This window comes from Streptomyces sp. NPDC020681, assembly GCF_044334895.1.
Lineage (GTDB): Bacteria > Actinomycetota > Actinomycetes > Streptomycetales > Streptomycetaceae > Streptomyces.
The window spans coordinates 55928-112929 of record NZ_JBIRTX010000021.1 but is presented as its reverse complement, the minus strand read 5'-3'; the positions used below and the strand labels follow the sequence as shown (position 1 = coordinate 112929).

At 70.7% G+C, this 57002-nt stretch carries 49 protein-coding genes, 3 tRNA genes and 1 pseudogene (1 of these 53 cut by a window edge); 34 read left to right on the top strand and 19 right to left on the bottom strand.

Annotated elements, in window-relative coordinates:
- Positions 1-668: 668 nt before the first annotated feature.
- From ACH4YL_RS34105 to ACH4YL_RS34065, 9 genes are all read left to right on the top strand, one after another.
- Positions 669-845: a hydrophobic protein gene (locus ACH4YL_RS34105; RefSeq protein WP_398511382.1), complete on the top strand. Its 177-nt coding sequence runs from the start codon at positions 669-671 to the stop codon at positions 843-845.
- 119 nt (positions 846-964) lie between these two features.
- The gene (locus ACH4YL_RS34100; protein WP_398511381.1) at positions 965-1138 is read left to right on the top strand and encodes a CsbD family protein; all 174 of its coding nucleotides are present in this window, start codon (positions 965-967) and stop codon (positions 1136-1138) included.
- Positions 1139-1269: 131 nt separating this feature from the next.
- Positions 1270-1890 (top strand): hypothetical protein, encoded by a 621-nt coding sequence (locus tag ACH4YL_RS34095; RefSeq protein ID WP_398511380.1) that lies wholly within the window; start codon positions 1270-1272, stop codon positions 1888-1890.
- On the top strand, positions 1887-2312 hold the full coding sequence (locus tag ACH4YL_RS34090; RefSeq protein ID WP_398511379.1) for a hypothetical protein: 426 nt from the start codon (positions 1887-1889) through the stop codon (positions 2310-2312). Before ACH4YL_RS34095 ends, ACH4YL_RS34090 begins: the two co-directional genes overlap by 4 nt.
- Positions 2313-2490: 178 nt before the next feature.
- Positions 2491-2643, top strand: coding sequence for a hydrophobic protein (locus ACH4YL_RS34085; protein ID WP_398511378.1), 153 nt, complete (start codon positions 2491-2493; stop codon positions 2641-2643).
- Between the two features lie 245 nt (positions 2644-2888).
- Positions 2889-3071: a hypothetical protein gene (locus ACH4YL_RS34080; RefSeq protein ID WP_398511377.1), complete on the top strand. Its 183-nt coding sequence runs from the start codon at positions 2889-2891 to the stop codon at positions 3069-3071.
- Positions 3072-3181: 110 nt separating this feature from the next.
- Positions 3182-4480 (top strand): STAS domain-containing protein, encoded by a 1299-nt coding sequence (locus ACH4YL_RS34075; protein WP_398511376.1) that lies wholly within the window; start codon positions 3182-3184, stop codon positions 4478-4480.
- Positions 4372-4638 carry a hypothetical protein gene (locus ACH4YL_RS34070; RefSeq protein ID WP_398511405.1) on the top strand — a complete coding sequence of 89 codons (267 nt, stop codon included), beginning with the start codon at positions 4372-4374 and terminating at the stop codon, positions 4636-4638. Before ACH4YL_RS34075 ends, ACH4YL_RS34070 begins: the two co-directional genes overlap by 109 nt.
- A 246-nt stretch (positions 4639-4884) precedes the next feature.
- Positions 4885-5250, top strand: a complete 366-nt coding sequence (locus ACH4YL_RS34065) for a hypothetical protein (RefSeq protein ID WP_398511375.1) — start codon at positions 4885-4887, stop codon at positions 5248-5250.
- A gap of 189 nt (positions 5251-5439) precedes the next feature.
- Here the strand turns inward: ACH4YL_RS34065 and ACH4YL_RS34060 are convergent, their stop codons facing one another.
- Both ACH4YL_RS34060 and ACH4YL_RS34055 read right to left on the bottom strand, forming a co-directional pair.
- The gene (locus tag ACH4YL_RS34060; protein WP_398511374.1) at positions 5440-5787 is read right to left on the bottom strand and encodes a PRC-barrel domain-containing protein; all 348 of its coding nucleotides are present in this window, start codon (positions 5785-5787) and stop codon (positions 5440-5442) included.
- A gap of 327 nt (positions 5788-6114) precedes the next feature.
- Positions 6115-6279 carry a hydrophobic protein gene (locus ACH4YL_RS34055; protein WP_398511373.1) on the bottom strand — a complete coding sequence of 55 codons (165 nt, stop codon included), beginning with the start codon at positions 6277-6279 and terminating at the stop codon, positions 6115-6117.
- A gap of 350 nt (positions 6280-6629) precedes the next feature.
- Here ACH4YL_RS34055 and ACH4YL_RS34050 point away from each other — a divergent pair, with 350 nt between their 5' ends.
- From ACH4YL_RS34050 to ACH4YL_RS34035, 4 genes are all read left to right on the top strand, one after another.
- A complete protein-coding gene (locus ACH4YL_RS34050; RefSeq protein WP_398511404.1) occupies positions 6630-6713 on the top strand; it encodes a hypothetical protein in 84 nt (27 codons plus the stop codon).
- A gap of 517 nt (positions 6714-7230) precedes the next feature.
- Positions 7231-8130: an RNA polymerase sigma factor SigF gene (locus tag ACH4YL_RS34045; RefSeq protein WP_398511372.1), complete on the top strand. Its 900-nt coding sequence runs from the start codon at positions 7231-7233 to the stop codon at positions 8128-8130.
- A gap of 120 nt (positions 8131-8250) precedes the next feature.
- Positions 8251-8955 (top strand): GAF and ANTAR domain-containing protein, encoded by a 705-nt coding sequence (locus ACH4YL_RS34040; RefSeq protein WP_398511371.1) that lies wholly within the window; start codon positions 8251-8253, stop codon positions 8953-8955.
- Between the two features lie 5 nt (positions 8956-8960).
- Positions 8961-9689, top strand: a complete 729-nt coding sequence (locus ACH4YL_RS34035) for an ANTAR domain-containing protein (protein WP_398511370.1) — start codon at positions 8961-8963, stop codon at positions 9687-9689.
- A 980-nt stretch (positions 9690-10669) separates the two neighbouring features.
- Here ACH4YL_RS34035 and ACH4YL_RS34030 read toward each other — a convergent pair.
- Positions 10670-10824: pseudogene (locus tag ACH4YL_RS34030) on the bottom strand (transposase); the annotation flags it as partial.
- Between the two features lie 86 nt (positions 10825-10910).
- On the opposite strand from ACH4YL_RS34030, the gene ACH4YL_RS34025 reads away from it, so the two are divergent.
- Positions 10911-11057 carry a hypothetical protein gene (locus tag ACH4YL_RS34025; protein WP_398511369.1) on the top strand — a complete coding sequence of 49 codons (147 nt, stop codon included), beginning with the start codon at positions 10911-10913 and terminating at the stop codon, positions 11055-11057.
- Between the two features lie 628 nt (positions 11058-11685).
- Here the strand turns inward: ACH4YL_RS34025 and ACH4YL_RS34020 are convergent.
- The 3 genes from ACH4YL_RS34020 to ACH4YL_RS34010 all read right to left on the bottom strand — a co-directional run bounded on the left by ACH4YL_RS34020 (position 11686) and on the right by ACH4YL_RS34010 (position 12126).
- Positions 11686-11762, bottom strand: a tRNA-Ile gene (locus ACH4YL_RS34020).
- Between the two features lie 213 nt (positions 11763-11975).
- Positions 11976-12048: transfer RNA gene (locus tag ACH4YL_RS34015), tRNA-Asn, on the bottom strand.
- 5 nt (positions 12049-12053) lie between these two features.
- Positions 12054-12126, bottom strand: a tRNA-Asn gene (locus ACH4YL_RS34010).
- Positions 12127-12298: 172 nt separating this feature from the next.
- On the opposite strand from ACH4YL_RS34010, the gene ACH4YL_RS34005 reads away from it, so the two are divergent.
- The 4 genes from ACH4YL_RS34005 (at position 12299) to ACH4YL_RS33990 (ending at position 17821) form a co-directional block, all read left to right on the top strand.
- Positions 12299-12598: a YtxH domain-containing protein gene (locus ACH4YL_RS34005; RefSeq protein WP_398511368.1), complete on the top strand. Its 300-nt coding sequence runs from the start codon at positions 12299-12301 to the stop codon at positions 12596-12598.
- Positions 12599-12634: 36 nt separating this feature from the next.
- Positions 12635-14080, top strand: coding sequence for an FGGY family carbohydrate kinase (locus tag ACH4YL_RS34000; RefSeq protein WP_398511367.1), 1446 nt, complete (start codon positions 12635-12637; stop codon positions 14078-14080).
- An 88-nt stretch (positions 14081-14168) separates the two neighbouring features.
- A complete protein-coding gene (locus tag ACH4YL_RS33995) occupies positions 14169-15902 on the top strand; it encodes an ABC transporter ATP-binding protein (protein WP_398511366.1) in 1734 nt (577 codons plus the stop codon).
- On the top strand, positions 15899-17821 hold the full coding sequence (locus ACH4YL_RS33990) for an ABC transporter ATP-binding protein (RefSeq protein ID WP_398511365.1): 1923 nt from the start codon (positions 15899-15901) through the stop codon (positions 17819-17821). Before ACH4YL_RS33995 ends, ACH4YL_RS33990 begins: the two co-directional genes overlap by 4 nt.
- Positions 17822-17835: 14 nt before the next feature.
- Here the strand turns inward: ACH4YL_RS33990 and ACH4YL_RS33985 are convergent, their stop codons facing one another.
- The 5 genes from ACH4YL_RS33985 to ACH4YL_RS33965 form a co-directional block, all read right to left on the bottom strand.
- The gene (locus tag ACH4YL_RS33985) at positions 17836-19092 is read right to left on the bottom strand and encodes an RNA polymerase sigma factor (protein WP_398511364.1); all 1257 of its coding nucleotides are present in this window, start codon (positions 19090-19092) and stop codon (positions 17836-17838) included.
- A 105-nt stretch (positions 19093-19197) separates the two neighbouring features.
- The gene (gene dnaG / locus ACH4YL_RS33980; RefSeq protein ID WP_398511363.1) at positions 19198-21093 is read right to left on the bottom strand and encodes a DNA primase; all 1896 of its coding nucleotides are present in this window, start codon (positions 21091-21093) and stop codon (positions 19198-19200) included.
- 61 nt (positions 21094-21154) lie between these two features.
- Positions 21155-22417: an NAD(P)/FAD-dependent oxidoreductase gene (locus ACH4YL_RS33975; protein WP_398511362.1), complete on the bottom strand. Its 1263-nt coding sequence runs from the start codon at positions 22415-22417 to the stop codon at positions 21155-21157.
- Positions 22418-22545: 128 nt separating this feature from the next.
- A complete protein-coding gene (locus ACH4YL_RS33970) occupies positions 22546-23931 on the bottom strand; it encodes a deoxyguanosinetriphosphate triphosphohydrolase (protein WP_398511361.1) in 1386 nt (461 codons plus the stop codon).
- Positions 23932-23977: 46 nt separating this feature from the next.
- Complete coding sequence (locus tag ACH4YL_RS33965; protein ID WP_398511360.1) at positions 23978-24853, bottom strand: sirohydrochlorin chelatase; 876 nt, start codon at positions 24851-24853, stop codon at positions 23978-23980.
- Between the two features lie 150 nt (positions 24854-25003).
- On the opposite strand from ACH4YL_RS33965, the gene ACH4YL_RS33960 reads away from it, so the two are divergent.
- The 8 genes from ACH4YL_RS33960 to ACH4YL_RS33925 all read left to right on the top strand — a co-directional run bounded on the left by ACH4YL_RS33960 (position 25004) and on the right by ACH4YL_RS33925 (position 41232).
- On the top strand, positions 25004-25879 hold the full coding sequence (locus tag ACH4YL_RS33960) for a DUF4132 domain-containing protein (RefSeq protein ID WP_398511359.1): 876 nt from the start codon (positions 25004-25006) through the stop codon (positions 25877-25879).
- The gene (locus ACH4YL_RS33955; protein ID WP_398511358.1) at positions 25876-30840 is read left to right on the top strand and encodes a hypothetical protein; all 4965 of its coding nucleotides are present in this window, start codon (positions 25876-25878) and stop codon (positions 30838-30840) included. Before ACH4YL_RS33960 ends, ACH4YL_RS33955 begins: the two co-directional genes overlap by 4 nt.
- Entirely contained in the window at positions 30837-31985 is a 1149-nt protein-coding gene (locus ACH4YL_RS33950) for an AAA family ATPase (protein ID WP_398511357.1), read from the top strand. The genes ACH4YL_RS33955 and ACH4YL_RS33950 overlap by 4 nt, the downstream gene beginning before the upstream one ends.
- A complete protein-coding gene (locus tag ACH4YL_RS33945) occupies positions 31972-35640 on the top strand; it encodes a DUF5682 family protein (protein ID WP_398511356.1) in 3669 nt (1222 codons plus the stop codon). The genes ACH4YL_RS33950 and ACH4YL_RS33945 overlap by 14 nt, the downstream gene beginning before the upstream one ends.
- The gene (locus ACH4YL_RS33940; RefSeq protein WP_398511355.1) at positions 35637-37457 is read left to right on the top strand and encodes a hypothetical protein; all 1821 of its coding nucleotides are present in this window, start codon (positions 35637-35639) and stop codon (positions 37455-37457) included. The genes ACH4YL_RS33945 and ACH4YL_RS33940 overlap by 4 nt, the downstream gene beginning before the upstream one ends.
- Before the next feature lie 104 nt (positions 37458-37561).
- Entirely contained in the window at positions 37562-38245 is a 684-nt protein-coding gene (locus tag ACH4YL_RS33935) for a vancomycin high temperature exclusion protein (RefSeq protein WP_398511403.1), read from the top strand.
- Positions 38246-38321: 76 nt separating this feature from the next.
- A complete protein-coding gene (locus ACH4YL_RS33930; RefSeq protein ID WP_398511354.1) occupies positions 38322-38903 on the top strand; it encodes a TIGR03086 family metal-binding protein in 582 nt (193 codons plus the stop codon).
- A gap of 109 nt (positions 38904-39012) precedes the next feature.
- The gene (locus ACH4YL_RS33925; RefSeq protein WP_398511353.1) at positions 39013-41232 is read left to right on the top strand and encodes a molybdopterin oxidoreductase family protein; all 2220 of its coding nucleotides are present in this window, start codon (positions 39013-39015) and stop codon (positions 41230-41232) included.
- On the opposite strand, the gene ACH4YL_RS33920 is transcribed toward ACH4YL_RS33925, so the two are convergent.
- Entirely contained in the window at positions 41216-41659 is a 444-nt protein-coding gene (locus tag ACH4YL_RS33920; RefSeq protein WP_398511352.1) for a gamma-glutamylcyclotransferase family protein, read from the bottom strand. The two genes, ACH4YL_RS33925 and ACH4YL_RS33920, sit on opposite strands and share 17 nt — an antisense overlap.
- Before the next feature lie 43 nt (positions 41660-41702).
- Positions 41703-42317, bottom strand: coding sequence for an NADPH-dependent FMN reductase (locus ACH4YL_RS33915; protein WP_398511351.1), 615 nt, complete (start codon positions 42315-42317; stop codon positions 41703-41705).
- Positions 42318-42643: 326 nt separating this feature from the next.
- Here ACH4YL_RS33915 and ACH4YL_RS33910 point away from each other — a divergent pair, with 326 nt between their 5' ends.
- The gene (locus tag ACH4YL_RS33910; RefSeq protein ID WP_398511350.1) at positions 42644-43153 is read left to right on the top strand and encodes a hypothetical protein; all 510 of its coding nucleotides are present in this window, start codon (positions 42644-42646) and stop codon (positions 43151-43153) included.
- Between the two features lie 97 nt (positions 43154-43250).
- Entirely contained in the window at positions 43251-43892 is a 642-nt protein-coding gene (locus ACH4YL_RS33905; RefSeq protein WP_398511349.1) for a class F sortase, read from the top strand.
- 3 nt (positions 43893-43895) lie between these two features.
- Here the strand turns inward: ACH4YL_RS33905 and ACH4YL_RS33900 are convergent, their stop codons facing one another.
- Positions 43896-44681, bottom strand: a complete 786-nt coding sequence (locus ACH4YL_RS33900) for a sulfite exporter TauE/SafE family protein (protein WP_398511348.1) — start codon at positions 44679-44681, stop codon at positions 43896-43898.
- A 71-nt stretch (positions 44682-44752) separates the two neighbouring features.
- Positions 44753-45577, bottom strand: coding sequence for a putative protein N(5)-glutamine methyltransferase (locus tag ACH4YL_RS33895; RefSeq protein WP_398511347.1), 825 nt, complete (start codon positions 45575-45577; stop codon positions 44753-44755).
- A 257-nt stretch (positions 45578-45834) separates the two neighbouring features.
- On the opposite strand from ACH4YL_RS33895, the gene ACH4YL_RS33890 reads away from it, so the two are divergent.
- The 3 genes from ACH4YL_RS33890 to nirD are packed head-to-tail and all read left to right on the top strand — an operon-like array spanning position 45835 to position 49878.
- Positions 45835-47001, top strand: coding sequence for an NAD(P)/FAD-dependent oxidoreductase (locus tag ACH4YL_RS33890; RefSeq protein ID WP_398511346.1), 1167 nt, complete (start codon positions 45835-45837; stop codon positions 46999-47001).
- Positions 47002-47011: 10 nt separating this feature from the next.
- Positions 47012-49558: a nitrite reductase large subunit NirB gene (nirB, locus tag ACH4YL_RS33885; RefSeq protein ID WP_398511402.1), complete on the top strand. Its 2547-nt coding sequence runs from the start codon at positions 47012-47014 to the stop codon at positions 49556-49558.
- Positions 49555-49878, top strand: a complete 324-nt coding sequence (gene nirD, locus ACH4YL_RS33880) for a nitrite reductase small subunit NirD (RefSeq protein ID WP_398511345.1) — start codon at positions 49555-49557, stop codon at positions 49876-49878. The genes nirB and nirD overlap by 4 nt, the downstream gene beginning before the upstream one ends.
- Here nirD and ACH4YL_RS33875 read toward each other — a convergent pair.
- Positions 49811-50791, bottom strand: a complete 981-nt coding sequence (locus ACH4YL_RS33875; protein WP_398511344.1) for a DMT family transporter — start codon at positions 50789-50791, stop codon at positions 49811-49813. The genes nirD and ACH4YL_RS33875 overlap by 68 nt on opposite strands.
- A gap of 155 nt (positions 50792-50946) precedes the next feature.
- Between ACH4YL_RS33875 and ACH4YL_RS33870 the strand changes: the two genes are divergently transcribed.
- Together ACH4YL_RS33870 and ACH4YL_RS33865 are read left to right on the top strand one after the other, a co-directional pair.
- Positions 50947-51774: an AraC family transcriptional regulator gene (locus ACH4YL_RS33870; protein WP_398511401.1), complete on the top strand. Its 828-nt coding sequence runs from the start codon at positions 50947-50949 to the stop codon at positions 51772-51774.
- Positions 51775-51881: 107 nt separating this feature from the next.
- The gene (locus ACH4YL_RS33865; RefSeq protein WP_398511343.1) at positions 51882-52808 is read left to right on the top strand and encodes an oxidoreductase; all 927 of its coding nucleotides are present in this window, start codon (positions 51882-51884) and stop codon (positions 52806-52808) included.
- 41 nt (positions 52809-52849) lie between these two features.
- On the opposite strand, the gene ACH4YL_RS33860 is transcribed toward ACH4YL_RS33865, so the two are convergent.
- Entirely contained in the window at positions 52850-53752 is a 903-nt protein-coding gene (locus ACH4YL_RS33860) for an alpha/beta fold hydrolase (RefSeq protein WP_398511342.1), read from the bottom strand.
- Positions 53753-53990: 238 nt separating this feature from the next.
- Here ACH4YL_RS33860 and ACH4YL_RS33855 point away from each other — a divergent pair, with 238 nt between their 5' ends.
- Positions 53991-55148, top strand: coding sequence for an alkaline phosphatase PhoX (locus ACH4YL_RS33855; RefSeq protein ID WP_398511341.1), 1158 nt, complete (start codon positions 53991-53993; stop codon positions 55146-55148).
- A gap of 12 nt (positions 55149-55160) precedes the next feature.
- Here ACH4YL_RS33855 and ACH4YL_RS33850 read toward each other — a convergent pair whose 3' ends face one another.
- Complete coding sequence (locus ACH4YL_RS33850; protein ID WP_398511340.1) at positions 55161-56153, bottom strand: ArsR/SmtB family transcription factor; 993 nt, start codon at positions 56151-56153, stop codon at positions 55161-55163.
- A gap of 541 nt (positions 56154-56694) precedes the next feature.
- A protein-coding gene (gene ppdK, locus ACH4YL_RS33845; protein ID WP_398511339.1) for a pyruvate, phosphate dikinase crosses the window boundary here: on the bottom strand, positions 56695-57002 show its 3' portion. 2404 nt of this gene lie beyond the right edge of the window; 308 of the gene's 2712 nt are visible here — the last part of the coding sequence; the start codon falls outside the window, past its right edge — the gene reads right to left on this strand; the stop codon is at positions 56695-56697.

Below are 57002 nucleotides of genomic sequence, written 5' to 3'. Positions count from 1 at the left end.
CAGGTCATGGCACCCGGGGGCTGGGGACTCTCCGGCCAGACTAGTTCTGCGTGTACGACGCAAGACAGCCCTGCCGGGCGTCAGATGGCCGCCTGACGCCTGTTCAGGGAGAGCCCCGGCGACTAGCTTGGTGGTGCGGCCCGGGCCCCTGGCAGCGTCGAGAAGTTACCGCGCTCCCTCGTGGGCGCACCTTGCGCATCGATGCCGGAACCTGCCTCGTCACGAGCGTGGCCGTCCCGCAGTCGCCGTCGCTACGCGGTCCTGGCTCAGCCTCGATGCGCCCCAAGCGGGCACCGTTTCCGCTGCCCGCCGCGCCGCACGTATCCGACAACTGGCGGTACACATGTACGCGCTGATCGTTCCGGCTTCGGTCCCCTTCGTCCTGCTGGGCACCGTGATGGGCCTGTCCTGGTGGGAGGATCATGTCCTGCCACCGGCGAAGGAGCCGGCGGAAGCCCCGAAACTCCCTTTACACCCGAGGCCCCAAGCCTCACTTCGCAACTCCCCAGTAACACTGGGGAGTTGACAGGGCTCGCCGACCGGCGTTGACTGACACCGACGGCGTAGGGCTGTGGTGCTCCGGATTCCCCGGCAAAGCCTTCACCTTCGCTTCGCCCAGCCCCCGCGGAACGCAGGACATGTCCCTGTGACCGCGTGGAGGCGCAGCCATGCTGCTCTGGATTCTTCTCCTTCTGCTGATCCTGGCTCTGTTCGGGTTCGGCTTCACCATGCAGATCCTCTGGTACGTAGCGGTAGTACTGCTGGTCATCTGGATCGCCGGGTTCGCCATGCGCGGCCGCGGCAGCAGTCGTGGCGGGCGTCGATACGGCCGAAGCCGCGGGTAATCCGTACCAGGCCGCCGCCCCACCCGCGGGAAGGGCGAGTTGTACGTCAATCACGCGCGGGAGCCCCACCCCAGACGGGTACGCGGGAGCCCCACCCCAGAGACGAGTAGAGGACAGTCATGAGCTTCGAACGGAAGATCAGGAACAAGGCACAGGAACTCAAGGGCTGGATCACGGAAGGCATTGGCCGAGCCACCCGCAACACGCGGCTGAAGAGGCAAGGGAAGACCGACCGAGTCGTCGGCAACCTGAAGCAGTCCGGCGCCAAGGCCAAGGACGCCTTCAGGCGCTGACCACCACCGCCCCGGGTGGTGGTTACGTCGCGTGGGCATCATCCGGCAGGCACCGATGCGGGGCACGAACGACAGGGGCTGATGGGAATGCAGCAGAGCGACTAACGAGCCGAGAGCCAGAGAGGGCAGCCATGTTCACGGCCGTGATCATTACCGTGGCCGTCGTTGTCGTGGCCGCCGCCCTCTTCGCCGGACTCGGCCGGGGCGGTGGGGAGCGCGGGTTGAAGCGGCGCTTCGGCCCCGAGTACGACCGTGCCGTCACTCGCCACGACGGCGACACCAAGGCGGCAGAGCGGGAACTCGGCGAGCGAGTGAAGCGGCACGGGTCCCTCGAGGAGCAGCCGCTTCCGCACGAGGCCCGCGAGCAGTACGTGGCCCAGTGGGCCGGAATCCAGAAGCAGTTCGTGGACTCGCCTCAGAAGGCGGTCACCGAGGCCGACGCGCTGCTGGCGCGGCTGGCGAAGGACCGGGGCTTTCCCGACGGCGAGCAGTTCGAGGAGCAGGCGGCCGCGATTTCGGTGCACCACGCCGACCATGTCGAGGGCTACCTCAGGGTGCACACGGTGGCGCGTGGCCAAGGCGACACGGAAGAGATGCGGGAGGCCATGGTCGAGGCCCGAGGCCTCTTCGACGCACTGATCACAGAACAGCCGGCCGACTCGGGCCGACACCGTCAGCAATCCCCCGACGACCATCGACACACGCCGTGGACTCGTAGCCGCCACCACACGAAGGGCAGTGACACGCGATGACGTACAACGCGGAACACGCACAGCAGCCCCAGGCCAAGAACCCGGTTCCCGCTGCGCAGACCGCCCCGCCCATACCTCGCACCGAACCGGCTCGGCAACCGCGCGAGCCGGTCATCAGCGCCGACGGCCCCGCCCGCACACCGGGCTCGGAGCAGCAGTTGCTCCCGCAGGGGGAACGGGACAAGGTGGCCATCCACCTCCAGCAGGCCCTCAACAACTTCGTCGAGAGCCCGCGCCAGGCGGTGGAGGAGGCAGACAGCGCCTTCGACGAAGCCGCCACCCACCTCACGGACACACTCGCCGAGCGGCGGCGCGTCCTCCGCGCAAGCTGGCAGAGCCAGGACACCAAAGCGGAGACAGAGCAACTGCGACTCGCACTACGGCAGTACCGGGAGATCACCGAGCGGCTGCTGCGCATGTGAGTGGTCGACGCGCAGAACTCCCCGGTCCTGCTGGTCCGTTGATAGCAGACGTTGCCCAGCATTGACTGACGACGACGCAGGGCTACGACGCTTCGGACTCTCCGGGCGAAGTCCTCGTCGTCCCGTTCGCCGGGACTCCGCGGAACGCTGGAAATTTCCCGCATTTGGAGGCCCAGCCATGCTGTTATGGATTCTTCTTCTCCTACTGATTCTGCTCGGGTTCGGCATCCCGATGCTGATCCTGTGGTACGCCGCGGTCCTGCTCCTGGCCATCTGGATCCTCAGCTTCGCCGTCCGCGGCGGTAGCCGATCCGCCCACGGCCACCAGTGAAAGCCGACGTCAGGAGGCTCGTCCGGGCCAGGTCAGCGGACCGGCAGCGCGAAGCGCAGGATGCGCCCGCAAATCGAGTCGGCACGGTCGTTTAGGCCTCCAGCGTTGTCTGCCGGGCTCGGACTCGTCTGCACCACCGGTCCATGATTCGCACGAATGCTTGACCCTTAGCAGGGAAGACGACCGATAGCGGCGCAGCCACCGGAATCACGTGTGGTTCGCCGTCCAATGGCAGGAGAAGTCAGATGCTGGCATTCGCGGCGGCCGTGCTCTTCGTCATCGCCTTCATCATTCACGTAACCGAGACGTCGACCGAGGTGATCTTCAGCCAGACGAGCCTCATGCTTGTCGGGCTTGCCCTCCTCGCTGTGCACTCGGGCGGCGTGGGGTCTGGATGGTCCCCCAGGGGCCGCGGACGTCGGCGCTGAGCGAGGATACGCCTTCAAGACTCGCTGTCCCTTCCACTCCCGCGATCACATTCCCGCAGACATCTGCGCGATGTCGGTGACGCTCCCGTCATGCGAAGCCACCTCCTCGGATGTTCCGCAGACTGCCGTGCCCGGGCGGCCGTCGTCGGCCGCACTTCGTGCCGGCTGTCCAAGTACCGTGCAATGCAACGCATATGCACACCCGCACCTCGTCTTGGCACCGTCCAGGCTCTGAGAATGGGCAGCTTCAGGCCGCCCTCTTGGACCGGCTGAGGACTAAGCTGCTGTGTGGACGTCCTAGACCCCGGCGGCCTGTGGTTTCCCAACACAGATGGCTGCGGGGAGCGGATCTTCCGTCCGGTCACCCGGCGCATCCCCTGGAGGGAACTGGGGCCCCCTGTCCTAGTGCACAGGCTGTTGGACGGCCCTCGCTCTGCCTCCGCCGAAAGTACACCCCCTGCCGGGAGCGCGTCACGAGGAGCCGGGAGTCCGGCACCGCCGCATCCGCTGCCCGGGATGGTCTTCTGAACCGAGGCGTTATGCCCATCCCGCAGCTGAACGTCTACCGGCACGACAGAGGGAGCCGGGCGTTGCTCACCCTGGCCGGTGAGATCGACCTCGACACGGCCCCGATAGTGCGCGAATCGCTGGAGAAGTGCCTGAGCGACGGCATCCGCACCATCGACGTCGACCTCACGACTGTCACCTTCTGCGACTGCAGCGGCCTCAACACTCTCCTCCACGCGTCACAACAGACCGCCGCAGCCGGTGGGTCCCTCCAACTGCACTACCCGCCGCCGCTGGTGGCTCGGCTCGTCGACCTCACCGGCTCCGGTTTCCTCCTCCTCGGCCTCCCATTCGGACATCTGGAGCCGCCAATGCGGGACGCCCCCGCCGCAACCGCTACAGCCCCGCCGCAGCTGCTTGCTCCCCTCGCCTGCCCTCTCGGGCGGTGTGCTGTGATGGCCTGGTCCCGGCAGAGGCAACCGCGGAACCATCATGGTCCCGATACGTCTGCCACGGATGCGGTGCGTCTGCGCCGGCTGAACCGCTGGCAGGCAGAGGACCTGTGTGAGGAACTGGCGGATCTGTACGTGGAGTCCTCGGACCTGAGGCCCAGTGAGGGGTACCGCAGCCGCAGCCGGGAAGAGTTCCTGCACCGCCTCAGTGGCGACATCCGGCGGCCGGGATTCGCCATGGTGATCGCGGAATCGACTGCCTTGGTGGGATGTGCCTTCGGATTCCGCGTGAGGAGCGACGACTTGGGTGGCTCGGGTTCGACGGGGCACTGCCACGCAGCATCGAGCAACTCACCGAGTCCGACAATGTCTTCGCTATCAACAAGATCTTGGTCGCTGCGCACGCGCAGGACGATGACATCGCCCGCCGACTGCAGCAGCGGCTGCTGACCGACCACCAGGCGTCGCTCGGTGCCACCCTGGTCGATCAGGCCGACCATCCGTCCCTCGCTTCCCTGCGGTCCTGGGGCTGGCGAGACATCGGAGAGGTCTGGAAGCCGGCCGGCCCCACCGTGTTCCGCGCACTGGTTCTTCCTCTCGGGGAATGAACGACCTGGAGACTGAACGGACTTGCTCGCCATGCCTGGACCCGGTGGCCCGGGTGATGCCGAAAGGCCGGCCGGCGCGGATCCGGGTGCTGGTGGCCAAGCAGGCAGCCCGACGTGGCGCCCGGGTCGGCGTGGTGGATGTGTGCACCGCGGCCGTGGCCGCGATGCCGGTCGGCGGGGCCGGGTGTCGGGCAAGCGTCCTCTCACCCCCCGCGTGTTCGCCACCACTGCGGGTACTCGGCCCGCATGGCACACTTCCACGCGCGGCTTCTCGAACGCGTCGCCTCGGCTCACCCCATGCTGCTGTGGCTGGCCGGGGCGGCCGCCATGGGCCTGTCCGGCAACCGCAGCGCGCGTCGCGCGGCCCTGCGCGGCACCAGCTCAGTGGTCCTCGCCTCCGCCGCGATCAACATCGCCGCACAGTCACTCTCCACCGACTCGGTGCCGTCCATCCACCGGCTACTCCGACAGCCCATCACCAGGGCGTTCCCGTCGGGGCATGCGGCCTCCGCCGCCGCGTTCGCTACCGCCCTCACCCTGGAGTCGCCCTGGTTGGGAGCTGTCGTTGCGACACGGGATGGAGTCGAGCATGCCGGAGGCTTTCACGCCTGAACCAACGTTGCTTCCTATGACGTGCAATGGCCTCGCCCACACCGGGCTATACGACATCCGCTCACGGGCGAAATCCTGCCCGGCCTCAACTTAGTGTTTCAGAAGGGCGGGAGTCGAGTTCGCGACAGTGGCGGCCCGCCCGGAGATCTCCGGGCGGGCCGCCACCGCGGCAGTTACACGCGGCTGCGGTCAGCCACGCGGGTGCTGGTAGTAGGAGCCCAGACGCTCGTGGTAGTCCGGGTCTCCCAGGTGCTTTTCCTTGTTGAACTCCGGCGCGTCCTTGATCTCGTCCTTCGTCCGGGACACGTACACCTTCTGCTCGGACGCGTCCACGCGCTCGATGACGCCGGCCGGAAGCAGTACGTCCTTGCCGAAGATCCACACACCGGTGTCGACCACAATGTAGGCCGAGCCGACCTCGTCGGAATGCCTGTCGATCTTTCCAATGCTGCCGTCAGTGGCTTCTACCTTGAAGCCGACCAGGCTATTTCCTGCGTTGTGGCCGGCGGCCGGAGCGTACCCCCAGAAATCACTCACGAAATTCCCCTCCTCACATCTCACCAGAACAGAAGGGCAGATACCTTTCCCCGCCCTGCCGCCGACCGAGTGCCCCCATCGCATGTCACCAAACATCCCGAACGAGCCTCGAACGCCTGGAACTCGGCACCGCGCGGATTCCCCACTCCGGAGCGACAGCCAGGCCGCGAGCAGCCACCGGCGGTCCGCCGCCTGAAGGCGGCGCAAGGCACGGCGCCAGGACTATCACTGATGTTCGCCGTCCCGGCGGTCCTGGCGATTCCAGCGGCCCCGGCGCTGTCGGCTGTAGCGGCGGTCCCAGCGGTCCTGACGATCCCGGTAGTCCCCCTACACGCCGTAGTCAGAATCGCCGCCGCGGCCCCCGCGTCCGTACCCACCGCGGCCGTAGTGAACGGCCCCGAAGATCAGCACAGCCGCCGCCACCCACCAGAGGGGATTGAGGAAGCCGAGGCCGACCAGGGCCAGAATGAGAATGAGAAACAAGGCAGACACTGCGGCCTCCCGCGGCGGAATACGTCATCACTGCCGGGGACCGGGGCCTCACTGAACAGGGTAGTCCTGTCGAAGGGTTGCGGAAAGCGGCCCCCGTCGACTTGTACTGCTTTGCGTAGACGCCTACTTGAGGCCCGCTCAGGCGATGCGGTCAGGTCTGGCGGTGCCCCTTTTGCGGCCCCGCACGACACGGCTGCACCGATCTTGCTGCGGCGAGAGAACAGTCCCGAACGTCAACACAGACAACCCTCACTCAGCGTTGAGGGCCTGGCTGGTTGAACCAGGCCGGGACGATGGGTACATGCGTGGAGGGCTGGGCGGAGATCCGTCGGCTCTAGCGGGCCGAGGAACTGCCGATCCGGGCGATCACGAGGAAGTTGGGGATCTCGCGGAGCACGGCCCATCGGGCGGTGTCCCCCGACGGGCCGGAGTGACAGGGGGCGCTCACGCCGCGTTCCGTACGCATCATCCGTCTCCACGGGGTTCGACGGGCTGGGAATGAGCGCCAGGACGGCAGCGAGTACATCCGGTTCGGGCAGTACCCGGCCCTCTTGTCGCCCGCGGTGGCCCGTTTGATCGCCCAGCAGGCCACGCCCCGTGGCTTCTGCCTCCGCCGTTGATCTTTGAGCGCCTAGCCATCCTGCGCGTCGAGGGTCTAGCTTGGAATTCAAGCCCGAGCCCCCGGCGATCCTGACCATCTGGCCGCAGCGGGGGTGCAGACATGGCGCACGGCACGCGGGATCGCGCCACCGTGAACGTTGCGCGGCCTGGCAGCGGACTCCCCAACGGCCCCTCCAAAAGGCCCATCTACCCACTGGCACTCTCGCAATGCCGGCTTCGGCTCGCAGGCATGACAACCGTGGAGGCGAGGCTGAGCCGCTGCTGCGCAATGCGTCGCACGCCCCTCGTTTGACGGAGGCCCCTGCAGTACCCAACGGCGAAGGCAGTGACGTGACCAGCTTCACGCAGTCGACAGGAACGTTCGTACCGCCGACCGCAACAAGTCCCTCGGCTCAGGCTCCTTCGTTCACCAGGTCGCTTCCAAGGATCAAGGACGTGGCGAAGATCGCACCGCGCGATGCACGGGCGCTGTCGAAGCTGTTCTTCGAACAGCTTCAGTTTCTGGAAGAAGGCACGCACGAGTACCAGTACGCCCGCAACACACTCATCGAGATGAACCAGACCCTGGTCCGGTTCGCCGCCAGCCGGTTCCGTAACCGCGGCAGTGGCGAGATGGACGACATCGTCCAGGTGGGCACCATCGGACTGATCAAAGCGATCGACCGGTTCGACCTGTCACGCGGCGTCGAGTTCAGCTCCTTTGCCATCCCTTGCATCGTGGGGGAGATCAAGCGGTACTTCCGTGACACCACTTGGGCCGTACATGTTCCGCGTCGACTGCAGGAACTGCGTATCGATCTGGCCAGGGCCAAGGAGGAACTCGAGAGCGACCTCGGCCGCGAGCCCACCGTCAGGGAACTCGCCGCGCAGTTACAGCTAAGCGTGGAAGAGATCACCGACGGGCTGGTCGCCGCCAATGGCTACACCGCCGACTCCCTCGACCCGCCCCGCAATACAAGCGACGGTCTCGTCTACCAGCGCAGTCGCACGTACGTGGACACCGTCGGGGGCTGCGACCCCGCCATCGAACTAGTGGAAGACTTTCACGCCCTCGCCTCCCTGCTGGCCCACCTCGGCGAACGCGATCGCCGCATCATCCAACTGCGCTTCGGCCAGGAAATGACCCAGTCCGAGATCGGCCACGAACTCGGCTGCTCACAAATGCACATCTCGCGCCTGCTCACCCGCATCCTGGCCCACCTCCGCACTGGCATGCTCACCGACCACTAGGCGATGGGGGCGTCGGCCACACGGGGGAAGGGGCAAGCCCCTGACCGCTTCAGCAAGGACATCGGTACGGCGCTGGCCCCAAGGAGCAGACGAGGGTGGCCACCAGTGATCAGTTCCGCAATGACGGAGATCCTGCGGCTCCTGTATGCAGAGGCCAGGCCTCAGCTCTCCGATGATTGCGCCGGCGTCCTTGGGATGGATCACCTGGCGCTATCTCTGTCCGTCGCGGGTCACGCCACGGAGCAGTTGTGGTCTTCCGGCAAGACAAGCTCGGTCTTCGAAGACCTACAGTTCACGCTGGGCGAAGGACCGGGCCCGGACGCCGTCCGCACAGGCCTGCTCGTTCTGGCTCACGACGTTTCCGCGGTGGGGGCCGGCAGATGGCCCACTTTGCTCCCCGCCATGGCGCACCTGCCGATCGAGGCCATGTTCTGCCTTCCCTTGTCCCTCGGCGGCATCACCGTCGGGGTCCTGACCGCTCTGCGCTCCACCCCGGGGCCCATGACCGGACAGGAGACGGACGACGCCCTGGGCCTGGCGGCGACACTCACACTTCAGTTCCTCGGCGGTGACGGCGCACAGCTCGATTCCTGGGTCGATGAGCAGCCCAACGGCGAACTGCACCGCGCAGTCGTTCACCAAGCGACCGGCATGCTCAGTGTCCAGCTCAACACTTCACTCGGCCAGGCGCTGCTGCGGCTTCGCGCCTATGCCTACAGCCACGACAGGTCCATCATCGATATCGCCGAGGACATCGTGTCTCGACGCCTTCGTCTGGACGCCGACAGACCCGAATCCGATGCACCAGACGAGACGAGGAGATGACTTCCATGTCCCGCGAACAGCAAGTGTCAGCGGTCTTCGTGCAAGTTGCGGACTCACTGATCGATGACTTCGACCTCATCGAGTTCCTTGAGCAGCTGTGCGCACACTGCGTCACCCTGCTCGATGTCTCAGCCGCCGGCATCCTTCTGGCCAACGAGAAGGACACCATGCAGACCATCGCGGCCTCCGACGAGGCAACACACCTGCTGGAACTCTTCGCTCTCCAGCACAACCAAGGCCCCTGCCTGGAGTGCTACCGAAGCGGCACGGCACGCACCAACATTGATCTGAACAGCCCCACTGCCACCGGCGCCTGGCCCGCCTTCGCCGCCCGCGCACGCCGGAGCAGCCTCCGCACCAGCCACGTCTTCCCGCTCCGCCTGCGCAGCCGCGCGGTAGGGGCGTTGAACGTGTTCCACACCAGCCTGCAACCACTGAGCCCGCAAGACGCCTCCCTCGCCCAGGCTCTCGCCGACGTCGCCACCATCGCCCTCCTGCAACAACGCGACCTTGACCAAGAACAAGCAGAGAAGGCCCAGCTACAACGCGCCCTGGCCACACGCATTCTCATCGAACAAGCAAAAGGCATCCTCGCCGAACGCTGGAACACCAACCCGGACACCGCCTTCACCACCCTGCGCACCTACGCCCGCGCCCACCAGCTACGCATCTCGGACTGCGCACGCCAAATCATCGACCAAACCCTCAACACCAGCGACATCCCACACCCGTAGAAACCGAGAAGCCACTCGGCATGGCCGGCCGCTTTGGCCAAGCCTCCCTCGCCCGCACAGCGACGGGGCATCGTAGACCGCCCCGCCCTGCCTCACGTCGACCTGCGGGCGCGCGAGTTGATCGCCGACGAAGGACCAAATCCATCTCCGGCTGGCGAGGCGCATGGCGACGTGCTGACAATTGCTCGGCCGGTGACTGCGAGAGACCGCAATGCCCGGAGGCAGCGGCCCGAATGGCCGTCCGCCTGCGTTGCACACCAACACCTCCAGCTCTGTCGGCGACGGCTGAAAAGTGGACCAGTAGCGACGATCATGCGAATCCATCTTAGAACCCAAGCGCCGGAACTGGGTCACGATTCAAGCGTCGCCGACACAGCTCTGGGAACACGATTTCGCGGCTGGGCGCCGAACTGCCAGGCATCGCCTCGGACGTGGTCAAGCGTCCACCAGGCGCTCGGCCATACGCGGGGCGGCAGGTCTCGGAGGCCGGGCTACGGTTGCTGCACGACGCTCTGGCAGGGGTGGCGGGAGCTGCGGGCATCTGGTGACTGCGGACGAGTCGGTTCTCTCGCAGGACGGCACCCTGGAGTCGGCGTAAGGAAACGGCCATTGCGGCGGTGCTGACGCCGGCGCCAGGATCACGAGCGCCTGCCTGCTGGCCGACCGTGCCTGCACTGCGCCACTTCGAACTCATTCATCGATGCCTGCGTCAAGCGAACTCGCTGGGATGAGGACGAAGTCGTCCGAGGACGCAGGACGCGTTACGGGCCTGTTCCCGTGTGCTTTCGCGCCTTCGGGCAGCGACTTGGTCGTGACTGAACAAGAGTCGGTGGTGGCAAGCCCACCGATGGCCACCGCCACTGGCCAACAGCGCCGTGCGCCTCTGAGACAACTTGCAGCCGTCGGCTAAAACGCGTCGCGGTCAGGCGGAATCGCCTGGACAGCTTGGAGGATCCTGTCCCAAGTACACTCCGATGACCCGGCAGGTCCCGCCACGGGACACCCGTGCGGATCCGGAACAGGATCCCATTGATCACCTTCCGGTGATCGCTCCAACGCCCACCCGTCGCCCGGATTTCGGCAGATGCAGCGCAAGTCGCGCCCACTCGTCGTTTGTCAGATCGCCCCGCCACACGACCAGAACAATGGGCCCAACGCGAGACGGATCACATGATCCGCCGGACAGGCCATTAAGCCCTGTCCGCCGCAAGCCAGGCCGGCATGGTCAACAACCTCAACGACGCCCTCGCCTGGGGCATCTTCCCCCTCCTCTTCGCCACCCACGGCCTGTCCATCGCCCAGATCGGCATCCTCGCCGCCCTCTACCCAGTCATGTGGGGCGCCGGACAGATGCTCACCGGCTGGTGATCCGACCACATCGGCCGCAAACACCTCATCACCGCAGGGATGCTGCTCCGGGCAGGTCGACGGCATGGTCGCGAAGCTCGCCACGTCCCGGTACCGGCCCCGCCCTTTCCGGGTCGTGGTCTGTTGACTGCACCGCTACCCAGTCTCCACGATCACTGACTCCAGACCCAACGGGACGCAGTCGCGATGCTGTCGGGACGGGCTCTGGACGAACCGATTTCAGTTCGGACCGCTTCAGGCCCAGCACCCTCGCCGGCTCCCGCTTGCGTACCAGTGCCGAGACGAGCAGCCCCGCGAAGGTGATCTTGCTCTCCAACACCTCAGGACGGCCAAAGGGCACTCGCCAGAACACCCCAGACCGAGCACACGAGGCGGGGTCGCGGACCGCTACCCCCCGGGTCCCCTGTACGTCCCCTCGATCTTGAATTCAAGCTCGACAGAGGCAGCCGAGCCAGCCAACAGCGACCTTGATCGCTCACATAACCCCAGGTCAGAGAAGCCCTTTATCCCCCGAGCAACATGAAAAACAGCATGCTCCAAAGACGTGAGCAGCGGATTCTCTCCGTTGAGCCCTACTTCGCGTACAAACGCTCCAGGAAGAACGTTTCCGCAGGTCAGGGCACTACTGTGGTGGGGCGGGTGGGACTCGAACCCACGGCCGACGGATTATGAGTCCGCTGCTCTAACCGGCTGAGCTACCGCCCCTAACGGCGCGTCGCGCACAAATGTGCGCGCCGTCTGCCGCAGCATAGCCGCTCATACGATCTCCTGCCTCGGATGGTCGGCAACGCGCAATCATGAGGACTGCGCTGCCCCTTGCCCGGTTCCAGGAGTCGTTGGATCTTCCGATGGATCTTCTCAGAGCATCATCGGGAACATACGAAAAAGGACCCCCATGGGGTCCTGTTCCGGTATCGGCTCCCCCGGCTGGACTCGAACCAGCAACCCTCCGGTTAACAGCCGAATGCTCTGCCAATTGAGCTACAGGGGATCGCGCTCCCCCGACTGGACTCGAACCAGTAACCTGCCGGTTAACAGCCGGCTGCTCTGCCAATTGAGCTACAGGGGATTGCTGCGTGTGCACCGAACTACCTACTCCGGGGCGTCCCGGAGGGCGTGCGCCCGCTGCGACACATACATTAGCGCAAGCAGGGGGGTGCTCCGCCAATCGGTATGACCCCGGGTGATCACGGGCAGCGACGGGTAGGCGGGCAGCACCGACGCAAGGGAAGGGTGGAGCCATGCGGTACAAGCTCACGTTCGTCGTCGGACTGGCCCTCGGCTACGTGATCGGCACTCGTGCCGGGCGCGAGCGCTACGAGCAGCTGAAGAAGTCCGTACGCGAGTTCTCCCAGAATCCAGCGGTGCGCAACGCCGCCGAGTCGGCCGCGCACAACAGCCGCGAGGCGGCCGGCAAGGCCTTCCACGCCGTGAGCGACAAGGTCGGCGACCGGGTCCCCGACTCGGTGGCCGAGCGTGTGCGGTCCCTGCGGGAGCGGACCGCGAGCGGCGAGGACGACTGGGGAACCACCAACACGTGACGCCGACACCTCCCACGTGCGGCAGAATCTTGTGTCATGGGGATAGTCGCCGGGTTGGACAGTTCGTCTGCATTCACGCGCATCGTCGTCTGTGACGCGGACACGGGTGCCGTGCTGCGCCAGGGGTACGCGCCGCACCCCGGCGAGCCCAAGGCCATCGAGATCGACCCGCAGGCCTGGCTGCTCTCGCTCGGCGAGGCGGCGGCCGGCGGGCTGCTCGAAGGTGTGCAGGCCATCGGCGTCTCCGCACAGCAGCACGGTCTCGTGGCACTGGACCGGCAGGGCTCACTCGTACGGCCCGCGCTGCTCGGCAACGACAAGCGGGCGCAGGTCGCCGCCGCCGATCTGATCGACGCGCTCGGTGGGCGCCAGGCCTGGGCCGAGGCCGTCGGCTCGGTGCCGGGGGCCGCGCAGCCGGTGGCGAAGATGCGCTGGATGGCGCGGTCCGAGCCCGAGCTGGCGCAGCGCGTGGCGATGGTGATGCAGCCGCACGACTGGCTGGTGTGGCAGCTGCTCGGCCGGCCGCCCCGCAGGACCACGGACCGCGGCGGCGCTTCCGGCACCGGATTCTGGTCGGCGGGCACCGGCTCGTACCGGCACGATCTGGTCGAGCTGGCGCTCGGGCACCAGTGCGCGCTGCCCGAGGTGCTCGGCCCTGCCGAGGCCGCGGGAACCACTCCGGAGGGGCTGCTGATCTCCGCCGGCACCGGCGAGACGATGGCCGCGGCGTTCGGGCTCGGCGTCGGGATCGGCGACGCGGTGGTCTCGCTCGGGGCCTCCGGCTCCGTGATGGCCGTGCACCACGGGGCGCTGGCCGATCCGAGCGGAATGATTACGTCGTACGCCGATGCCACGGGGATGCATCTGCCGGTGGTGCACACGCTCAACGCCGTACGGGTGCTGCGAGGTACTGCGGAGCTGCTGGGGCTGGACGACCTCGACGAGCTGTCCGCGCTGGCGATGAAGTCGACGCCCGGTTCGTCCGGGCTTGTTCTGCTGCCGTATCTGGAGGGCGAGCGGACCCCGCAACTGCCGCACACCGCCGGAACGCTGAGCGGTATGCGCCGTGAGTCGATGAAGCCCGAGCATCTGGCGCGAGCCGCCTTCGAGGGAATGCTCTGCTCGCTCGCCGACGCGATGGACGTGCTGCGCGGCCGTGGTGTCGAGGTGCGCAGGGTGTTTCTGCTGGGTGCGGCCGCCGGACTGCCCGCCGTGCAGTCCGCGGCCCCCGGCATCTTCGGCGCGCAGGTCGTGGTGCCGCAGCCCGCCGACTACGCGGCACTCGGCGCGGCCCGGCAGGCATCCTGGGCGCTCGGCGTCTCGCAGGGCACCCTCTCGCCCGCGAATCCGCCGGCCTGGCAGGGCGCTGCGGTGCAGCTGTTCGAGGCGGGCGAGGAGCTGGCGGTGGGTCAGGCGGTGCGCCAGCAGTACATCGCGACGCGGGATCAGCTCCACCCGGGAGCGTTCGGCGCGACATCTTGACCGCGCTTTGAATTAATCCCTTGGGGTTCCGGGGGTGGAGTGTCGGAAGATGGAGTGAACCCCCGATCTTGCCGACGAGAGACAGCGCGTGCTGATACGACTGCTGCGGACCTTTCTGAGCCCGTACCAAAAACCCATCACCCTGTTGGTGGCGCTGCAGTTGCTGCAGACCAGCGCCACCCTCTATCTGCCCACCCTCAACGCCGACATCATCGACAACGGTGTCGTGCAGGGTGACACGGGCTACATACTCCGGCTCGGCGTGCTGATGATCGCCGTCAGCCTCGTCCAGGTCGTGTGCAACATCGGCGCGGTCTACTACGGCGCGCGCACCGCGTCCGCGCTCGGCCGCGATGTCCGGGCGGCCGTCTTCGCGCGCGTGCAGAGCTTCTCCGCGCGCGAGGTCGGGCACTTCGGGGCGCCGTCGCTGATCACGCGGACCACCAATGACGTCCAGCAGGTGCAGATGCTGGTGCTGATGGCGTTCACGCTGATGGTGTCCGCGCCCATCATGTGCGTCGGCGGCATCGTCATGGCGCTCGGCCAGGATGTGCCGCTGTCCGCGGTGCTGCTGGCGGTGGTGCCGGTGCTCGGCATCGCGGTGTCGCTGATCGTGAAGCGGATGCGGCCGCTGTTCCGGACCATGCAGGAGCGCCTCGACACGGTGAACCGGGTGCTGCGGGAGCAGATCACCGGCAACCGCGTGATCCGTGCCTTCGTACGCGACGACTACGAGAAGCAGCGGTTCCGCGGGGCCAACACCGAGCTCACCGATGTCTCGCTGGCCACCGGCCGGCTGATGGCGCTGATGTTCCCGACCGTGCTGACGGTGGTGAACGTGTCGTCCGTCGCCGTGGTGTGGTTCGGCGCGCACCGGGTCGACAGCGGCGCGATCCAGATCGGGGCGCTGACCGCGTTCCTCGCGTATCTGATGCAGATCGTGATGGCCGTGATGATGGCCACCTTCATGTTCATGATGGTGCCGCGCGCCGAGGTCTGTGCCGAGCGGATCGAGGAGGTGCTGGGCACGGATTCGAGCGTGGTGCCGCCGGCCGAGCCCGTACGGAAACTGCTCCGGCACGGCCATCTGGAGGTACGGGACGTGGAGTTCCGCTATCCGGGGGCCGAGGAATCGGTACTGCGCGATGTGGGCCTGGTGGCCAGGCCCGGCGAGACGACCGCGATCATCGGGTCGACCGGCAGCGGGAAGTCGACACTGCTCGGCCTGGTGCCGCGGCTGATGGACGCGACGGGCGGCGAGGTGCTCGTCGACGGAGTGGATGTGCGCGAGCTCGACCCGGCGCTGATGGCGCGGACGGTGTCCCTCGTGCCGCAGAAGCCGTATCTCTTCTCCGGCACCGTGGCCACCAATCTGCGGTACGGAAAGCCGGACGCGAGCGAGGAAGAACTGTGGGAGGCGCTGGAGGTGGCGCAGGCCGCCGACTTCGTACGCGATCTCGACGGCGGGCTGAACGCGCCGATCGCGCAGGGCGGCACCAATGTCTCCGGCGGGCAGCGGCAGCGGCTGGCCATCGCGCGAACGCTGGTGCAGCGCCCGGAGATCTATCTGTTCGACGACTCCTTCTCGGCGCTGGACTACGCGACGGACGCCGCGCTGCGCGCGGCGCTGGCCCGCGAGACCGCCGAGGCGACCGTGGTGATCGTCGCCCAGCGGGTGTCCACCATCCGTGAAGCCGACCGGATCGTGGTCCTGGACGAGGGGCGGGTCGTGGGGACGGGAAGCCACCACGAGCTGATGGCGGGCAACGAGACCTACCGAGAGATCGTGCTCTCGCAGCTGACGGAGGCTGAGGCCGCATGAGCGGGCCGGGTGGACGCATGATGATGGGCCCGGTCGAGAGGTCCATGGACTTCAAGGGCTCGGGCAAGCGGCTGCTGAAACGGCTCGCGCCGGAGCGGGTGACGCTCTGGGTGATGCTCGCGGCTGGTGTGGCGAGCGTGGCGTTCTCGGTGGTCGGGCCGCTGGTGCTGGGCCGGGCGACCGACCTGGTCTTCGCCGGGGTCGTCGGCCGGGAGATGGAGTCGGGCACCACCAAGGACCAGGCGATCGACGGCCTGCGCGAGCGGGACCAGGGCGGACTCGCCGACATGCTGTCCGGCGTGGACTTCACGCCGGGTCACGGCATCGACTTCGACGCCGTGGGCCGGGTGCTGCTGGTGGCGCTCGTGCTCTATGTGGCCTCCGGGCTGCTGGCGCTGGTGTCGACGCGGATGTCGATCCGGGTGATCAACCGGACCATGTTCCGGATGCGCAAGGACGTGCAGGACAAGCTGTCGCGGCTGCCGCTCTCGTACTTCGACCGGGCCAAGCGCGGCGAGGTGCTCAGCCGCGCGACCAACGACATCGACAACATCTCGCAGACCCTGCAGCAGTCGATGGGCCAGCTGATCAACTCGCTGCTGACCATCGTGGCCGTGCTGGCGATGATGTTCTGGATCTCGCCGCTGCTGGCGCTGGTCGCGCTGGTGACCGTGCCGGTGTCGGTGTTCGTGGCGACAAAGATCGGCAAGCGCTCGCAGCCGCACTTCGTGCAGCAGTGGAAGTCGACCGGAAAGCTCAACGCCCATGTCGAGGAGATGTACACCGGCCATGCGCTGGTGAAGGTCTTCGGGCGGCAGGCCGAGTCGGCGCAGGACTTCGCCGAGCAGAACGAGGCGCTGTACGAGGCCGGTTTCAAGGCCCAGTTCAACAGCGGGGTCATGCAGCCGCTGATGTTCTTCGTCTCCAACCTCAACTATGTGCTGGTGGCGGTCGTCGGCGGGCTGCGGGTCGCGTCCGGTTCGCTGTCGATCGGCGATGTGCAGGCGTTCATCCAGTACTCCCGGCAGTTCTCGATGCCGCTGACGCAGGTCGCCTCGATGGCGAACCTGGTGCAGTCGGGCGTCGCGTCCGCCGAGCGGGTCTTCGAACTCCTCGACGCGGAGGAGCAGGAGGCGGACGCCCCGCCGGCGGAGAGCGCCGGGCGGCCGCGCGGACAGGTCTCGCTGGAGAAGGTCGCCTTCCGCTACGACCCGGACAGGCCGCTCATCGAGGACCTGTCGCTGAGCGTGGAGCCGGGCCACACGGTCGCGATCGTCGGCCCGACCGGCGCGGGCAAGACGACGCTGGTCAATCTGCTGATGCGGTTCTACGAGGTCACGGGCGGCCGGATCACGCTGGACGGCGTCGACGTCGCGAAGATGTCGCGCGAGGAACTGCGGTCCGGGATAGGGATGGTGCTCCAGGACACCTGGCTGTTCGGCGGCACGATCGCGGACAACATCGCGTACGGGTCGTCCCGTTCGGTGACGCGCGAGGAGATCGAGGAGGCGGCGCGGGCCGCGCACGCCGACCGGTTCATCCGTACGCTGCCCGACGGCTACGACACGGTGATCGACGACGAGGGCGCGGGCGTCAGCGCCGGCGAGAAGCAGCTGATCACCATCGCCCGGGCGTTCCTGTCGGACCCGGTGATCCTGGTGCTCGACGAGGCGACCAGCTCGGTCGACACCCGTACCGAGGTGCTGATCCAGAAGGCGATGGCGCGACTGGCCCACGGGCGCACGAGCTTTGTGATCGCGCACCGGCTCTCCACCATCCGGGACGCGGATGTGATCCTGGTGATGGAGAACGGCGCGATCGTGGAACAGGGCACGCACGAGGAGCTGTTGGCGGCGGACGGCGCGTACGCGCGGCTGTACACGGCGCAGTTCGCCCAGGCGGTCGTAGAAGTGGAGTAGCCCGCGGGCTCCCCCTAGTCCAGGTAGCCGCGGAGTTGGTCGGCGAAGGCGTGGTCGCGCAGTTTGTTGAGGGTCTTGGATTCGATCTGGCGGATGCGTTCCCGCGTCACGCCGAAGATCCGGCCTATCTCCTCGAGCGTGCGCGGCCTGCCGTCGACCAGTCCGTACCGCAGCTGGACCACCTTGCGTTCGCGTTCGCCGAGCGTGGAAAGCACCGCCTCCAGATGCTCGCGGAGCAGCAGGAACGCGGCGGACTCGACCGGAGACGCCGCGTCGCCGTCCTCGATCAGGTCGCCGAGCGCGACATCGTCCTCCTCGCCCACCGGCGCGTGCAGCGACACCGGCTCCTGGGCGAGCCGCAGCACCTCGCTGACCCGCTCGGGCGGCAGATCCAGCTGGGCGGCGACCTCCGCGGGCGTCGGTTCGTAGCCGCGCTCCTGGAGCATCCGGCGCTGGACCCGTACGACACGGTTGATCAGCTCGACGACATGGACGGGCACCCGGATCGTGCGCGCCTGGTCCGCCAGCGCCCGGGACATGGCCTGGCGGATCCACCAGGTCGCGTAGGTCGAGAACTTGTAGCCGCGGGCGTAGTCGAACTTCTCGACGGCCCTGATCAGACCGAGGTTTCCCTCCTGCACCAGGTCGAGCATGGTCAGTCCGCGGCCGACATATCGCTTGGCGACGGAGACCACGAGCCGCAGATTCGCCTCGATCAGCCGGCGCTTGGCCATCCGGCCCATCACAACCAGCTTGTCCAGGTCGACGGCGAGCTGGGAGTCGTCGATGTCGGGGGTGTTGGCGAGCCGCTCCTCGGCAAACAGACCTGCTTCGACCCGGCGGGCGAGCTCCACCTCCTCGACCGCCGTGAGCAGCGGAATCCTGCCGATCTCCCGCAGATACTGGCGGAACAGGTCGGAAGAGGGCCCGCCGCTCTCGATACGGCCGGCGGCCCGGGGTTCCGGTGGGTCGGGTACTTCCACTGCTTCCTCGACGACGGTCTCCGGGACCGTCTCGGGCACGGTCTCGGGGTGGTGTAGGGACCGGCTCTGCGCGGGGACCTGCGCGGAGACGGCCGCGACAGCCTCTGTCTCGGTCAGGGTCTGGGTCTGCACGGGGGCGACCTCCAGGGTGATCGCTGCCGGATCGGGGGCGTGCGGCAGCGGGACGGGGGCGGCCGGGCCGCTTTCCGTCCCGTACACGATGAGCGGATCCGCGGGTGTGTCTGGCCCACTGTCGGTGGACCGGCCGCGCTCCGAGGACTCAGGCACCGCACCCAGTGTGGGGTACGACACATCACTGCCACGAGGGGCGTGCGGCTACTTTTTGAGGCCGGTGCGTGACCGGGTGGTTACCGAAGCGTGGTTCGACGCGGTCTACAGGGCGTCGGCACCACGGTCGCGCAGGGCCTGCGCGTACTGCTGGAGCACCCAGACCTCGTTCTGCGCGGCAGCCAGTTGTTCGGCGGACACGTTGCTGCCGAGACGGGTGAGACTGCCCTGAACCTCGCTGATCCGGCGGTCCACGGCCCGCACCCGGACCTGAACGAGCTGCATGCCGGCATACGTCTCGTCGATGGACTTGCCGTGGAAGACCTCGACGGCGAGCTCGGTGACGAGATTGCGCACGGTGTCGTTGGGCGCCGCGTCGAGAACCTTGGCCAGGTACTCCCGCTCTTCCGCACGGCCCTGCTCGGCGCCGCCCGCCTGCTCGACGCAGTGGCGCACGGCGGCATAGGGCGCGGCCGTGAACTCGTCCACGCCGTACGCGTCGAAGGCCGGTGACACCAGCTCGGGCCGTTGCAGAGCGAGCTTCAGCAGCTCCCGTTCGGTGCGGGCGGCCGGGCTGCGCAGATTGAGCGGCGGTCCGGAGCCGACCCGGGCCGGAGATTCCGGCAACGGGGCCGAGCGGCGCTGCTGCGGGGCCGCTCCGCCCCGGTCGCGGGCCCAGCGCGCGAGCTGGGCGACGCGCTTGACGACGAACTGTGTGTCCAGGATGCCGAGCATGCCCGCGAGCTGCACCGCGACCTCGTGCTGCGCGCCGGTGTTCTTGATGCGGGCGACGACGGGCGCCGCCTCGTCGAGCGCCGTCGCCCGGCCCGCGGGAGTCTCGAGGTCGTAGCGGGCGACGATCTGGCGCAGCGCGAACTCGAAGAGCGGAGTACGAGGCTCGACCAGTTCGGCGACCGCGTCGTCGCCCTTGGCGAGGCGCAGCTCGCAGGGGTCCATCCCGTCGGGGGCGACGGCGATGTATGTCTCGGCGGCGAACTTCTGGTCGTCCTCGAAGGCTCGCAGCGCGGCTTTCTGGCCGGCCGCGTCACCGTCGAAGGTGAAGATGACCCGGGCGCTGCCGTTGTCCATCAACAGCCGCCGCAGGATCTTGATGTGGTCGCCGCCGAAGGCCGTGCCGCAGGTCGCGATGGCGGTGGTGACGCCCGCGAGATGGCAGGCCATCACATCCGTGTAGCCCTCGACGACCACCGCTCGGCTGGTCTTCGCGATCTCCTTCTTGGCGAGATCGATGCCGTACAGCATCTGGGACTTCTTGTAGATGCCGGTCTCAGGGGTGTTGAGGTACTTCGGACCGTTGTCGCTCTCGTACAGCTTGCGCGCGCCGAAGCCGACGACATCGCCGGAGATGTCGCGGATCGGCCACATCAGGCGGCCGCGGAACCGGTCGATGGGCCCGCGGCGGCCTTCCTGCGAGAGGCCGGAGAGGATCAGCTCCTTGTCGCTGAAGCCCTTGCCGCGCAGAAAGCGGGTGAGATGGTCCCAGCCCTGCGGGCTGTAGCCGACGCTGAAGTGCTGGGCCGCCGACTGGTCGAAGCCTCGCTCGGCGAGGAACTTGCGGCCCGTCTCGGCCTCGGCGCTCGACTCCAGCTGCTCGATGTAGAACTGCGCGGCGATCTTGTGCGCCTCGACCAGGCGGATGCGTTCGCCGCGCTGATGGCTGGGGTTGTACCCGCCCTCCTCGTAGCGCAGCGTGATGCCCGCCGTGGCGGCGAGCCGCTCGACCGTCTCCGAGAAGGTGAGATGGTCGATCTTCATCACGAACGCAATGGTGTCGCCGCCCTCCTGGCAGCCGAAGCAGTGGAACAGCCCCTTGCTCGGACTGACCTGGAAGGAAGGCGACTTCTCGTCGTGGAACGGGCAGAGCCCCTTGAGGTTTCCGCCACCGGCGCTGCGCAGCTGGAGGTACTCGGACACGACGGCGTCGATCGGGACCGCGTCCCGAACCGCCTTCACGTCGTCATCGTTGATCCTGCCTGCCACGCGTGAAGTCTACGGTGGCGCGCGGACACTCTCGCCGGTCTCCCGTCGGCTCGTGGTCCGTTCAGTCGGTGAGGGATGTGAGGGGTACGGAAGGGTCGCCGAGGGCCTCGCGGTCCACGGGCGCGCCGGAGCGGATCAGGTCCTGGATCGGTGTGGTGACGTCCCACACGTTCACGTTCATCCCGGCGAGCACCCGGCTCTCCTTCAGCCAGAAGGCGATGAACTGCCGCTTTCCGACGTCTCCGCGCAGCACCACCTCGTCGTACGAGCCGGGCGGCGCCCAGCCCGAGTACTCCAGGCCCAGGTCGTACTGGTCGGAGAAGAAGTACGGGATGCGGTCGTAGCTGACCTCCTGGCCGAGCATCGAGCGCGCGGCCGCCGGGCCGCCGTTGAGGGCGTTCGCCCAGTGCTCGACGCGCAGCCGGGCGTCGAGGAGCGGATGCTGCGCGGCCGCGATGTCGCCCGCCGCGTAGATGTCCGGGTCGGAGGTGCGCAGAGCCGCGTCGACGGCGACGCCGCCGCCGTGCGCCCGGTCCGCCATCGTGAGGCCGGCGGCCTCGGCGAGCGCGGTGCGCGGGGCCGCGCCGATCGCCGCGAGGACGGCGTGCGCCGGATGCTCCTGGCCGTCGTCGGTACGGGCCGCCAGCACCACGCCGTCCTGGCCGGTGATCTCGGTGAGCCGGCCGCCGAAGTGGAAGCGGACGCCGTGCTCGCCGTGCAGTTCGGTGAAGACCTGGCCGAGCTCGGGGCCGATGACCTGGTACAGCGGGGTGGGTTCCGGTTCGACGACGGTGACCTCGGCGCCGTAGCCGCGGGCGGCGGACGCGACCTCCAGGCCGATCCAGCCCGCGCCGGCGATGACCAGATGGCCGTTGTCGCGGCCGAGGGCGGTGAGGACCTGACGCAGCCGGTCGGCGTGGGCGAGGCGGCGCAGATGGTGGACGCCGGCCAGCTCGGTGCCGGGAATGTCGAGACGCCTGGGCTCCGCGCCGGTGGCCAGCAGCAGCTTGTCGTAGTGGAGGACGGTGCCGTCACCGAGCCGTACGGACTTGGCGTCGCGGTCGACGGCGACGACCGTCTGGCCCAGATGCAGCTCGACGTCGGCCTGTGCGTACCAGCCGGGCTCGTGGACGAAGACGCTGTCGCGCTCCTCCTTGCCGGAGAGATAGCCCTTGGAGAGCGGCGGTCGCTCATAGGGGTGGTCGCGTTCGTCACCGATCAGGATCACGCGCCCCGTGAACCCTTCCGCACGGAGGGTTTCGGCGGCCTTGGCCCCGGCAAGACCACCGCCGACGATGACGAACGTCCGATGTGCGTCGACCACTTGATGCCTCCTCTTTGCTTTACGCTGCACAGCCTTCAGCGAGCGTCCCGCACGGAGCGTGATGGCGGAAGAGGGAGTGGCCCTGGGCGTGTCATCCCGGACACGCCGCAGCGGCTTCTCCCGGCGGTTCAGCGTCGGGCTGTGAGCTGGGCGTGCAGGGTGCGGGCCGAGTCGTCCGTGAGAGATGCGAGCTGGTCGACGATCACCCTGCCACGCGCCCGGTCGTCCTCGGCGGCGTCGAAGAGGGCGCGGAACTGCGGATCGAGGGTCTCGGGTGCGCGGGCGGTGACGGCCTCGGCCAGCTCGGCGAGCACAATGCGCTGGTCCGCGCGCAGGGCTTCCTGTTCGGCGCGCTGCATCACATAGCGGTCGGCGACCGCCTTGAGGACGGCGCACTCGTTGCGCGTGGCGCGCGGGACGACCAGCTCGGCCGCGTACCGGGTGAGCCGTCCGGAGCCGTACGCCTGCCGGGTCGCGCCTTCGGCGGCGAGACAGAAACGGCCGATGAGCTGGCTGGTCGCGTCCTTGAGGCGGGCCTGTGCGACGGCCGATCCGTCGTAGTGGTGCGGCCACCACTCCTGGCCGATCAGGCGGTCCAGGGCCTCGGCCAGCTCCTCGGGATCGGTGTCCGACGGTACGTACCGTCCGATGGCCACCTGCCAGATGTCGCTGCGCTCCGGCTCGGAGAGCAGCATGTTGGGGTCGACATGGCCGGCGTGCAGACCGTCCTCGAAGTCGTGCACCGAGTACGCCACATCGTCGGACCAGTCCATGACCTGTGCCTCGAAGCACTTGCGGTGCTCGGGCGCGCCCTCGCGGACCCAGGCGAAGACCGGCAGGTCGTCCTCGTACACGCCGAACTTCACGGAGCCGGGGTCCGTCGGATGGCCGCCCCGGGACCAGGGGTATTTGGTGGCGGCGTCCAGCGTGGCGCGGGTGAGGTTGAGGCCGACGCTGACCAGGTCGCCGCTGTGTTCGTCGGCGACGAAGCGCTTGGGCTCGATACGGGTCAGCAGTCGCAGCGACTGCGCGTTGCCCTCGAAGCCGCCGCAGTCCTTCGCGAAGTCGTTGAGCGCCTGCTCGCCGTTGTGCCCGAACGGCGGATGGCCCATGTCGTGGGCCAGACAGGCGGCCTCGACGAGATCGGCGTCGCAGCCGAGCGCCGCGCCCAGTTCCCGGCCGACCTGGGCGCATTCGAGTGAGTGGGTGAGCCGGGTGCGCGGGCTGGCGTCCCAGGCCTGGTTACGGGTCCCGGGCGTGACCACCTGGGTCTTGCCGGCGAGGCGGCGCAGCGCGGAGGAGTGCAGCACCCGCCCGCGGTCGCGCTGAAAGGCGGTGCGGCCCTGGCGCTTGTCCGGCTCGGGTGCGAAGCGGGCGGTCGCCGTTTCGTCGTACGCGTCGTCGTGGAGCCCGTACGCGCGGTCGGAGACGCCGTGCGCGTTCTCGCGTGTGGCGCCTGGTCCCTCGTCGGGTGCGCCGGGGCCGGACGGAGTGGTGCTGGTGGTGCCTGCCATGCACCGAAGGTAACCGGAGCCCGGGATTCGCGGGTGACCAGGTGAGCTAGGCCGTGGCGAGTTCGCGCCGTCCGGTGGCGTACGAGGGGCTCAGGGCCTCGTCGTAGCGCTGGAGCAGCAGCCGGGCCAGGGCCGGGTGCGTGCCGAGCGGTGCGGCGGCGATCCACGGCGAGGCCGCCGCGCTGCGGGTGGCGAACAGGCCCGGCGAGGCGAAATAGGAGGCGACCGCGATGCGGTGACGGCCGCGGGCGGTCAGCGCGCGCACCGCCGCGGGAACGGTGGGCGATGCGGCGGAGGCGTACGCGGCGACGACGGGCACACCGCCGAGGCGCTCACTGAGCAGCTCCGCCGTGCGCCGGACGTCTGCCGCGGAGTCGGGGTCGCGCGATCCGGCGGCGGCCAGCACGACTCCGGCGCTGCGGCTGGTGCCGTCCTCGGCGCGCCAGCCGGCCTCGGTGAGCCGGGAGCGGAGCGCCTCCACGAGGAGCGGGTGCGGGCCGAGCGGCGCGGCGATGCGTATGTCCGCGCCGGGGACTGCGGCGGCGGCCTCCGGCAGATCGTGCTTGATGTGGAAGCCGCGGCTGAGGAGCAGCGGCACGAGGACGGCGCGGGGCCCCTCGAGTGCTGCCAGGGTGTCGGTCAGCAGCGGCTCGTTCAGCTCGATGTGGCCGAGGCGGACGTCGAGGCCCGGACGCAGCTCCCGCACCCGGTCGAGCAGCCCGGTGACGGTGCGCAGGGCACGCGGGTCGCGGCTGCCGTGGGCGACGGCGACGAGGGTGGGCCGGTCTGTCATACGCCTGGGGGTTCCGTTCAGGGAGACATGACTGAGTTGGGTGCCGAGCTGGTCGGTGATCCGCCAGAGCAGCTGAGCGGTCGTGTCGAGGGGCAGGGACTCACGTGGGTGTGCTGCCGACTCCGTCATGAACAGATACTGACGGGCTCAGGTTGCAGGGCCGTTGCGTGGCGGTGACGGGTGTTTTCCACCGGCTCACAGCTTCTCCGGCGGCGTTGTCAGACCCCTCACCTACTGTGATCGACATCGGAACCGGACGGTCGGGGAGGCGGTCTCGCCATGGGCTGGATCGAGACGGAGAGCGGCGGATACGCCGTCACGCTGGAAGGCACGAAAGTGCTGTGCAGGAATGCGGCGGGGCGCGCCCTGAAGCAGGTGCCGGCGAAGCTGCGGGACGACGCCGAGGTGGTGAGACTGCGCCAGCTCGCCGAGTGGCTGGAGCGCCATGATCGGGAGTGCCGGGAGCAGGTGGACGTCTGGCTGGTGCGCTCGCTGCCGGTCCCGGTGGCGCTGCTGGCGCGGGTGTGGCCGGACGAGGCGTGGCGGGGGGCGCTGCGCGATCTGGTGGTGGCGCCGGTGGCGGCGGACGGGACGGCCGACATGGAGCGCGCCGGGTTCCTGCGCGACGCGGATCCGGAGAAGGGCGCGGGCATCGTCGATCTGGACGGTGACTCGGTCCGTCTCGAGTGCGAGTCGGTGCTGATACCGCATCCGGTGCTGCTGGAAGACCTGGACGAGCTGCGGGAGTTCGCGGCGGAGCTCGGCGTCGAGCAGGGCGTCGAGCAGCTGTTCCGCGAGGTGTGGCGGCGGCCCGACAAGGCGCGCGGCCAGGACTGGCAGGCGTACGCCAACGGGAAGTTCGAGCAGCTGCGGCACGCGACCGGGCGAGCGGTCGCGCTCGGCTACCGGGTGCGTGGCGGGCAGGCGGTGTGCCCGCTGGTGGAGGACGGCAGGCCGCTGGAGGCGGCGTACTGGCTGGGGGACGACTATCCCGACTTCGAGGCGCTGACCGGGTCGCTGGAGTGGCGCGACCCGGAGGGCCGGCGGCTGCCGCTGGCGGAGGTGGGGCCGGTCGCCTGGTCGGAGGGCGAGCGGATGGCCGCGCTGGTGTACGCGGGCCGTGTGGTCGCGGGTGAAGAGGAGGGGCTGCGGTGAGCGGCGTACGAAGCACGACGGGGGGCGGCACGGTGGACGGACTGCTGGAGGCCGGGGCGGTACTGCCGCTCGTCAGGGGCAGAGGCAGGCGCTCCGGCGCCGGTGACGAGCTGACAGCGCGGGCGTACGGGCATCCGGCGCTGGAGGGGCGCACGGTGGTGCGGCTGGTGCCGGAGGCGATCGGTCCCGCCGAGGACCTGGCGCTGGAGTATCTGGGATTCGAGGGAGCCGGATCGGCGCCGGTGGGCCGGGTGAAGCGGCAGTCGCTCGGCTTCCCCGCCTGGCCGCTGGTCCACGACCCGGAGAACGGCCACCATGCGCTGGCCGTGGTCAAGGAGATGGAGCGCCTCACGCGCCAGGTGACCACCAAGCCCGGGCTGGCGAAGGACGGTTTCGACGAGATCGGCGAGCGGCTGGACCGTTCCGTTCCGCACTTCCTGCCGACCTATTACGAGCAGGTGGCGCGGCTGTTCCTGGCGGCCGAGTCGCGGCAGCACGCCTCCGTGTTCTTCGGCAAGGCGCGGGCGGCCGAGCAGCGGCATGCGCTGGAGGTGGACGAGGAGCGGTTGCGGGAGGTGTTCCTGGAGTTCGCCGGCGCGGGCGCGCTGAGCGGCAAGGCGCTGCGCGAGTACGCGAAGGGGCTGGCCGCGCGGCTTTCGGCGGACGCGGCGTACGCCGAGTTCAAGGCGGTGTCCCTGCAGCGGTGCGCCGCCGGGCTCACGCCGTACGCGGGCATGGTGGAGGATCTGCGGCGGCTCGCCAAGGGCGCTGGGCTCGACGCGGCGGCCGAGGAGCGCTCACTGCTCGCGGAGATCATCCACACCGGGGCGATGAACCGCGCGGCGGCGGGTTTCTGGAAGTCGGCGCTGCCCGCGCTGGCCGATGTCGCCGCCGGGGACCGGGCGGTGCGGGAGCGGCTGCTGGCGCTGCTTCCCGCGGCGGGCGGAGACAGCCCGGAGGAGTTCGACGAGTCCTGGCTCGGAGTGCTGGAGCGCTGCGGTTCGGTCGGACTGCTGCTGGACGGGACCGTCCCGGCGGCGGAATGGGTGTCGTCGTGGGCCGGGCACCGGCAGCGCGGCTGGCGTGGCACAAAGCGCCTCGCGGCCGAACTGGCGCTGGTGGAGCGGCTCGCGGACCGGCTGATCGCGGACGGCACGCCGGTGCGGCTGCTGCGCGGCGGCGGCTGGCGCACCACCGTCGACCTCGATCTGCTCGATCTCTGCCTGGCCCTCGGCGTTCCGGTCGAGGCCCCGTCGGACGAGATGGAGAATCTTGAGCTCGCGCCCTGGCTGTCCGACGACCGCGCAGGGCGCCGGGATCTGGCGGCGCTGGCCGCCGACGCCCGGTTCGCCGGTGCGCTGCGCGGCGGAGTGGAGCGCCTGGCGGGCAATGGTGACGCCTCGGCCCAGCTGAACCGGGTCGTGGAGCACCCCGCGCTCCGCTCGGTGCTCGCGGGCTGGCTCGCCGACCGCGCCGAGGATCTCTCCCGGCCGATCGGTCTGGTGGAGCTGGACAGCCAGCTCAGCCGACTCACCAGGTTCTCCTCGAAACCGGTGCTGGCCGCCGCGCCCGAGGCAGTGGCCCGTATCACCGCCTTCTCACCCGCCGGCGCCCTCGCGCGCACGCTGCGCTCCGGCATCCTCGACGAGCTCGGCTGGCCCGCGCTGGAAGAGGCGCTGACGGAGCTCGGCAAGGTCAACCCCCAAGCCGCCGGGCAGATGTACGGCCATCTCGCCGACCAGTGGTACCGGCTGTCGGACGCCTGGCCCGCGCTGGTCGTACGGGTCGGCATGCAGGCCGCCGCGGTCGGGCCGAATGCCGTGCTGGACCGGCAGACGCTCTCGCTGCCGGTGCGGTCGGCCAACTCCTGGGACGTGCCCACCGTCCGCTATGTGGGCGGCCAGTGGCTCATCGCCAGTGGCAACGGGACGGACCGGCGGGCGCGTTGGTCGGGCCGGGCCGCCGATGTCTTCAAGCCGGACGGTCAGCTGGCCGATCACTGGACCTCGTACCAGATGCCGTCGCTGCAGCTGCCCGACGGCAGTCGCACCTTCGGCGGACGGCCGGTGCACGCGGGCGACACCTCGTTCGCGGCGGAGCAGCGGCCGGTCGCGTCGGACGGCATCTCGGTCTGGGTGCTGCACGAGAACCGGTGGTGGGATTACGACCCGGAGTCGGCCCGCAGAGGCAGGATCTCCGTGCCCGCGTTCTTCGACTCCGCACTGGCGGAGGTGCCCGGCGGCACCGCCACACTGATGGAGGGCTCCTGCCGCCTGCTGCCGGTCCAAGCAGGCCTGGAATCCTCGCCGTTCGGCAGCAAGGACGGGCTGATCGGCTGGTGGGTCAGGCGCGATCAGCAGACGGGCACGCTGGTCGCCTGCTCGGTGGACGGCAGCCGCTCACCGGCGGTCGAGATGCCCAAGGGCAGACTGATCAACCATGCGACGCTCAGGATTCCGCTGCCGCCGCTGCGGCTGCCCGGCGGTGCGGTGCTGCATCCCCGTGAGACGCGCGGCTTCCGCTCGAGGATCGAGCTGTACGACGCCGACGGTGTCTGCCTGGCCGCGTTCGAGGAGGGCAACAGCGGCGGAGCACATGCGGCGGGCACGCCGCTGGTGCCGCCGATCGGCCACTGGCACGCACTGCGGCCGCGCGACTCGCGCGGTTCGGCCGCGCTGCGGGCGGTGACCGAGGCTGATGCGGCGGCGCTGCTGGCGGCCGTCGCGGGCGGGGCCGAACCGGCCGAGGCCGTGCGGAAGCTGCTGCCGGAGATCGCGCATCCGGGGCTGCTGGCCGGTGTCGCCGGGCTGGTCGAGGAGGCGGCGCGGCATGCCAAGCGCATCGGCGTCCTCGCCGAGCGTGCGGTGAAGGGCCCGCGGGCGAAGGCCGAGGCGGCCGAGCCGACGGTGCGGCATGCGTACGACGGCACGCTGCGGGACGCGCTCGCCGGGTTCCTCGGCTCACGGCACTTCTACAGCCACTCCTGGGAGCGGGACACCACATCGACCATGGGCCAACTGGCCGCGCTGCGGCAGGCGCTGGCGTCCGGAGCCGAGGAGGGCCGCGGACAGCTGACGGGCGCGAGCGTCGGATGGCTGACGCTGCCCGGGCTCGGGCTGTCCGCCCTCGCCGTGCGAGCGGCCTCGCCGACGACGTCGCAGGAACACCGCGCGGCCCTGCTGGAGTTCCTCGACGCGGCGCTGGAGGTCCGGGCGGACGGAGACGCGGTCCTGGTCGATCCGCGCGGACGGCTGCGGCTCGTCCAGCTCAAGGCGGAGCGGCCCGCGAACCCCGCCGAACTGCTGGGAACGAGTCGGCACTCGGGTCCGCGGCGGCTGCTGATCGTCGCGTGCCAGCGGGTGGACGAACAGCACGCGTACTGGAACGGCATCGAGTACGACCCGTCCGGAGCCTTCGGCCGCTGGGACGGATTCACGCTGGAGGAGTCCGAGACGCTCGGTGCGCCGGACGATCCGGTGCGGGCGGACGCGGTGCACCGGCTGGTGGCCGCCGTGCGGGAGCACGGACCGCTGCTGTACCGGCCGGAGCAGGCGCGGGAGTTCGCCGACCGGGTCGGAGTGAGCTCGGTGACCGGTGCGCTGCTGCAGCTGGGGCTGCCCGGTGTGAGCGCGTACGGCCGGGACGGACTGCTGCCGGCGGAGTATCTCGCGCCGCTGGAGGTCAAGAGCGCGGAGGCGCAGACCGGCCGCGCGGTGCTGAGCGCCATGTCGCCGGCCGAACGGCAGCTGTTCACCGGCCTGTTGCTGCCGGTGGAGCCGAAACAGGTCGACGAGCTGTGGACGAAGGGCTTCGGTCTCGAGCCGCTCATCGAGGCCTGGCTGGCGGCGCGCGGCAAGCGGCGCGTCGCGCCCTCCTGGCTGATCAGCCGGGTGGTCGCCGAGGTCGGTACCGGCACGATGCTCGACGCCGCACTCAACCCGGAGGCGAACAGCGAGCTCGTGGGCCGCACCGAGCAGCGGCCCGGCGACGACGGGCTGACGCCGGCCGAGCCGGAGAAGCTGCTCACCGGCTCCATGCTGGTGTCGTACGTCTCCATGCTGCGCTGGCTCGCGTACCGGCTGCCGTACGGCGATCCGCTGCGCGAGGTGCTGCCGGTCACGCTGCGGACGCTGCGGGAGCGGCTCGCCGATCCGGGGCTGCATCTCGACCTCGGCGTGGACTGGGACACCGAGGGCAGTGCGACCTCGGTGCGGCTGCGGGAGGCACACGGGCTGGGGTTCCGGGAAGGCGGCGCCAAGGACGGTCTGGTCGAGCTCTCGGACGCACTGGTGCTCGCGCCGATGCGGTACCGGCCGGAGTGGGACTCGGTGTGGGTGCGGCCCGCGGCGCTGATGACGGGCCAGACCGCGGGGCCCGGTCATCCGGCCTTGAAGCTGCTTGCCGGGCTGGCCGGGGAGAAGGCGGCACTGACGGCGCTGCGCACGGTGCTGAGCGAGGAGTTCGAGGCACTGGTGACGGCGAACGACCGGGCCGCGGAGGCGATCTTCTCCCCGCAGTGTCCGGCGCACAGCGTGCCGGAGTTGGTCGCCGCGGCGGTGGAGCGGTTCGGGCTGTCGGAGGATGCGGCTGCGCTGTATCTGATGCTGCTCGCGCTGCCCGATCCGACCGACCGGAACCAGGCGGAGTGGACGGGCTGGAAGCCCGCCCGGCTGAAGAAGGCCCGCGCGGAGCTGGCCGCCACCGACCTGGTGGTGGAGGCCAAGCGGGCCAGGGCTGGACGTTCGCTGTTCCTGCCCGGCGGCTGGCGCGAGCAGAAGACGCCGATGCTGCCGGCGGAGACGTGGAAGGCGCCGCTCGTGCCGTGGCTCGGACAGGGCTTCGTGGTGCCGGACCGTCCGGTGCCGGAGCTGTTCGCGGCTGCGTGGCGGCGGATCGTGGCGGGCGACGCGCCCGGGTTCGAAGAGTTCAAGGGCCGTGGCGCCAGGGGAGGTTCGCGATGAACGGGAGCGACGCGACGGCCGGTGCGCGGCAGGTGGAGCTGCCGGAGGACAAGTACGGCGAGGAGCTGGCGTTTCTCGCGGCGTACGACGACGGGCCGCGGCCGCCGGGCTGGCGCATGACGCCGCGCGCCGCCGTGCTGTTCGTCTGCGGCTCGGACGACCGGCCGCTGCGCACGGCGGACGGACAACAGCTGGTCGTGTCACGGAAGTTCGTGGGCGACCGCGCGCTGGTCGAGCGGTGCGTGGTGACGCTGGCGGGCGAGCGCGGGCTGCTGCTCGTCGGCGAGCCCGGCACGGCCAAGTCGATGCTGTCCGAGCTGCTGGCCGCGGCCGTCTGCGGCGCCAGCACGCTCACCGTGCAGGGCACCGCGGGCACCACCGAGGACCAGCTGCGCTACGGCTGGAACTACGCGATGCTCCTCGCCAAGGGCCCGAGCCGGGAAGCCCTGGTGCCCTCCCCGGTCCTCACCGCGATGACCCGGGGAGCGGTCGCCCGGGTCGAGGAGGTCACCCGCTGTCTGCCCGAGGTGCAGGACGCGCTGGTGTCGCTGCTCTCCGAGCGCCGGATGTCCGTGCCCGAACTGGCGGGCGGGGACGGCGCGGACGGCACCGTGCACGCCGTGCCGGGCTTCACTCTGATCGCCACGGCCAACCTCCGCGACAAGGGCGTATCCGAGATGTCCGCCGCGCTGAAGCGGCGGTTCAACTTCGAGGAGGTCGGGCCGATCGGCGACCTCGACGCCGAGACGGCGCTGGTGCGCGGCCAGGCCACGGCCGCGCTGGCGCGCTCGGGCGCGGCGTTCGGGGTGGACGACGCGGTGCTGGAGGCGCTGGTGACGGCGTTCCGGGATCTGCGGTCCGGACGCAGCGCGGAGGGCTGGGAGATCGAGCGGCCCTCGACGGTGATGTCGACGGCGGAGGCGGTGCACGTGGCCACGTCGATGGGACTGGGAGCGGCGTATCTGAGCGACGGCCGCGATGTCGTGCGGAGCTTGCCGGGTCATCTGCTGGGCACCGTGCGCAAGGACGATCCTGCCGATCACGCACGGCTGCTCGGCTACTGGGACGGTCCGGTGCGGCGTCGGGCGGAGAGCGGCGCGCCGCTCTGGCGGACGCTGTGGGAGCTGCGCGATGAGCTCGCCTGAGGAGAATCCGGAGGGCGCGCTGGCCAGTTTGGCGGGCTGCCGCGATCCGTATCTGATCGGAGTGCGGCACCACTCCCCCGCACTGGCGGCGGCCGTTCCGGCGCTGCTCGCCCAGGCGGCGCCGGAGGTGCTGTTCGTCGAGCTGCCGGAGGAGTTCGCGCCGTGGCTCGGGCATCTGGCCGATCCGGCGACGGTGCCGCCGGTCGCGCTGGCGGGCAGCGGCGCGGGGCTGGTGTTTCTGCCGTTCGCGGAGTTCTCGCCGGAGCTGGCGGCGATCCGCTGGGCGCGGGAGGCGGGCGTGGAGGTGGTGCCGTTCGATCTGCCGCTGGGGGCGCGTGCAGAGGGCCAGGCGCGTTCGGAGGACCGGTCCGAGGGATCGCGTTCCGGCGAGGGTGGGCTTGCGGCCGCACTGCGGGCCCGAGTCGGCGGGCGGCCCGGAGACGATCTGTGGGACCGGCTCGTCGAGGCGACCGCTCCCGGCGGCACGGCCGAGGCGCTGCGCCGCGCCGCGCTGCTGGTCGGCTGGGCGCTGCGGACGGACGCCGGCTCTGTCGACCCGCACGACCTGCGGCGCGAGGCGAATATGCGGCGCAGGCTGGCGGAGCACGAGGGGCGGCGGGCGGCGGCGGTGATCGGCGCGTTCCATGCGCCCGCGCTGACGTCCTGGTCCGACTTCCGTGAGATGGAGCCGCCTCTCCCGGAGTCCGCCGACGTCGTCACGTCGCTGGTGCCGTACTCGTACGCACTGCTCGACGAGCGCTCCGGCTATCCCGCGGGCATCCGGGATCCCGAGTGGCAGCGCGGCGTCTTCCACGCGGCGGGCGACCCCGCCCTGCTGGACGAACTGCTGACGTCGACGGCCGTACGGATCTGCGCGGCCGTACGGGACTCCGGTCACCCGAGCGGGCCCGCCGACGCCCGTGAAGTGGTCCGGCTCGCCCGGGACTTGGCCTCGCTGCGGGGGCTGCCGGCCGCCGGGCGCGGAGAGCTGACGGAGGCCGTGCAGACCGTCCTCACGCAGGGCAGGCTGCTGGGGCGTGGCCGGGTGGTGGCCGCCGCGATGGAGCGCGTGCTGGTCGGCGGGCGGCAGGGGCGGCTGGCGCCGGGCACGCCGCGCTCCGGGCTCGGGCCCGCGGTGGAGGGGCTGCTGGCCGAGCTGAGGCTGCCGGGACCGGACGCCTCCGAGCGCCGGGAGCTGCGTCTGGACATGCTCCGCAGCGACCTCGACCGGCGCCGGGAGATCTGCCTGCGGCGGCTCTCGGTCTGCCGAGTGCCGTACGGAGAGGAGTCGGAGGTCGCGGGCGTCGGCGAGGCGGCCGCGCTGACCACGCGCTGGTCGGTGGCCTGGTCGCCGTCGACGGCCGCAATGCTCGACGTGGCCGGTCTGCACGGAGTGACGCTGGAGCAGGCGGCGGCAGGTGTGCTGCGGCAGCGGCGGGCCGACGAACTGCGGCGCGGCGGACCGACCGCGGCCGAGGTCCTTGACGGCCTTGCGGAAGCCGCTCGGTGCGGGCTGCCGGAGCTTGCCGCGGAACGGCTCACGGAGACCGCCGAGCTGCTGCCGGCGACCGGGACACTGCCGGAACTGCTCGCCGGGACGGCCCTGTTGGACCGGATCCGGTCCGGCCATCTGCCCGGTCTCGACGAGAAGTGGGAGCGGGCCGCGATCGACGCGGCGTACGAGGAGCTGGCCGCGGCGGGCGTACGGGCGCTGGACGGTCTCGCGGGCTCCACGTCAGCGGACGATGCCCGCGCATTGGTCGCGCTGGCGGACCGGGCCGCCGGGATCGGCGGAGGTCTGCGCCTCGCCGACGCGCTGGCCCGCCTGGACGCGGACGCGACACCGCTCATGCGGGGCGCGGCGGGCGCGGCGCGGGTGCTGCTGGGGCAGCGGGACGCGGGCGAGTTCGGCACGCGGCTGGCGTCGCTCGCGGATGCCGCGACATCGCCCGAACTGCGGGCGCATCTCGCCGACTTCCTGCGCGGCACGCTCGTCGCCGCGGGCCCGCTGCTGGAGACGGGCCGCGCGCTGGACCCCCTGCTGGAACGGGTGGAGTCCCTGCCGGACCGCGCCTTCCTCGACCGGCTCCCGGCACTGAGAGCGGGCTTCGACACGCTGCCACCGGGGGCGAGGTCCCGCCTCCTGTCGGTGGTCGAGGACCGGACCGGCACGTCGGCGGGCACGCTCACCGGCCCGGTGTCGGACCCGAGAGCACTGGCGCTGCTGGCAGCGGCGGACTTGGCGGGCCGGGAGGCCTTGGCGGCGAAGGGCCTGCGGCCGGCGGAGAGTGCGGGGGACACGTGCGATGCCGCGACCGGCGATCACAGCCCGGGCGCGGGCACGGGCGCGGGCACGGCCTCGCGCGCTGACGCGGAGCCGGGCTCCCGCCCGGGAGCGGACTCCGGACAAGGCCCGGGAGCGGGCGCGTGGCCGGACCACGGCACCGAAACGGGCACCGACCACGGCACCGGCACCGGCGCCGACAGCAGCGCAGTCTCCCGCCCCGGTGCGGGCGGCGGCGGCCGTTCGGCCGGGCTCGCGGCCGGAGAGCGGTGGCGGCTGCTGCTCGGGCGGGGGCGGGAGTTGACCGGGCGGGCCGCTCGCTACGCGACCGCGCTCGACGAGTTGTACGGGCGGGGCCGCGGTGAAGGCTCGCGCGGGGCGGACGGGGACGGCGGCGGGTCCGGGGGCGGGAGTGAGGCCTCGTATCCGGATGTGCGCGCCTGGTCCGACGAGCTCGCCGCGCTCTTCGGGCCGGGGGTCCGCGAAGAGGTGCTCGCCACGGCCGCCGACTCCGGGCGGCTCGACGCCGCGCTCGAACTGGACCCCGGGTCGGCACGGCCTTCCGTCGAGCTGCTGCGGACCGTGCTCTCGTACGCCGGCGGCCTCCCGGAACAGCAGCTATCCCGCCTGCGGCCGCTGGTGGCGCGGCTGGTACGGGAGTTGACCGAGGCGCTCGCCAACCGGCTGCGGCCCGCGCTCACCGGTCTCGCCCACCCGAGGCCCACGCGGCGGCCCGGCGGGCCGCTCGATCTGCCGCGCACGCTGCGCGCGAACCTGGCGACCGCCCGCCGTGACCCGGACACGGGCGCGGTGACCGTCCTGCCGGAGCGGCCGGTGTTCCGTACCCGTGCCCGCAGGTCGACGGACTGGCGGCTGGTCCTCGTCGTGGACGTCTCCGGTTCGATGGAGGCCTCGACGATCTGGTCCGCGCTCACCGCGTCCGTGCTCGCCGGAGTCCCCGCCCTGAGCACGCACTTCGTCGCGTTCTCCACCGAGGTCCTCGATCTCACAGACCATGTCGACGATCCGCTGGGCCTGCTGCTCGAGGTCCGCGTCGGAGGCGGCACCAGCATCGCCCGCGGCCTCCGTCACGCACGCGAGCTGGTGACGGTGCCGTCCCGCACACTCGTCGTCCTGGTCAGCGACTTCGAGGAAGGCGGGCCCATCGGCCCGCTCCTGTCGGAGGTGCGGACGCTCGTGGACGCGGGCTGCCATGTCCTCGGCTGCGCCTCGCTCGACGACGAGGGCCGGCCGCGCTACTCGACGGGCGTGGCGGGCCGGCTGGTGGCGGCGGGCATGCCGGTCGCCGCACTCAGTCCTCTGGAGCTGGCCCGCTGGGTCGGCGAGCGGGTAGGAGGTACCCACCGGTGACGACCCCGACGCTCCCTCCGGTGGCCGCCGATGTGGCGGCCGCGGCGCTCGATCTGCTTCCCGCGCGGCTGCGCAAACGGGTCGACGGCGCGACGGCCAAGGTGTCCGGCTGGCCGGTGGAGGCCACGCCCGACGGAGTACGTGTGCGGGTGGACGAGGACACCTCGGTGACGCTCAGGGTCACCGACGGGATCGTCGCGCACGCGGACGACGCGGTGTGCGGCTGTCTCCTGGCCCCGGCCTGTCTGCACCGCGCGGCGGTGCTGTCGTCGGCGCCGCTCGCCGAGGACAACGCGACCGCGACAGGGCCGGAGGTGGAGCCCGCGCCCGCCTCCGATGTGGTGCCGGAGGCCTCGGTCGAACCGGAAGCCTCGGTCGAGCCATCGGCCTCGGCGGAGCAAGCCACCGCCCTCCGAACTCTCCGTACCGCCGCAACCGCCGTCCTCGTCGACGGAGTTACCGGTTCCGGCGCGGGCCGGCGGGCTGAGCTCCTGCATGCCGCGCACTCAGCGCGCCTCGCCGGGCTCCATCTGCCGTCCGCCGGGGCGGTCCGGATCGCGCGGATGCTGGGCGAGGCGCGCTCCGACGACCCGGCGTTCCGGCTGTCCGGGCTCTCCGCCGAGCTCGCCGGGCTGCTCGATCTCGTCCGCAGACCGGCCGACGCGGTCACACCCGCCCGCCGCGCCTATCAACCGGCCAAGCCGCTGCGGCTGTACGGGCTGTTCACCGAGCCCGTCGTCACCGCGTCCGGCTATGCGGGCGCGACGGCGTACACACTCTCGCCCGACGGCACGATCCACACCGTCTCGGACATCATGCCGGGCGGTCCGGAACGGGCCGTCCAGGCCTCGGGCGCTCCCGTGCCCGGCGGATGCGCGCTCCCGCTGCGCGAGCTGGGCGACGGAGGCGGTGTGATCCTGACCGGCCCGACGGTGTCGCCGGACGGCCGGATCGGCGGCGGGTCCCGGCTCCGTTCCGTACGGGCGTCGGGCGCGCGGTGGCACGAGCCGCCGCTCGACGCGCTCTGGCAGCGAGCGCCCGCCGATCAGCTCGCGGCCGCGCTCGACTGGCTGGCGCAGCCCGCCGATGCCCGGCCGGGCGGCGGCGACCTGCTCTTCCTCACCGGCACCGTCACCGGCCACGGCTTCCGTGTCACCGGCGGACCGGCCCTGCACCTGCCGGCTCCGGACGAGCGGCCGGAGCTGGCGTACGCGGAGAATCTGCGGCTGCTCGCCTCCCGGCCCGGACTTGAGGTGCGGCTGATCGCAAGGGTCGTGGCGGACCGTCCTGGCGGCGTTCAGGCGCTGGCCGCGGGCTGGACGGTGCGCGAGGGCGAGTGGATCCACGCGGACCTTGGGCTGCGCCAGCTGAACCGTTCGCACCTGCCCGCGGTGTCGGCCGCCGCCCGGCCGACCGACCCGGCCCCCGGCCCGCCCGCACTCCCGGTGGAGCTGGACCTCCTGCGTCGCGCGGTGGACCGCGCGGTGGCGGGCGGCCGCGCCGTCACCGCCGTGGCGGCCGACGGCGAACTCCCGCGCCGTCTGCGGTCGGTGGGCCTGACCACGGGCGCGGAGTGCGCCCGGGCGCTGGCCGAGACCGCGGCGGACCGCCGTCACGACGCGCTCGGCAGGCTGCTGCCCGCGGACCCTGACGCCTTCGCCACGGCCTGGCTCGCGGCGTCGGTCTATGCCTCGTCCGCGGCCCGTTCGCTGCTCCCCGCGGCCTGGCTCACGTCCTCATCTCAGTCGACGTCTCAGTCGACATCTCAGTCGACGGACCGAACCGAACCCGTCCCATCCGCGTCTGACCTGCCGTGAAGGGATCAGGACTCGTGCCCCGCCCGAGAAAGCCCCGCGTGCCGAAGCTACGGCTGCCGGCACTCCGGCTGCCCAAGCTCCGGCTGCCGGCGCTCCGGCTGCCCATGCCGCGATTGCCCAAGCCGCGGCTGCCCCGCACCCGGCGCGCACAGCGCCGGACCGTGCAGGCCGTCATGCTCGGCTGCGTGCTGGCGCTCGCGCCCGCGACCTGGATGCACGCCGTCGCCGACAGCCGGGTCCGCACCGTGGCCGAGGTGCCCGCGCAGGACGTCGCCGTCGTCTTCGGAGCAGGTCTGTGGCGGGGCAGGCCCACGCCGTATCTCGCGCACCGGCTGGATGCCGCCGCCGAGCTGTACCGGACGGGCAAGGTCAAGGTCGTGCTGGTCACCGGGGACAACAGCCGTGTGGAGTACGACGAGCCGGACGCCATGCGCACCTATCTCACCGCGCGCGGCGTGCCCGACGGCCGGATCGTGAGCGACTACGCCGGGTTCGACACCTGGGACTCCTGCGTACGCGCCAAGAAGATCTTCGGCGTCGACCGCGCGGTCCTGGTGACGCAGGGCTTCCACATACGCCGGGCGGTCGCGCTCTGCCGGTCGGCCGGGGTCGAGTCGTACGGCGTCGGCGTCACCGAACCGCACGACGCGACCTGGTACTACGGAGGCGCACGCGAGATGTTCGCGGCGGGCAAGGCGGCGCTGGACGCCACGCTGCGGCCGGACCCGCGGTTCCTGGGGGCCGAGGAGAAGGGCGTACGGGAGGCGCTGGCCGCGGCCGGGCGCTGAGGCGGGCCGTGACACGTTTGCGACGGATTTGTCGTGACACTCGCGTCCGCATCCGCGGAGGACGACAGTGAGCCCTATGGAAAACGACGTAGCCACCCTGCTCACCCGGCACACCGAGGCACTCAAGCTCTTCAGCGAGCGGGTGCACGCCGTACGGGCCGATCAGTGGGACGACCCGACGCCCTGTACCGAGTGGTCCGTACGCGATCTCGTCAACCATCTCACCGCGGAGCAGCTGTGGGTGCCCGATCTCGTGAGCGACGGCGCGAGCATCGAGGACATCGGCGACGCGTACGACGGCGATGTCCTCGGCAGACATCCGCGGGCCACCTGGGACGCCGCCGCGCGCGACGCACGCAAGGCCTTCGGCGAGCCGGGCGCGCTGGCGCGCACGGTGGAGCTGTCGTACGGCGAGACCCCGGTGGTCGCCTACTGCGCGCAGATGATCACGGACGCGGTGGTTCACAGCTGGGACCTGGCGCGGGCGATCGGCGCGCCGGAGCGGCTGCCGGACGCGCTGGTGATCTTCGCGTTGGACGAGGTCACTCCGTATGCATCGGCACTGGCGAAGACCGGTCTGTTCGCCCCGCCGATCGAGCCGCCGCCGGGTGACAGCCACCAGACACGGCTCCTGGCGCTGCTGGGCCGTCGCGCCTGACACGCCCGTACGGACCTCACGGGGCCGGGGTGCCGTCGCGGAGGACCGCGTACCCGGCCCGTAATCGGGCGCGCGGGGCGGTGTAACACGGGCGTCGCACCCTGGCGGCATGTCCGACGCCACGCCCCTGACCGCGACCACCGCCACGCACTGTCCGTACTGCGCGCTCCAGTGCGGCATGAATCTGCGCGAGCCGCAGTCCGAAGGCGGCCTGGTGCAGGTGGTCGAGCGGCCGGACTTTCCCGTGAACCGGGGCGCGCTGTGCGGCAAGGGCCGTACCGCGCCCGCGTTGCTCTCCTCCCGGGTGCGCCTGACCGAGCCCCTGGTTCGTCGCCACGCCACAGGCAGGCTCGAGCCGGCCACCTGGGAGGAGGCCTTGCAGACGATCGCGGCGGGACTGCGGCGCACGAGGACGGTGCACGGCCCCGATGCCGTCGGCGTCTTCGGCGGCGGCGGACTCACCAATGAGAAGGCGTACACGCTCGGGAAGTTCGCCCGGGTCGTGCTCGGCACCTCGCAGATCGACTACAACGGACGTTTCTGCATGTCGTCGGCCGCGGCCGCGCACCAGCGGGCATTCGGCCTCGACCGCGGGCTGCCGTTCCCGCTGGAGGACATTCCGCGCACCGGCTGTGTGATCCTCGTCGGCTCCAACCTCGCCGAGACGATGCCGCCGGCGCTGCGTTACCTGACCGAGCTGCGGGAGAACGGCGGCACCTTGATCGTCGTCGACCCACGCCGGACCCGGACCGCCGAGCAGGCCGATCTGCATCTCGCGCCGCGCCCGGGTACGGATCTGGCGCTCGCGCTCGGGCTGCTGCATCTGGTGGTGGCCGAGGGGCGCGCGGACGAGGAGTTCATCCAGGACCGCACGAGCGGCTGGCAGGAGGCCAGGTCGGCGGCGATGGCCCACTGGCCGGAGCTCGTGGAGCGGATCACCGGCATCGGCGTGCCCCAACTGCGCGAAGCGGTACGGATGTTCTGCGAGCCCGAGTCGGCGATGGTACTCACGGCGCGCGGACCCGAGCAGCACTCCAAGGGCACCGACACGGTGAGCGCGTGGATCAACCTCTGTCTGGCGACGGGCCGCGCGGGCCGGCCGCTGTCCGGCTACGGCTGTCTGACCGGCCAGGGCAACGGGCAGGGCGGCCGCGAACACGGCCAGAAGGCGGACCAGCTGCCGGGCTACCGCAAGCTGGACGACCCGGCGGCGCGGGCGCATGTGGCCGAGGTGTGGGGCGTGGATCCGGACTCGCTGCCGGGGCCGGGGCGCAGCGCGTACGAACTCCTCGACGCGCTGGGCGGCGACGTGAAGTCCCTGCTGCTGATGGGCTCGAACCCGGTGGTGTCCGCACCCCGCGCCGGGCATGTGGAGGAGCGGCTGCGCTCGCTGGACTTCCTCGCGGTCGCGGACGTGGTGCTTTCGGAGACGGCGGCGCTGGCGGACGTGGTGCTGCCGGTCACGCAGTGGGCCGAGGAGACGGGCACGACGACCAACCTGGAGGGCCGGGTCCTGCTGCGCCGCCGCGCGGTGTCCCCGCCGCCGGGTGTCCGCAGCGACCTGGAGGTCCTGGGCGCGCTGGCGGGACTGCTCGGCCACGAGAAGGGCTTCCCGGCGGACCCGGAGGAGGTCTTCGACGAACTCCGCCGAGCGTCGGCGGGCGGCCCGGCGGACTACTCGGGCATCACGTACCGGAGGATCGCGGAGGAGGACGGGGTGTTCTGGCCGTGCCCGGAGGCGGGCGCGGTCGTCGACGCCCAGGACCCGGCCGGTCCTGCGGGTCCTGCCGGCGCGGCCGGCACCTCGGGGGCGTGGCCCCGCGCGGGCACGATCGACCAGCCGCCCGCGGGCGCGCCGCATCCCGGCACACCCCGGCTCTTTCTCGAGCGCTTCGCGACGCCGGACGGGCGCGCCCGCTTCGTCCCCGTCGTCCATCGCGTCGCCGCCGAGGAGGCCGACCGGGAGTATCCCGTGCTGCTGACCACCGGACGGGTCGTCGCGCAGTACCAGTCGGGTGCCCAGACCCGGCGCGTCGACGAGCTCAATGCCGCCGCGCCAGGGCCCTTCGTCGAGTTGCATCCGCTGCTCGCCGAGCGGCTCGGCGTCGGCCAGGGCGATCAGGTCGCCGTTGTGTCGCGGCGTGGGCGGGCCCAGGGGCCCGCGCGGATCACCGATGGGATCCGGCCGGACACCGTGTTCATGCCGTTCCACTGGCCCGGCGAAGGCAGAGTCAACTCGGTGACGAACCCGGCGCTCGACCCGACGTCCCGCATGCCGGAGTTCAAGGTGTGCGCGGTCCGGCTGGAGCCCGTCACGCCGACCCCGTAGGGCGGCGGCCGCACCAGTCGCCGCCGCGGATCGGCGTGCCCTGCGCTCGGAGCCTGCGGGCCACGTCGGGTGCGGCGACGTACACCCAGGCCCGTACGGCCGTGCCGTCAGGCAGCAGGACGTCGCGCGCCACGCGCTCGTACAGATTGCGCGGATGGCCCGGAGCCACGTACTCCTCCAGCCGGTCGAGCACGGCGAGCAGCTCCCCGTACTCCCCCGGCGCCGCGGTCACCAGCTCACCTGCCACGGAACCGGCGTCTCCCGGCGACTCGACGGCGTACGGATAGCCCGGCCCCTCGTACAGCACCGCTCCGGCCAGCCGCGCCGGCTGCTCGACCGCCGTGCGGCCGTGCAGGAACAGGTCGTGGTTGCACTCACCCGGCCGCAGCGTGCCGTAGACGAAGAAGGGAAGCTTCTGAGCGGTCATGGCTCCATGGTCCAACGAGGACGGGCCGTGCGGCCACCGACGCTCAACCCGCGTACGGATGAGCGGACTTGGCGTCCCGCAGCGCGTGACCCCACCAGGCGAGCTGGTCGAGCATCGCCTTTGCGGCGGCGTCGCAGGCCGCCGGGTCCTTGTGGCGGCCCCGGTCGTCGAAGTGGCTGTGGGCGTGGTGGAAGGAGACGGTGTCGCGGACGGTGACGGCGTGCATTTCGGCGAAGACCTGGCGCAGCTGCTCCACGGCGCGCAGGCCGCCGGACATTCCGCCGTAGGAGACGAAGCCGATGGGTTTGGCCTGCCATTCGGTGAAGTGCCAGTCGATGAGGCTCTTGAGGGCGGCGGGGAAGGAGTGGTTGTACTCGGGAGTGATCACGACATAGGCGTCGGCGCCGGCCAGCGCGGGCGAGACCTTGGCGAGCTCGGTGCGGACGGCGGGCGCGGGCTTGTGGGAGAGGGCGGTCGGGAGGTGTACCTCGCCGAGGTCGATCAGCTCGGCGGCGTAGTCCTCCCGCCCGGTGGTGCGGGACATGAACCAGTCGCCGACGACCGGGCCGAAGCGGCCTTCGCGGTTGCTGGCGAGGATCACGGCGAGCTTCAGAGGAGAGGCGGGCGAGTGCGGGTTCTGCTGCGTGGTGAGGTCCATGAGGAGAGCCTCGTACCTCAAGTTTGATTGAGGTCAAGCCGTCACCGGGCGACCGGCCCAAGAAAGATCATCCGACGCACCGTCACCCGTTCAGCATGCCGGAACGCGCGCGCCATCTGATTCCTCGTCACCCGCTCTGACCTGCGACAACGCCCGGCGTCCAGCGCGACACGCCGCACGGGTCCAGCGAATCTGATGCTCCATCAGCAGGCGTGGTGAGCGGGCTGCGCCTTATCTCGGAGAAGACGGACCCAACGGTCCCAGTCGCATCACCGACGCATCACCGCCGCATCAGACGCAGCACCGCGCTTTTCCGGAGGATCACCATGCGCACCACCGCCCGCCTGCTGACCACTGCCGCGCTGGCGGTCGCCGCCACCATAGGACTCGACGCCCAGGGCGCATACGCCGGCGACTGGGAGTCGACCCTCGAAGTCTTTCCCTCCACCGCTCCTCCGGGCACGACCATCACCGTGAACACCACCGCCTGCGGCCCCGGCGGCCGTGGCGTCGGAGACGCGAGCGAGCTCGGCGCGGGCGAGTTCCGGGTGGCTCCCGGGACGCACAAGGAGGTCGCGGTCGGCCAGTTCACCATCCCGCACCACACCCGGCCGGGGTTCTACGGCATCAGCGTGACCTGCAGAAACGGCAGGACCGCCACCGGCGATGTGACCGTGCAGCACACGGGGCCGCGCGGGCACGTGCGGACCGGAGTCGGCGGCAGCGTCGGCCCCGACACCGCCCAGATCGCGGCGGGTGTGGCCGTACTGGCCGCGGCCGCCGTCGGCGGGACGCTGTTCCTGCGCCGCCGGGCGAGCGGCGCGCAGGGCGGCTGACGGGCCGGTCTCGGACCGGCCCGCGTACCGCCGTGTCCCCGTTCCCGTCAGGCCTGTCCCGGCCTGCCGGGAGCGGGGGATTCTTCCGGAGGAACCGATGAGCGCCACGAGCAAGGGCAAGGGCTGGCTCATAGCCGTCGCCGTCGGCGTCGGCGTATGGCTGGTGCAGAACGGCGCGGAGAACGTGACACCTCCGGTCCCTTCCGCCGCCGAGGCCTTCGCCGCCGGTCCGCGCGCGCACACCGACGCGGCAGCCGACCCGCTGCCGCCGTCCGCTCCCCTGCGGCTCCGCATCCCCGACATCAGGGTCGACACCCCGCTGATGCCCCTCGGCCTCGTCAAGGACGGCAGCCTGGAGGTACCGCCGGACGGGAACCGTAATCTCGCAGGCTGGTACGGCGACGGCACGCGGCCGGGCGCGAAGGGCACGGCCATCGTCGCCGGGCATGTCGACAACGCCAAAGGGCCCGCCGTCTTCTACAGTCTCGGCGCGCTGAAGAAGGGACACAGGATCGAGGTGACCCGCGCCGACGGCCGTACCGCCGTGTTCACCATCGACGCGATCGAGGTGTACGAGGCCGACGCCTTCCCGGACAAGAAGGTCTACGGCTCCAAGGGCCGGGCCGAACTCCGGGTCATCACCTGCGGCGGCGGGTTCTCCCAGAAGACCGGCTACCAGGGCAATGTGGTGGCCTTCGCGCATCTCATCGGCGTACGGACCGCCGGCCAAGGCGCCTGACGCTCACGCCGTCCACTGGTCGAAGGCCAGCTTGGCGACCAGCGAGAAGACGACCACGAGCAGCACCCCGCGGACGAACTCGCTGCCCTTCCTGAGCGCCATGCGCGCGCCGAACATGCCGCCCGCGAGGTTGAACACCGCCATCAGCGCCGCCAGCTGCCACAGCACCGTGCCCTGGTAGGCGAACATCGCGAGGGCCCCGCCGTTGGTGCAGACATTGACGATCTTGGCGGTGGCGGACGCCGTCACCAGGTCGAGATGGAGCACCGCGGTGAGCGCCAGCACCAGGAACGTGCCGGTACCGGGCCCGAACAGCCCGTCGTAGAAGCCGATCCCGCCGCCGACGAGCACAATCGCGGTGACCGTCCTGGCGCGCGTGACGGGCTTCTCGCCGTCGTCACCGCCGGCGCCGAACGTCGGGCGCAGCATCACAAACGCGGCGACGCCGAGCAGCACCACCATGATCACCGGACGGAGCACATCGCTGCTGATCCCGGCCGCGAAGAACGCGCCGCCCATCGAGCCCAGGAGGGCGGCGAGTCCGATCCGTACCGCCGTTTTGAGCCGCACCGGGGCCTTGCGCGCATACGTGATCGCGGCTCCGGACGTGCCGACGATGGCCACCGCCTTGTTGGTGCCGAGGATCTGCGCGGCCGGGACGTGCGGCAGTCCGAGCAGCAGGGCGGGCAGAAGCAGCAGTCCGCCGCCTCCCACCACGGCGTCGATCCAGCCGGCGGCCGCGGCGGCGATACAGAGGACGACGAGCATGGTCAGCGATATGTCGGGCACAGGTAAGGACCCTACGTACCTGACGGGTATGACGTCCATCAATATCCGGGGAGTTGAGCGAGCTCTGAGGTTCAGGCGTCCACCGGTCTGGTTCCGATCACGACCGTGGCCCACAGCTCCTCCGAAACGGCCACCTCCGGGACCAGCCCGGAGCGGGCGAAGGCCTCGACGGCGTACGGCGCCTGCCGCTCGCTCGTCTCCACGAGCAGAGACCCGCCCGGCGCGAGCCATTGCGGCGCCTGTGCCGCCACCCGCCGCAGCACGTCGAGCCCGTCCGCGCCGCCGTCGAGCGCAACCCGCGGCTCGTGGTCGCGCGCCTCCGGCGGCAGGAACTCGACCTCCTCGGTCGGTACGTACGGCACATTGGCGGCCAGTACGTCGACGCGGCCGCGCAGCGCGGCGGGCAGCGGCTCGAAGAGGTCGCCCTCGAAGACCTGCCCGCCGGCGGCCCCGACATTGCGCCGGGCGCAGCGCACGGCGGCGGGGTCGACGTCGGATGCGTACAGCTCGGCCGACTCCAGTGCCGCCGCGAGCGCGACGCCGACCGCGCCGGAGCCGCAGCACAGATCGACGACGACCGCGGAGGGCCCGGTGAGGCCGGCGGCGCGCCGGACGAGGAACTCGGTGCGCCGCCGCGGCACGAAGACCTCGGCGTCCACGGCCACCCGCAGTCCGCAGAACTCGGCCCAGCCGAGGACATGTTCGAGCGGCAGCCCGGCGGCGCGCCGGTCCACCATGGCGGCGAGTTCGGCGGAGGTGCCTGCCGTGGAGATGAGCAGCCGCGCCTCGTCCTCGGCGAACACGCAGCCGGCGGCGCGGAGCCTGGAGACGACGGCGGGCGGAGTCAGAGCCGACGAGGAGGATGACCGGGAAGAGGATGACCGGGAAATCGACATGTGAGCCTTTCGGGATGCCTGAGGGCGCTCCCGCGAGCGGTCACCTATGCCGGGTGAACCGCAGGGCCATGAGAGGGGAGCACCCAGCCTGCTGCAGCGTTGATGGGTCTCACCTCCTGGGTCGGTCACTGCCTGAAGCGCTCACCTTACCCGAGCGGGCCCCCTCACACCGGGCACTCGGCCGCGCTGAGCGCAGCGTTCCTCTCGGGAAACAGTGGCGCACCCGCCGGGTAACACCAGGCCCGCACGCTGCGGACATGGGACTGGAAACCGTGGTGATCGGCAGCGGGACGGCAGGGGCCCGGCTCGCGGCCCGGCTCGTCGCCGCCGGCGCGGCCGTCACCGTGATCGGCGAGGAGCCGCACGCGCCGTACAACCGTGTGCTGCTCGCCGAGGTGCTCGCCGGGCGGTACGCCCCCGAGGTGATCGCGCTGCCCGACATCCCCGTGCGAAGCGGTGTGCGGGCGAGCGCCGTCGACCGGGAGCGGCGGGTGGTGCACTGCGCGGACGGCACGTCCCTCCCGTACGACCGGCTGGTCTTCGCCACCGGTTCGAACCCGGTGCTGCCGCCCCTGCGCGGCCTGGCCGGGCGACTCCCGGACGGTGTCCACCCGTTCCGCACGCTCGACGACTGTGCCGCCCTGTCCGCCGCCGTACGCCCCGGCCTGCACGCGGTCGTGGTCGGCGGCGGGCTGCTCGGCGTCTCGGCCGCCCGCGCGCTCGCCGCACGCGGCGCGCACGTCGTGCTGGCGCAGCAGGGCGAGCACCTCATGGAGCGGCATCTGGACGTGTCGGCCTCGCTGATGCTCCGCAGCCATCTCGAAGAGCTGGGCGTGGAGGTGCACACCGAGTGCCGGGTCCGGGGACTGCACGGCACGGCCGTCGAGCTCGCGGACGGCTTCGTCCTCGACTCCGAGCTGGTCGTGCTGGCCTGCGGCGTTCGCCCGAGGACCGGTCTCGCGGTGGAGGCCGGGCTCGAGGTCCGCAAGGGCATCGTCGTCGACGACGAGCTGCGCACCTCGGACCCGAACATCCACGCCATCGGCGACTGCGCCGAGCACGACGGCCGGGTCTACGGCCTCGCGGGCCCGGCACTCGACCAGGCGGACGTCCTGGCATCCGTGCTCACCGAGACCCCGGCCCGCTACACCGGCACCCGCGCCCTGACCCGGCTCACGCTCGCCGGACAGGGCCCCTTCGACCTCGCCTCGTTCGGTGAGACGACCCCGCTGCCCGGCGACGACGTCGTCCGGCTGGCCGATGCCACCCGTGGCGCGTACCGCAAGGTCGTCGTCCGCGGCGACCGGCTCGTCGGCGGAATCCTGCTCGGCGATCTCGGGGCCGTCGGCGAACTGGCCCGTACCTGGGAAGGCGACGAGCCGCTCCCTTCCACCCCGTTGCTGCACCTGCTTGGAGGCTCCTGACATGTCGACGATGTCCACGCTGCCCATAACGTCCACGCCCACAATCGTGGTCGTCGGCCACGGCATGGTCGGCCAGCGGTTCCTGGAGGCCCTCGCGGAGCGCGGTGTGACCGGGCGGGCGCGGATCGTCGTGCTGTGCGAGGAGCCACGGCCCGCGTACGACCGGGTCAAGCTGACCTCGTACTTCTCCGGCAGCACCCCGGACGAACTCTCCCTCGTCGAGGGCGACTTCATCGAGAGCAACGGCATCGAGCTGTATCTCGACGACGCGGCCGAGTCCGTCGACCGGGCCGCGCGGACGGTCACCTCGCGGGCCGGCCGGACCTTCGCGTACGACACGCTCGTCCTCGCCACCGGCTCGTACCCCTTCGTACCGCCGGTGCCGAACAAGGACGCCGAGGGCTGTTTCGTCTACCGCACGATCGAGGACCTGCTCGCGATCGAGGAGTACGCGAAGACCGCGAGCACCGGTGCCGTCGTCGGCGGCGGGCTGCTCGGTCTGGAGGCGGCGGGCGCGCTCAAGGGGCTCGGACTCGACACGCACATCGTGGAGTTCGCGCCGCGGCTGATGCCGGTGCAGGTCGACGAGGGCGGCGGCGCTGCGCTGCTGCGGACGATCGAGCGGATGGGACTCACCGTCCACACCGGCACCGGAACGCAGGAGATCACCGTCGACGAGGCGGGGATCGTCAACGGCATGGCGCTGTCGGACGGTTCGGTGCTCGCGACCGATCTTGTGGTCTTCTCGGCGGGTGTACGGCCGCGGGACCAGCTGGCCCGCGACGCGGGTCTGGCGGTGGGCCAGCGCGGCGGCATCATCGTCGACGAGCAGTGCCGTACGTCCGATCCGGCGGTGTTCGCGATCGGCGAGTGCGCGCTGGCCTCGGACGGCCGGGTGTACGGACTGGTCGCGCCGGGCTACGAGATGGCCCAGACGGCGGCGGCCACGCTGGAGGGTGAGGTCAAGGCCTTCACCGGTGCCGACATGTCGACGAAGCTGAAGCTGCTCGGTGTGGACGTGGCGTCGTTCGGCGATGCGCACGGCACGGCCGACGGCTGCCTGGACGTCGTGTATTCGGACTCCCGTTCCGGCATCTACAAGAAGCTGGTCGTCGACCCGGACGGGACGCTGCTCGGCGGCGTACTGGTCGGCGACGCCGATGCGTACGGCCTGCTGCGGCCGCTCACCGGCTCCGTCCCGCCGGTCTCGCCGGAGCAGTTGGTGCTGCCGGCCGGAGCGGGCGCGCCGGTCGCGCTCGGCCCGTCGGCGCTGCCGGACGACGCGGTCGTCTGCTCGTGCCACAACGTCACCAAGGGCGAGATCTGCGCCCACACCTCCCTCCCCGAGGTGAAGAAGTGCACCAAGGCCGGTACCGGCTGCGGCAGTTGCGTCAAGGTCATCGGCCAGCTGCTGCCGCAGTCCGGGGACAAGGGCCTGTGCGGCTGCTTCCCGTTCACGAGGAGTGAGCTGTACGAGATCGTCCGCACACTGCGGCTGACCTCGTACGCGCAGGTGCTCGACGGCCACGGCCGCGAGGAGGCGCGCGGCGGCGACGGCTGCGAGATCTGCAAGCCGACGGTCGGCTCGATCCTGGCGTCGCTGGCCCCGACGATCGGCGTGGACGGCTATGTCCTGGACGGCGAGCAGGCGGCGCTTCAGGACACCAACGACCACTTCCTGGCGAATCTGCAGCGCAACGGCTCGTACTCCATCGTGCCGCGCATCCCGGGCGGTGAGATCACTCCGGAGAAGCTGATCGTGATCGGCGAGGTGGCACGGGACTACGGCCTCTACACCAAGATCACCGGCGGTCAGCGGATCGACCTCTTCGGCGCCCGGGTGGATCAGCTGCCGGGCATCTGGCTGCGGCTGGTGGAGGCGGGCTTCGAGTCGGGGCACGCGTACGGAAAGGCGCTGCGCACGGTCAAGTCCTGTGTGGGCCAGACCTGGTGCCGCTACGGAGTGCAGGACTCGGTCCGTATGGCGATCGATCTGGAGCTGCGCTACCGGGGCCTCAGGTCACCGCACAAGCTGAAGTCGGCGGTCTCGGGGTGCGCGCGCGAGTGCGCGGAGGCGCAGTCGAAGGACTTCGGAGTGATCGCCACGGCGAGCGGCTGGAACCTGTACGTCGGCGGCAACGGCGGCGCGACGCCGCGCCACGCCGATCTGCTCGCGCAGGACCTCTCGGACGCCGAACTGGTGCGGCTGATCGACCGGTTCCTGATGTTCTACATTCGCACCGCGGACCGTCTCGAGCGCACCTCGACCTGGCTGGAGCGGCTGGAGGGCGGCCTCGACCATCTGCGGGACGTCGTCGTGCACGACTCGCTCGGGCTCTGCGACGAGCTGGAGGCGCTGATGGCGCAGCATGTAGCGGGCTACCGCGACGAGTGGGCCGAGACCATCAACGACCCTGAGAAGCTCGCCCGGTTCGTGTCCTTCGTGAACGCGCCGGAGACGCCGGACCCGACGGTGCAGTTCGTCCCGGAGCGCGGCCAGATCAAGCCCAACCTCACCATCCTGACGCTGGAGCCACTGGAAAGGGCCGCCCGATGACGCTTCAACTCCGCCTGGAAGACGAGTGGTTCACCGTCTGCGAGGCGTCACGGCTGACGCCGGGCCGCGGGATGGCGGCGCTGCTGCCGGACGGTCGGCAGGCGGCGGTGTTCCTGGACCGGGCAGGAAGGGCCTACGCGATCGACAACCGGGACCCGTTCGCCGGGGCCCAGGTGCTCTCGCGCGGCCTCATCGGCTCGGCGGCCGAAGGGCCGTTCGTCGCGTCACCGCTGCTCAAGCAGCGCTTCGATCTCACGACCGGCCGGTGCCTGGACGACGATTCGGTGTCGGTGACGGCGTACGAGGTGCGGCTGAACTGACGCGTGGCCGCACCTGCGTCACCGCGAGCACCGAGCCCACGAGCAGCACCAGCGCGCCCGCCGTCTGGAGCGTGCCGAAGGACTCGCCGAGGAAGACCATGGCGCAGGTGGTGGCGGAGATCGGCACCAGGAACATCATCACGGACGCCGATGCGGGTCCGACCGCGCCGACGCCCCGGTAGTAGAGCAGGTTGGCGAGGGCGGTCGGGCCGACGGCCAGGAAGACGACATTGAGCCAGAGGCCCGGCGTCAGCTCGCTCCACGCCACCTCGCCCAGGTCGGGCGCGGAGTAGATGCCGAGGAGCGCGGCGCCCGCGACCGTTGCGTACGCGGTCGCACGCAGCGGCTCGATCCCGGCCAGCACCCGCGGTCCGGCGAGGGTGAACGCGGCCCAGCAGGCCGCGGCGGCGAGGAACAGCAGATCGCCGCTGAGCTGGGTCGCGCCGCCGCCTCCGGAGCCCGCGCCGATGAAGAAGACCACCGCTCCGCCAACGCCGAGGCAGAGTCCGGCGATCCGCGCGGGCGAGCCGCGTTCACGGCGGGTGATCAGCAGGAAGGCGGCGGTGAGCACCGGGCTCATGACCGGGATGATCACGCCGCCGTCCGCGGACGGCGCGAGCGAGAGGCCCCAGAAGAAGCAGAGGTTGTACGCGAAGACGCCGAGGATTCCGGCGAGCGCGGCCCGTCCCCGGTCACGTGCCGTGACCACCCGGTCGCGGCGGCCGAAGAGCCGCACGGCGAGCAGCAGCGCGAGTGCGCCGCCGCCGAAGCGGAGCAACGCGCCGACGCTGTGCGGCACCTGCTCCACGACCACTTTCGAGCTGCTGAAGGCGCTGCCCCACAGCATCATCGTGACGGTGAGCATGAGGTACGGGCTGTTCAGGCCCGTGGATCTGTCTGTGGGCGTGTTCACGATGCGATGCTCCGCCGCCGGGGCCCGGCCCGTATTGAACGCTCGTGCGGAGGGACACTGAACGGGTGGACATCGCGCAGACCACAGGCACGAGAGGCGCCGGCCGTGACGGCTGGGCGCGCTACTGGCGCGACCCGGACCGCCCGCTGGAAGCCATGCACGCACACTTCTTCCGGCACGTGTACCACCTGCACAGCCATGACGCGTACTCCTTCGGGCTCACCGAGGCGGGCGCGCAGGCCTTCAGCTGCCGCGGCGCCGCGCACACCAGCGGCGCCGGGATGGTCATGGCGTTCAACCCGGACGATCCGCACGACGGACGGGCCGCGGCCGAGCTCGGTTACCAGTACCGGATCGTGCACATAGGCCCCGACGTCGTACGCGAGGTGCTGACCGATGTCGCCGGCGGCCGGGCCGCGATGCCCCTGTTCGCCGAGCCCGCCTTCGGCGATCCGGTGCTCAGAACCGCCCTGCTGCGGCTGCACACCGCACTCGTCGGCGACGCGGATCCGCTGGTGCGGGACGAGCGCCTGACGGCGGCGGTCGTCGCGATGGTCGCCCGCGGCACCACGCGCCCGCCGCGTGCGCGGGACCTGGAGGTGGGCGGCCGTACCCGCACGGCCGCGCGCCGGGCACGGGCGCTGCTGGAGGAGTCGTACGCCGAGCAGATCCCGGCGGAGCGGCTGGCGCAGGCCGCCGGTTGCAGCCGGTTCGCGCTGTACCGGGCCTTCCACGCGGAGTACGGCATGTCGCCGAGCGACTGCCAGCGGCTGCTGCGGCTGCGCCGGGCGCGGAGCCTGCTGGCGGAGGGCAGGTCACCGGCGGAATCCGCGACGGCGGCCGGTTTCGCGGACCAGAGCCATTTCCACCGCTGGTTCGTGCGCTGCTTCGGGGTGACTCCGGGGGCGTACCGGAACGCGGCGCCGATCGTGACCGCCGGTGGATCGGGAGGAGAGAGTCCGGCCCGCGCTGACATCCGCTGACGACCGGCCGAATTTCCGCACGGATCCTGTCAGCGGCGGTGGCTCGCCGGTCCGCTCCATGAATACGCTGCTGTCGCAGCAGGTTTCCCACATCGAGGGGCGCAGCAATGGCGGGCTGGAACGCGAACGACATTCCGCGTCAGGACGGGCGCACGGCCGTCGTCACCGGAGCCAACAGCGGCCTCGGACTCGTCACCGCCAGGGAGCTGGCCCGCCACGGCGCACGCGTGATTCTCGCCTGCCGCAGCGAGGCCCGAGGCAAGCAGGCCGAGGCGCAGATCGCGAGCCAGGTGCCGGACGCGCAGGTGGAATTCCGGCCGCTCGACCTGGCCGACCTGGCGTCCGTGCGGGAGTTCGCGGCGTCGTACCCGTACGGCAGTCTCGACCTGCTCATCAACAACGCCGGGCTGATGGCTCTGCCGTACGCGCAGACGGCCGACGGCTTCGAGATGCAGTTCGGCGTCAATCACCTCGGGCATTTCGCGCTGACCGGGCTGCTGCTGCCGAAGCTGCTGGACACACCGGGCGCGCGGGTGGTGAGCCTGTCCAGCTTCATGCACGCCAGGAGCAATGTCGATCTGAGCGATCTCAACAGCGAGCGCCGCTACGGCCGTTGGACCGCGTACTCCCGTTCCAAGACGGCGAACCTGCTCTTTGTGCACGAACTGGCCAGGCGTCTTGCGGCGGCCGGCTCTCAGGTCGTCGCAGCCGCCGCGCACCCGGGCTACTCGGACACCAATCTGCAGACGGCGAGCGCGCGGCTCGAGGGCAAGAAGGCGGCCGAGAAGATCACGGCGATCGGGAACCGGATCTTCGCGCAGTCCGCCGAGACGGGAGCGCTGCCGACGCTGTACGCGGCCACCGCGCCCAACGTGCGGCCGGACTCCTTCACCGGGCCGAGGCTGCTGGGCTGGCGGGGCGCTCCTGTGGAGTCGTGGCGGCTGAAGTACTCGCGCGACGACAGGACGGGCGAAGGGCTGTGGGCTGCGTCGGAGCAGCTGACCGGAGTGGTGTACGAAGGCCTCAAGCCCTGAGGTCGCGGTCCCTCCACGGCTGACGGGCCGACCGGGAGGCGTCAGACCTTCGCGGTGTGGGCGAGTACCGCTTCGGCGAGCGGTCCGAGCACCGGACGGGGCAGTGCGTGCCCCATCCCCGGAATCTCGACGAGCGCCGCGCCTCCTACGGTCACCTGAGCTCCGGTCACCTGGGCCAGATGCCGCGGGTGCGGCAGCGGGAAGACCGGTTCGGCGTCGGCCTCGACGACGAGCACCGGGACCCGGGTGGCCGCGAGGGCCTCCGTCCGGTCCATGCCGGAGTGGTCGGCCCGGCCGTGGGCGAAGGTGGAGTCGTAGCGGCCGGTGTGCTCGATGATGCGTCGCTCCTGCGCGCGGAAGTACTCCGCGTCGTACGGGATCGCATCGCCGTGCAGCAGCTGCCAGTGCCGGACCCTTCGGTCCAGTTCGGCCTCGACGCCGTGGTCCTCCACGGGCTGGGACCACTCCTGAAGGATCCGCGGGTCGATGCCCGGCAGGTCCTCGGCCGCGGTCGTGGTCCCGTCGGGACGGACGTAGGGGGCCGTGCTCAGCGCGTTGGTGCCGATCAGGGTGGCGCTGAGCACCCGGTCCGGGTGGTCGCAGAGCACCAGTTGGGCGAGCATGCCGCCGAGGGACATGCCGACGAGATGCGCGCGCTCGATGCCGAGGCCGTCCAGCACCGCGATCACGTCGTCGGCGAGATCCGTGATGCGGTACGGCTCCTTGTCGTACGACCAGGTCGAGCGGCCGGTGTCGCGGTGGTCGTAACGAACGACCTGATGGCGGGCGGCGAGCGCGTCGCACAGCTCGTCGGGCCAGCCGATGCCGGACGCCTGGGCGCCCATGATCAGCAGCAGCGCGGGAGCGTCCGGGGCACCGCGGCGCTCCGTCCACAGACGCACGCCGGGTGCGGGTTCGACGTACTGGACGTGTGGCTGAGGCATGGGGTCCCTCCGACGGCCTGCGACTCGGTCAAGGTTCGATCACTTGGTTCGATCATCCCTTAATACGAGACGTATCGTCTCGCGATCAAGCCGTCCCGTCAAGGCCCGGACTGGACCGCTGTACGTCACCACTTGTTGACGTTCTGTCAATTCGGTAGTCCTAGGTTGCATCAGCGCGCGACCCCGTGGCGTCGACCGGCGCTGCGGGGCGGTCACCAGCCCACCTTGGAGCGATTTCGTGGAACGTCGCAGTTTCCTGCGCGGAGCGGTCATCGGTACCTCGGCAGCCGCCCTCGGCGGCACCCTGTGGCGCGGCGCTGCCCTCGCGGCACCCGCGCAGCCGGGCCCCGGCCCCTACGGCGCACTCCAGCCCGCCGACGGCAACGGCATCCTGCTGCCGAACGGCTTCAGCAGCCGAGTCATCGCCCGATCCGGGCAGACGGTCTCCGGCACGTCCTACACCTGGCACAACGCACCTGACGGCGGCGCCTGTTACGCCGACGGCTCCGGCTGGATCTATGTCTCCAACTCGGAGATCAATCCGTCGGGCGGCGCGAGCGCCGTCAAGTTCGGCTCGACCGGCGCGATCACCGGCGCGTACCGGATCCTGTCGGGCACCCGGCAGAACTGCGCGGGCGGCAAGACCCCGTGGAACACCTGGCTGTCCTGCGAGGAGGTCAGCCTCGGCTACGTCTACGAGACCGACCCGTGGGGCGTGAACGCCGCGGTACGCCGGGACGCCATGGGCAAGTTCAAGCACGAGGCCGCCGCCGCCGACCCGGTGCGCCAGGTCGTCTATCTGACCGAGGACGAGTCCAGCGGCTGCCTCTACCGGTTCATCCCCACCACCTGGGGCAACCTCGCCTCCGGCACGCTCCAGGTGCTCAAGGCGGGCACAGCCACGTCCGGCAGCTTCACCTGGGCCAATGTGCCGGACCCGGACGGCTCCCCGACCGCGACCCGCAACCAGGTCTCCGGCGCCAAGAAGTTCAACGGCGGCGAGGGCTGCTACTACGCCGACGACAAGGTGTGGTTCACCACCAAGGGCGACAACCGCGTCTGGCAGCTCAATCTGACGAACTCCACCTACGAACTGGCCTATGACGACTCGCTGGTGAGCGGCAGCGCGCCGCTGACCGGCGTCGACAACGTCACCGGCAGCTCGTCCGGCGATCTGTTCGTGGCCGAGGACGGCGGCAACATGGAGATCTGCATCATCACTCCGGACGACGTGGTGGCGCCGTTCCTGCGGATCAGCGGCCAGTCCGGGTCGGAGATCACCGGACCGGCCTTCTCGCCGGACGGGAAGCGGCTGTACTTCTCCAGCCAGCGGGGCACCAGCGGTTCCTCGTCGGGTGGCATCACGTACGAGGTGACCGGCCCGTTCCGGGCCTGATCCGCAGGGCTCCTAGCCCGCGGCCTCCGCTGTGGCGCCGCCCCTCAACAGGGCGGCGCCCAGCGGGGTGAGCGTGTGCAGTACGGCGTTGCCGTGGCGCAGGGTCAGCACCAGGCCCGCTTCCCGCAGGACCGCGGCGTGCTGGCTGGCGGAGGCGAGCGACACGCCTGCCCTGCGGGCCAGTTCACTGGTCGTGCAGCCGTAGCGGATGGCCTGCAGGACGGCCGAGCGGGTGTGGCCGACGAGCCTGCCGAGCGACGGGCCGCCCGCCTCGCCGAAAGCCGGGGCGGGCGTGTGGTCGGCCGGGTAGACGAGCACCGGCGGCAGCGTCGCGTCGCGGTAGACGACCGGAGTGCCGCGACAGAAGAACGACGGCTGGAGCAACAGCCCCCGTCCGTCCAGGTGCAGTTCGCGCTCGACGGGATAGTCCGCCTCCAGGACCGGCGCCTTCCAGCGCAGCACGGGCGGCAGCGAGGCGAGCAGTTCACCCGCTCCGCCGTCGAGCAGCGCCCGGCCGCGTACGGCACGGTCGGCCTCGACGCGGGCCTGGATGTGCGGCCAGTACGGCTCAACGGCGGCGCGGTGGTAGCTGCGCAGCACCGTGACGAGCCGCGCCAGGGGCTCAGGCCTGCCCTCGGCGAGTGCGGCGAGCCGGGCCGGCAGTCCGGGGGCGGCCGCCCGTCCCGAGGCGACGAGGGCGAGTTCGGCGTGCAGGCGCCGGGGCGGGGTGTCGCGTATCGCCTCGAGTCCCGGCTCAAGTCCGCAGCCCGCAGCGGGCGGTGTCAGAAAGTCGGGGAAATAGCCGTGCGGCGGCACCAGCGCGGACAGCAGTTTTGTTTCACCATTCAACCTGGTCCGCGTTTCAGAACGCCATTCACCGAAGGCCAGAGCGCGTCTCCGCTCCCGCAATCGGTGAAAGCTGAGAATGGTCTCCCACAACACATCCGGTCTGACCGCCATCCGCACTCTGGCCAGATCGTCGCCCGTGAAATGGATACGAAGCACCGAACCCCCACCTGTTGCACCCGCAATCACCCCCGATCACTGAGTATGCACGCAATCACTGCACGTCACCACGGAGTTTCAGCCACAGTTGAAACGCCTGGCCGGAGCACGGTGCCAACCGAAAGGCTGTGGGTCGTCGGGCAGGAACCTTCTGTCACCGATGGACGCGACGAAGGCCGTGGGGGGCTTTGTCCGTCCGGCGGCGGGCGACAGAGGGTGCGGCTCCCTGTCCCGGCTGGGGTAATGGGGCGCGGTCGGCGGGTGGGGATCCGCGGGCCGCGCCCCGCCCCGTTGTTTGCGCAGTGAACAACAGGAAATAGCGGGACCCCGGCATCCGTCAAAGGCCGTAATTTGACAGGCACTTTGTGGAAACGTGAAAGAAGCAGAAGGGGCCGGACGCCCCGCACATGGGCGTCCAGCCCCTTCTGCTTCTTGCGTTCCGGAACCGTCACCGGGTCGGTGAGGGTGTGAGTACCGGTCCCTGCGGGCGAGCCCGCAGAGGGCCGATGACGGCTCCGGCGTCCTAGTGCACCTTGAGGTCCTACCGGGAGTCGCTGCCCTTCGAGACGGCCGCCGCACGGCCGGCCTCCAGGCGCGCCACGGGGATGCGGAACGGCGAGCAGGACACGTAGTCCAGGCCCACCTCGTGGAAGAAGTGCACCGACTCGGGGTCGCCGCCGTGCTCACCGCAGACGCCGAGCTTGAGGTCGGGGCGGGTGGCCCGGCCGGCCTCGACGGCGCTGCGTACGAGCGAGCCGACACCGTCCTTGTCGATGGTCTCGAACGGCGAGACCCCGAAGATGCCCTTCTCCAGGTACGCGGTGAAGAACGAGGCCTCGACGTCGTCGC

What these genes read in the sequence shown, in the direction of transcription:
- ACH4YL_RS34105 (WP_398511382.1), top strand. Translation starts at nt 669, where the DNA reads ATGCTGCTCTGGATTCTTCTCCTTCTGCTGATCCTGGCTCTGTTCGGG.
- ACH4YL_RS34100 (WP_398511381.1), top strand. Translation starts at nt 965, where the DNA reads ATGAGCTTCGAACGGAAGATCAGGAACAAGGCACAGGAACTCAAGGGC.
- ACH4YL_RS34095 (WP_398511380.1), top strand. Translation starts at nt 1,270, where the DNA reads ATGTTCACGGCCGTGATCATTACCGTGGCCGTCGTTGTCGTGGCCGCC.
- ACH4YL_RS34090 (WP_398511379.1), top strand. Translation starts at nt 1,887, where the DNA reads ATGACGTACAACGCGGAACACGCACAGCAGCCCCAGGCCAAGAACCCG.
- ACH4YL_RS34085 (WP_398511378.1), top strand. Translation starts at nt 2,491, where the DNA reads ATGCTGTTATGGATTCTTCTTCTCCTACTGATTCTGCTCGGGTTCGGC.
- ACH4YL_RS34080 (WP_398511377.1), top strand. Translation starts at nt 2,889, where the DNA reads ATGCTGGCATTCGCGGCGGCCGTGCTCTTCGTCATCGCCTTCATCATT.
- ACH4YL_RS34075 (WP_398511376.1), top strand. Translation starts at nt 3,182, where the DNA reads ATGTTCCGCAGACTGCCGTGCCCGGGCGGCCGTCGTCGGCCGCACTTC.
- ACH4YL_RS34065 (WP_398511375.1), top strand. Translation starts at nt 4,885, where the DNA reads ATGGCACACTTCCACGCGCGGCTTCTCGAACGCGTCGCCTCGGCTCAC.
- ACH4YL_RS34040 (WP_398511371.1), top strand. Translation starts at nt 8,251, where the DNA reads ATGACGGAGATCCTGCGGCTCCTGTATGCAGAGGCCAGGCCTCAGCTC.
- ACH4YL_RS34035 (WP_398511370.1), top strand. Translation starts at nt 8,961, where the DNA reads ATGTCCCGCGAACAGCAAGTGTCAGCGGTCTTCGTGCAAGTTGCGGAC.
- ACH4YL_RS34025 (WP_398511369.1), top strand. Translation starts at nt 10,911, where the DNA reads ATGGTCAACAACCTCAACGACGCCCTCGCCTGGGGCATCTTCCCCCTC.
- ACH4YL_RS34005 (WP_398511368.1), top strand. Translation starts at nt 12,299, where the DNA reads ATGCGGTACAAGCTCACGTTCGTCGTCGGACTGGCCCTCGGCTACGTG.
- ACH4YL_RS34000 (WP_398511367.1), top strand. Translation starts at nt 12,635, where the DNA reads ATGGGGATAGTCGCCGGGTTGGACAGTTCGTCTGCATTCACGCGCATC.
- ACH4YL_RS33990 (WP_398511365.1), top strand. Translation starts at nt 15,899, where the DNA reads ATGAGCGGGCCGGGTGGACGCATGATGATGGGCCCGGTCGAGAGGTCC.
- ACH4YL_RS33970 (WP_398511361.1), bottom strand. Translation starts at nt 23,931, where the DNA reads ATGGCAGGCACCACCAGCACCACTCCGTCCGGCCCCGGCGCACCCGAC.
- ACH4YL_RS33965 (WP_398511360.1), bottom strand. Translation starts at nt 24,853, where the DNA reads ATGACGGAGTCGGCAGCACACCCACGTGAGTCCCTGCCCCTCGACACG.
- ACH4YL_RS33960 (WP_398511359.1), top strand. Translation starts at nt 25,004, where the DNA reads ATGGGCTGGATCGAGACGGAGAGCGGCGGATACGCCGTCACGCTGGAA.
- ACH4YL_RS33950 (WP_398511357.1), top strand. Translation starts at nt 30,837, where the DNA reads ATGAACGGGAGCGACGCGACGGCCGGTGCGCGGCAGGTGGAGCTGCCG.
- ACH4YL_RS33945 (WP_398511356.1), top strand. Translation starts at nt 31,972, where the DNA reads ATGAGCTCGCCTGAGGAGAATCCGGAGGGCGCGCTGGCCAGTTTGGCG.
- ACH4YL_RS33935 (WP_398511403.1), top strand. Translation starts at nt 37,562, where the DNA reads ATGCCGCGATTGCCCAAGCCGCGGCTGCCCCGCACCCGGCGCGCACAG.
- ACH4YL_RS33930 (WP_398511354.1), top strand. Translation starts at nt 38,322, where the DNA reads ATGGAAAACGACGTAGCCACCCTGCTCACCCGGCACACCGAGGCACTC.
- ACH4YL_RS33925 (WP_398511353.1), top strand. Translation starts at nt 39,013, where the DNA reads ATGTCCGACGCCACGCCCCTGACCGCGACCACCGCCACGCACTGTCCG.
- ACH4YL_RS33920 (WP_398511352.1), bottom strand. Translation starts at nt 41,659, where the DNA reads ATGACCGCTCAGAAGCTTCCCTTCTTCGTCTACGGCACGCTGCGGCCG.
- ACH4YL_RS33915 (WP_398511351.1), bottom strand. Translation starts at nt 42,317, where the DNA reads ATGGACCTCACCACGCAGCAGAACCCGCACTCGCCCGCCTCTCCTCTG.
- ACH4YL_RS33910 (WP_398511350.1), top strand. Translation starts at nt 42,644, where the DNA reads ATGCGCACCACCGCCCGCCTGCTGACCACTGCCGCGCTGGCGGTCGCC.
- ACH4YL_RS33905 (WP_398511349.1), top strand. Translation starts at nt 43,251, where the DNA reads ATGAGCGCCACGAGCAAGGGCAAGGGCTGGCTCATAGCCGTCGCCGTC.
- ACH4YL_RS33895 (WP_398511347.1), bottom strand. Translation starts at nt 45,577, where the DNA reads ATGTCGATTTCCCGGTCATCCTCTTCCCGGTCATCCTCCTCGTCGGCT.
- ACH4YL_RS33890 (WP_398511346.1), top strand. Translation starts at nt 45,835, where the DNA reads ATGGGACTGGAAACCGTGGTGATCGGCAGCGGGACGGCAGGGGCCCGG.
- nirB (WP_398511402.1), top strand. Translation starts at nt 47,012, where the DNA reads ATGTCCACGCTGCCCATAACGTCCACGCCCACAATCGTGGTCGTCGGC.
- nirD (WP_398511345.1), top strand. Translation starts at nt 49,555, where the DNA reads ATGACGCTTCAACTCCGCCTGGAAGACGAGTGGTTCACCGTCTGCGAG.
- ACH4YL_RS33870 (WP_398511401.1), top strand. Translation starts at nt 50,947, where the DNA reads ATGCACGCACACTTCTTCCGGCACGTGTACCACCTGCACAGCCATGAC.
- ACH4YL_RS33865 (WP_398511343.1), top strand. Translation starts at nt 51,882, where the DNA reads ATGGCGGGCTGGAACGCGAACGACATTCCGCGTCAGGACGGGCGCACG.
- ACH4YL_RS33860 (WP_398511342.1), bottom strand. Translation starts at nt 53,752, where the DNA reads ATGCCTCAGCCACACGTCCAGTACGTCGAACCCGCACCCGGCGTGCGT.